This is a genomic window from Pseudoalteromonas sp. PPB1 (assembly GCF_015356275.1).
Lineage (GTDB): Bacteria > Pseudomonadota > Gammaproteobacteria > Enterobacterales > Alteromonadaceae > Pseudoalteromonas > Pseudoalteromonas rubra_D.
In genome coordinates, this window is the sequence record NZ_JACEQV010000016.1 from 1 (window position 1) to 57,671 (window position 57,671).

At 47.4% G+C, this 57,671-nt stretch carries 49 protein-coding genes (1 of these 49 running past the window's edge); 25 read left to right on the plus strand and 24 right to left on the minus strand.

Annotation, left to right across the window (positions count from 1 at the left end):
• A partial coding sequence (locus IY568_RS16140; RefSeq protein ID WP_194868099.1) for an IS3 family transposase occupies nt 1-793 on the plus strand: 793 nt, incomplete at its 5' end.
• Nucleotides 794-937: 144 nt separating this feature from the next.
• Nucleotides 938-1,201, plus strand: a complete 264-nt coding sequence (locus IY568_RS16145) for a hypothetical protein (RefSeq protein ID WP_194868100.1) — start codon at nt 938-940, stop codon at nt 1,199-1,201.
• On the opposite strand, the gene IY568_RS16150 is transcribed toward IY568_RS16145, so the two are convergent.
• Nucleotides 1,172-3,235 carry an alpha/beta hydrolase family protein gene (locus tag IY568_RS16150; protein ID WP_125557403.1) on the minus strand — a complete coding sequence of 688 codons (2,064 nt, stop codon included), beginning with the start codon at nt 3,233-3,235 and terminating at the stop codon, nt 1,172-1,174. The genes IY568_RS16145 and IY568_RS16150 overlap by 30 nt on opposite strands.
• A gap of 184 nt (nt 3,236-3,419) precedes the next feature.
• Here IY568_RS16150 and IY568_RS16155 point away from each other — a divergent pair, with 184 nt between their 5' ends.
• Complete coding sequence (locus IY568_RS16155) at nt 3,420-3,896, plus strand: methyltransferase family protein (protein WP_125557401.1); 477 nt, start codon at nt 3,420-3,422, stop codon at nt 3,894-3,896.
• A 99-nt stretch (nt 3,897-3,995) separates the two neighbouring features.
• Here the strand turns inward: IY568_RS16155 and IY568_RS16160 are convergent, their stop codons facing one another.
• From IY568_RS16160 to IY568_RS16175, 4 genes are all read right to left on the minus strand, one after another.
• Nucleotides 3,996-4,628, minus strand: a complete 633-nt coding sequence (locus tag IY568_RS16160) for a hypothetical protein (RefSeq protein WP_125557399.1) — start codon at nt 4,626-4,628, stop codon at nt 3,996-3,998.
• A gap of 145 nt (nt 4,629-4,773) precedes the next feature.
• Nucleotides 4,774-6,000, minus strand: a complete 1,227-nt coding sequence (locus tag IY568_RS16165) for a threonine/serine ThrE exporter family protein (RefSeq protein WP_125557397.1) — start codon at nt 5,998-6,000, stop codon at nt 4,774-4,776.
• 135 nt (nt 6,001-6,135) lie between these two features.
• Nucleotides 6,136-7,371 carry a glycosyltransferase gene (locus tag IY568_RS16170; protein WP_194868101.1) on the minus strand — a complete coding sequence of 412 codons (1,236 nt, stop codon included), beginning with the start codon at nt 7,369-7,371 and terminating at the stop codon, nt 6,136-6,138.
• Complete coding sequence (locus tag IY568_RS16175) at nt 7,372-8,385, minus strand: LacI family DNA-binding transcriptional regulator (protein WP_125557392.1); 1,014 nt, start codon at nt 8,383-8,385, stop codon at nt 7,372-7,374.
• 303 nt (nt 8,386-8,688) lie between these two features.
• Here IY568_RS16175 and IY568_RS25315 point away from each other — a divergent pair, with 303 nt between their 5' ends.
• Nucleotides 8,689-11,163, plus strand: a complete 2,475-nt coding sequence (locus IY568_RS25315) for an alpha/beta hydrolase family protein (protein ID WP_194868102.1) — start codon at nt 8,689-8,691, stop codon at nt 11,161-11,163.
• Nucleotides 11,164-11,165: 2 nt separating this feature from the next.
• Here the strand turns inward: IY568_RS25315 and IY568_RS16185 are convergent, their stop codons facing one another.
• On the minus strand, nt 11,166-12,014 hold the full coding sequence (locus tag IY568_RS16185; protein WP_194868103.1) for an EamA family transporter: 849 nt from the start codon (nt 12,012-12,014) through the stop codon (nt 11,166-11,168).
• A 260-nt stretch (nt 12,015-12,274) separates the two neighbouring features.
• Here IY568_RS16185 and IY568_RS16190 point away from each other — a divergent pair, with 260 nt between their 5' ends.
• Complete coding sequence (locus tag IY568_RS16190) at nt 12,275-13,015, plus strand: metalloregulator ArsR/SmtB family transcription factor (RefSeq protein ID WP_240654713.1); 741 nt, start codon at nt 12,275-12,277, stop codon at nt 13,013-13,015.
• Here the strand turns inward: IY568_RS16190 and IY568_RS16195 are convergent.
• From IY568_RS16195 to IY568_RS16210, 4 genes are all read right to left on the minus strand, one after another.
• Nucleotides 13,012-13,797 (minus strand): class I SAM-dependent methyltransferase, encoded by a 786-nt coding sequence (locus IY568_RS16195; RefSeq protein ID WP_125557386.1) that lies wholly within the window; start codon nt 13,795-13,797, stop codon nt 13,012-13,014. The two genes, IY568_RS16190 and IY568_RS16195, sit on opposite strands and share 4 nt — an antisense overlap.
• Before the next feature lie 97 nt (nt 13,798-13,894).
• Entirely contained in the window at nt 13,895-14,977 is a 1,083-nt protein-coding gene (locus tag IY568_RS25320; RefSeq protein ID WP_040645652.1) for a methyl-accepting chemotaxis protein, read from the minus strand.
• Nucleotides 14,978-15,147: 170 nt separating this feature from the next.
• Nucleotides 15,148-15,984 carry a GGDEF domain-containing protein gene (locus IY568_RS16205; RefSeq protein WP_125557384.1) on the minus strand — a complete coding sequence of 279 codons (837 nt, stop codon included), beginning with the start codon at nt 15,982-15,984 and terminating at the stop codon, nt 15,148-15,150.
• Nucleotides 15,985-16,046: 62 nt separating this feature from the next.
• Nucleotides 16,047-16,469 carry a DUF3429 family protein gene (locus tag IY568_RS16210; RefSeq protein WP_125557382.1) on the minus strand — a complete coding sequence of 141 codons (423 nt, stop codon included), beginning with the start codon at nt 16,467-16,469 and terminating at the stop codon, nt 16,047-16,049.
• Nucleotides 16,470-16,689: 220 nt separating this feature from the next.
• On the opposite strand from IY568_RS16210, the gene ahpC reads away from it, so the two are divergent.
• The 4 genes from ahpC (at nt 16,690) to IY568_RS16230 (ending at nt 23,116) form a co-directional block, all read left to right on the plus strand.
• Complete coding sequence (gene ahpC, locus IY568_RS16215) at nt 16,690-17,259, plus strand: alkyl hydroperoxide reductase subunit C (RefSeq protein WP_010380696.1); 570 nt, start codon at nt 16,690-16,692, stop codon at nt 17,257-17,259.
• Nucleotides 17,260-17,369: 110 nt separating this feature from the next.
• On the plus strand, nt 17,370-18,941 hold the full coding sequence (gene ahpF / locus IY568_RS16220) for an alkyl hydroperoxide reductase subunit F (RefSeq protein WP_194868104.1): 1,572 nt from the start codon (nt 17,370-17,372) through the stop codon (nt 18,939-18,941).
• A gap of 295 nt (nt 18,942-19,236) precedes the next feature.
• Nucleotides 19,237-19,770, plus strand: coding sequence for a hypothetical protein (locus tag IY568_RS16225; RefSeq protein WP_194868105.1), 534 nt, complete (start codon nt 19,237-19,239; stop codon nt 19,768-19,770).
• A 10-nt stretch (nt 19,771-19,780) separates the two neighbouring features.
• Nucleotides 19,781-23,116, plus strand: a complete 3,336-nt coding sequence (locus IY568_RS16230) for a carboxypeptidase-like regulatory domain-containing protein (protein WP_194868106.1) — start codon at nt 19,781-19,783, stop codon at nt 23,114-23,116.
• A gap of 184 nt (nt 23,117-23,300) precedes the next feature.
• Here IY568_RS16230 and IY568_RS16235 read toward each other — a convergent pair whose 3' ends face one another.
• A complete protein-coding gene (locus IY568_RS16235) occupies nt 23,301-23,492 on the minus strand; it encodes a hypothetical protein (protein ID WP_125557374.1) in 192 nt (63 codons plus the stop codon).
• 146 nt (nt 23,493-23,638) lie between these two features.
• Nucleotides 23,639-24,235, minus strand: a complete 597-nt coding sequence (locus IY568_RS16240; protein ID WP_194868107.1) for a hypothetical protein — start codon at nt 24,233-24,235, stop codon at nt 23,639-23,641.
• A gap of 254 nt (nt 24,236-24,489) precedes the next feature.
• Between IY568_RS16240 and IY568_RS16245 the strand changes: the two genes are divergently transcribed.
• From IY568_RS16245 to IY568_RS16265, 5 genes are all read left to right on the plus strand, one after another.
• A complete protein-coding gene (locus IY568_RS16245; protein WP_125557370.1) occupies nt 24,490-25,563 on the plus strand; it encodes an SGNH/GDSL hydrolase family protein in 1,074 nt (357 codons plus the stop codon).
• Between the two features lie 103 nt (nt 25,564-25,666).
• Nucleotides 25,667-26,107, plus strand: coding sequence for a carboxymuconolactone decarboxylase family protein (locus tag IY568_RS16250; protein WP_125557368.1), 441 nt, complete (start codon nt 25,667-25,669; stop codon nt 26,105-26,107).
• On the plus strand, nt 26,100-26,852 hold the full coding sequence (locus tag IY568_RS16255) for an AraC family transcriptional regulator (RefSeq protein ID WP_194868108.1): 753 nt from the start codon (nt 26,100-26,102) through the stop codon (nt 26,850-26,852). Before IY568_RS16250 ends, IY568_RS16255 begins: the two co-directional genes overlap by 8 nt.
• Before the next feature lie 66 nt (nt 26,853-26,918).
• Complete coding sequence (locus IY568_RS16260; RefSeq protein WP_194868109.1) at nt 26,919-28,214, plus strand: hemolysin family protein; 1,296 nt, start codon at nt 26,919-26,921, stop codon at nt 28,212-28,214.
• A 213-nt stretch (nt 28,215-28,427) separates the two neighbouring features.
• On the plus strand, nt 28,428-30,686 hold the full coding sequence (locus tag IY568_RS16265) for an ATP-binding protein (RefSeq protein ID WP_194868110.1): 2,259 nt from the start codon (nt 28,428-28,430) through the stop codon (nt 30,684-30,686).
• Between the two features lie 37 nt (nt 30,687-30,723).
• On the opposite strand, the gene IY568_RS16270 is transcribed toward IY568_RS16265, so the two are convergent.
• The 7 genes from IY568_RS16270 to IY568_RS16300 all read right to left on the minus strand — a co-directional run bounded on the left by IY568_RS16270 (nt 30,724) and on the right by IY568_RS16300 (nt 38,378).
• Nucleotides 30,724-31,191 carry a helix-turn-helix domain-containing protein gene (locus IY568_RS16270; RefSeq protein WP_194868111.1) on the minus strand — a complete coding sequence of 156 codons (468 nt, stop codon included), beginning with the start codon at nt 31,189-31,191 and terminating at the stop codon, nt 30,724-30,726.
• Nucleotides 31,192-31,455: 264 nt separating this feature from the next.
• Complete coding sequence (locus IY568_RS16275; RefSeq protein ID WP_125557358.1) at nt 31,456-32,688, minus strand: hybrid sensor histidine kinase/response regulator; 1,233 nt, start codon at nt 32,686-32,688, stop codon at nt 31,456-31,458.
• Nucleotides 32,681-35,083, minus strand: a complete 2,403-nt coding sequence (locus IY568_RS16280) for a hybrid sensor histidine kinase/response regulator (protein ID WP_194868112.1) — start codon at nt 35,081-35,083, stop codon at nt 32,681-32,683. The genes IY568_RS16275 and IY568_RS16280 overlap by 8 nt, the downstream gene beginning before the upstream one ends.
• Nucleotides 35,084-35,325: 242 nt before the next feature.
• A complete protein-coding gene (locus tag IY568_RS16285) occupies nt 35,326-35,781 on the minus strand; it encodes a GNAT family N-acetyltransferase (protein ID WP_194868113.1) in 456 nt (151 codons plus the stop codon).
• An 8-nt stretch (nt 35,782-35,789) separates the two neighbouring features.
• On the minus strand, nt 35,790-36,254 hold the full coding sequence (locus IY568_RS16290; RefSeq protein ID WP_125557344.1) for an NfeD family protein: 465 nt from the start codon (nt 36,252-36,254) through the stop codon (nt 35,790-35,792).
• Nucleotides 36,251-37,210, minus strand: a complete 960-nt coding sequence (locus IY568_RS16295) for a slipin family protein (RefSeq protein ID WP_138538003.1) — start codon at nt 37,208-37,210, stop codon at nt 36,251-36,253. The genes IY568_RS16290 and IY568_RS16295 overlap by 4 nt, the downstream gene beginning before the upstream one ends.
• A 58-nt stretch (nt 37,211-37,268) precedes the next feature.
• A complete protein-coding gene (locus IY568_RS16300) occupies nt 37,269-38,378 on the minus strand; it encodes an alanine racemase (RefSeq protein WP_194868114.1) in 1,110 nt (369 codons plus the stop codon).
• Between the two features lie 287 nt (nt 38,379-38,665).
• On the opposite strand from IY568_RS16300, the gene IY568_RS16305 reads away from it, so the two are divergent.
• Nucleotides 38,666-39,286: a class I SAM-dependent methyltransferase gene (locus IY568_RS16305; protein WP_125557338.1), complete on the plus strand. Its 621-nt coding sequence runs from the start codon at nt 38,666-38,668 to the stop codon at nt 39,284-39,286.
• Here IY568_RS16305 and nudB read toward each other — a convergent pair.
• The gene (gene nudB, locus IY568_RS16310) at nt 39,273-39,713 is read right to left on the minus strand and encodes a dihydroneopterin triphosphate diphosphatase (RefSeq protein WP_138538000.1); all 441 of its coding nucleotides are present in this window, start codon (nt 39,711-39,713) and stop codon (nt 39,273-39,275) included. The two genes, IY568_RS16305 and nudB, sit on opposite strands and share 14 nt — an antisense overlap.
• A gap of 541 nt (nt 39,714-40,254) precedes the next feature.
• Between nudB and IY568_RS16315 the strand changes: the two genes are divergently transcribed.
• From IY568_RS16315 to IY568_RS16340, 6 genes are all read left to right on the plus strand, one after another.
• A complete protein-coding gene (locus IY568_RS16315; protein WP_194868115.1) occupies nt 40,255-41,295 on the plus strand; it encodes a tetratricopeptide repeat protein in 1,041 nt (346 codons plus the stop codon).
• Between the two features lie 152 nt (nt 41,296-41,447).
• Nucleotides 41,448-43,316, plus strand: coding sequence for a M6 family metalloprotease domain-containing protein (locus IY568_RS16320; protein WP_194868116.1), 1,869 nt, complete (start codon nt 41,448-41,450; stop codon nt 43,314-43,316).
• A 254-nt stretch (nt 43,317-43,570) separates the two neighbouring features.
• On the plus strand, nt 43,571-46,156 hold the full coding sequence (locus IY568_RS16325) for a TonB-dependent receptor domain-containing protein (protein ID WP_194868117.1): 2,586 nt from the start codon (nt 43,571-43,573) through the stop codon (nt 46,154-46,156).
• 98 nt (nt 46,157-46,254) lie between these two features.
• The gene (locus IY568_RS16330) at nt 46,255-47,076 is read left to right on the plus strand and encodes a substrate-binding periplasmic protein (RefSeq protein WP_194868118.1); all 822 of its coding nucleotides are present in this window, start codon (nt 46,255-46,257) and stop codon (nt 47,074-47,076) included.
• 27 nt (nt 47,077-47,103) lie between these two features.
• Nucleotides 47,104-48,768 carry a methyl-accepting chemotaxis protein gene (locus tag IY568_RS16335; RefSeq protein ID WP_194868119.1) on the plus strand — a complete coding sequence of 555 codons (1,665 nt, stop codon included), beginning with the start codon at nt 47,104-47,106 and terminating at the stop codon, nt 48,766-48,768.
• Between the two features lie 49 nt (nt 48,769-48,817).
• On the plus strand, nt 48,818-50,035 hold the full coding sequence (locus IY568_RS16340) for an Nramp family divalent metal transporter (RefSeq protein ID WP_194868120.1): 1,218 nt from the start codon (nt 48,818-48,820) through the stop codon (nt 50,033-50,035).
• Between the two features lie 78 nt (nt 50,036-50,113).
• Here IY568_RS16340 and IY568_RS16345 read toward each other — a convergent pair whose 3' ends face one another.
• From IY568_RS16345 to IY568_RS16360, 4 genes are all read right to left on the minus strand, one after another.
• A complete protein-coding gene (locus tag IY568_RS16345; RefSeq protein WP_194868121.1) occupies nt 50,114-50,347 on the minus strand; it encodes a hypothetical protein in 234 nt (77 codons plus the stop codon).
• Between the two features lie 134 nt (nt 50,348-50,481).
• Entirely contained in the window at nt 50,482-52,332 is a 1,851-nt protein-coding gene (locus tag IY568_RS16350) for a S41 family peptidase (protein ID WP_194868122.1), read from the minus strand.
• A gap of 224 nt (nt 52,333-52,556) precedes the next feature.
• A complete protein-coding gene (locus IY568_RS16355) occupies nt 52,557-52,781 on the minus strand; it encodes an acyl-CoA thioester hydrolase/BAAT C-terminal domain-containing protein (protein WP_323744752.1) in 225 nt (74 codons plus the stop codon).
• Between the two features lie 31 nt (nt 52,782-52,812).
• Complete coding sequence (locus IY568_RS16360) at nt 52,813-53,067, minus strand: RebB family R body protein (RefSeq protein WP_138537992.1); 255 nt, start codon at nt 53,065-53,067, stop codon at nt 52,813-52,815.
• Between the two features lie 205 nt (nt 53,068-53,272).
• On the opposite strand from IY568_RS16360, the gene IY568_RS16365 reads away from it, so the two are divergent.
• From IY568_RS16365 to IY568_RS16380, 4 genes are all read left to right on the plus strand, one after another.
• Entirely contained in the window at nt 53,273-53,956 is a 684-nt protein-coding gene (locus tag IY568_RS16365) for a response regulator transcription factor (RefSeq protein ID WP_194868123.1), read from the plus strand.
• Nucleotides 53,953-55,296: a sensor histidine kinase gene (locus IY568_RS16370; RefSeq protein WP_194868124.1), complete on the plus strand. Its 1,344-nt coding sequence runs from the start codon at nt 53,953-53,955 to the stop codon at nt 55,294-55,296. The genes IY568_RS16365 and IY568_RS16370 overlap by 4 nt, the downstream gene beginning before the upstream one ends.
• Before the next feature lie 87 nt (nt 55,297-55,383).
• Nucleotides 55,384-57,528, plus strand: coding sequence for a TonB-dependent receptor (locus IY568_RS16375; protein WP_194868125.1), 2,145 nt, complete (start codon nt 55,384-55,386; stop codon nt 57,526-57,528).
• A gap of 81 nt (nt 57,529-57,609) precedes the next feature.
• On the plus strand, nt 57,610-57,671 hold the 5' portion of the coding sequence (locus IY568_RS16380) for a hypothetical protein (RefSeq protein WP_125557310.1). The gene runs 235 nt beyond the window's last position; only the first 62 of its 297 coding nucleotides appear in the window; it begins with the start codon at nt 57,610-57,612; its stop codon lies off the right edge, out of view.

Here is a 57,671-nt window from a genome sequence, read left to right on the forward strand (position 1 = left end):
GTGGGTTGAGCATTTCCTTAAGCAGTTTGGGGTAAGTGTGGCACTTGCTTGTGAGGTTGCAGGACTAAATCGAAGTGTCTATTACTACACGCACAAGCGGCCACCAGATGATGAGGTAATCGATGCGCTGCTATTGCTTGTAGAGCGTCACCCTCGCTGGGGTTTGCCCAAGCTATTTAAACGGCTCAGGCATCAGGGTAAAACATGGAACAAGAAGCGTGTTGAACGAGTTTACAATATGCTAAAGCTCAACTTGAGGCGAAAAGGAAAGCGCCGTGTTCCTACACGTAGCCCAGAGCCGTTGAGTGCGCCGGAAAAGCACAATGATTCTTGGTCTATGGATTTCATGAGCGACGCTTTAAGCTTTGGACATCGCTTCAGAACATTAAATATTATCGATGATTATAATCGACAAGCACTGGCCATCGAAGTAGATACCAGTTTGACCACAGAGCGGGTTATCAGAACGCTTGAACGAGTGATTGCCTGGCGAGGAAAACCGTCGCAAATAAGGGTTGATAATGGACCTGAATTTACATCCAGCTTGTTGGAGAGCTGGCCTCAGAAAAAAAATATAAAGCTAGAGTTTATTCAGCCAGGAAGTCCTTATCAGAATGGATTTGTGGAGCGTTTTAATCGCAGTTATCGAGAAGAAGTATTAGATTTATATCTGTTCGATTCACTACAACAAGTACGCGAAATCACAGATGAATGGTTAGAAATTTACAATTATGAAAGGCCTCACGATGCGCTGGAAGACATGACTCCAGTTGGCTATCTTGAGGCTGCATAATTCTACTAATGAGCTGTACTAGGTTGGGTGGAGTTACAAGAGAAGCTCAGTAAAGATGGGCATTTTGCACTTTGTAAAGGCAAGTGATATTGAATTTGATTATTGCTTTTTAAAAGTATCTCGTCATGAGGAGTCTCCCCTTTTATGGATATTAGAATATCTGATGATAGAGAAATGTCTTTTTTTATATACTCTAATCAAGGAGAAATATTGCTTTCTCCAGAGGAGTGGATTGAGAACAATGAAAAAGGGCAAGCATTCTACAAATCAGAAATAGAAAATGGGGAGTTACACAAGTCCACTTTGAATATCCACCATAAAGAAAAAGGCTTGCCAATCTGGCAAGCCTTTTTCTTTTTAAAGAGCAAAAACAAATGTTTACTTGTTTTGCTCTTTCACCGCTTTTAATTTTGCGGCGTGGTCAATCTCATACGCCGGCATGTCTTTGTTACCGTGGATCAGGTAGTTGTCCATCCAGCGCATTAAGCGCAGGCTGTAGTCGTACTGCGCAGCAACTTTACGGTTACCATGGCCTTCGCCCGGGTAGTAAACCAGGCGTACGTCTTTGTCTTGTACCTTCATGTAGCGGTATAGCTCCATAGACTGAGCCGGGTGAACGCGCGGATCGTCTTTACCATGCATGATCAACAGTGGGGTTTTCGACTGGCCAGCCCAGTAAATCGGGCTGCGTTCAAGGTACCACTGCCATTTCTGCCATGGGTAAGAGCGGGCGTGAACCAGGAACATTTCGTTTGAGATGTCGGTCGTACCAAACTTAGACAGCTGGTTGGTTACACCCACAAACATCACACTGGCTGCAAAGTGCTCGGTGAGTTTAGTTGCGCCCCAGGCAGAAGCATAACCACCGTAAGAACCACCTGTGATACCAACACGTTTGCTGTCGACCAAACCCATTTCAACCAGGTGATCTTTCATGTCGACCAGATCGTCAAACTCTTTACCAGCATAGTCGCCCTGACCCAGTTTAGAGTAGTCAACGCCTTTACCTGTTGAGCCGCGGTAGTTAGGGTAGAAGACCGCGTAGCCGCGTGCTGCACCCATTTGACCCGGATCTGAATAGCTGGTCAGCCAGCCGTTTCTGTCATGGCTTTCCGGACCACCGTGCACCGCCATGATTAGAGGGTAACGTTTGCCTTCCTGGTAATCCAGTGGGTAGATAAGCACACCGCCAATTTCCACACCGTCGCGGGCTTTAAAGTTAATAGCTTCTTGTTTTGCCAGACGCTTGTTGTCTAACCAGGGGTTTGAGTTGGTTAAACGGGTTGGCTTTTTAGAGCGAACCATAAACACTTCACTTGGGTGTTTTGGGCTTTCTGCACGTACGCCGATGGTTTTGTCTGAGTCTGATACTGACAGGCTTTGAGCGATAAACTTGCCTTCTTTAACCAGCTTTTTGTACTTGCTTGATCCAACTTTCACTTGCGCAATGAAGGTTTCTGCGCCGACATCGGCAATAAAGTTCAGAACATTTTTGCGGTTTGACCATTCAAAATCTTTGAAATGGCCCATAAAGTTCGGGATCCATTCTTCTACTTTGCCGGTTTTCGCATTGGCCAGGAACAGGCGGCCTTTGGCTGGATCGTGCTTGTCTTCCGCGCCTAAAATGGCAATGTACTTACCGTCATGTGAGAATTCAGCTTCACCCAGTTTACCTTCGGTTTTGAACGAAGTGGTGATCTTCTGCGTCGCTACGTCCATTACGTGCCACTGAGACTTCATGTATTGGTCGTCGATCAATGCAGTCGGCTGTGTTTTCACCAATAATTTACTGGCATCATCAGACCAGTTGATGTCACTCACGTAACCTTCAACAGGGACCACGGCAGGAGTCAGAGGTTTGTTTGTCTGTGCCAGGTCGACCAAATGTAGCTGCTTGTTTTTCAGGCCAAGCTCATACACTTCAGCCATAAAACCAAGCTTTTTAAGCTCTTTTTCGCTTGCATCTTTGGCAGGCATAGCCAGAATAGCGACCTGCTTACCGTTGGGGCTCAGGCGATACTTGCTGATAGAGGTGCCTTTCAGAGACAGCACTTTTTGTGCTTCACCACCATCTACCGCAATGCGGTACAGAGAGGTAAATTTGTCTGCCTTTTTCTTGGCCGTAAAGTAAATGAATTTGCCATCTGCTGACCATTCAATTTGACCTACGTTGATTTTACCTGTGATGAAAGGTACTTCATTACCTTCGTCATCAACAACATACAGCTCGCTGTAGTTTTTACCGTTGCTGTCTACATACAGTTCACGAGGGACTGAGCGACGAAATGCAACAGACTCTCCATCAGGGCTAACGGCTGTTTGGATAACGCGTTGAATTGTAGGAATATCTTCAACTGTGATTGTGTCATTTGCCGATGAGGCAAAGGTGCTGGCACTGGCAAGACCAATGGCAAGCGCGAGCGAGGTTTTAATTAGTTTCATAAATGTTCTCTGGGATTACGCTTTCTTATAAACTAGACCGCGAAGTGTAGTGCTAGTGAGTAATATTTTACTTTAGCGCCGACTGAAAACCAGTGTTTGCGATTAACTGTCTGCTTTATGGGATAAATAATTGCGGTATATCAATCAAGTGACACATTTTGCTGATAAGGAGTACGAGACCAGTATGTCAGATATCAGGATTCACCCGTTAGATACCCGGATCCCGCCTTTAGTCGTACTCTTGTTGCATTTGATCCTTAGTTGGGGGCTGGTACAGCTATTCGGTGTTGTGGAGTTGAGTGAGACGATAAGGCTGTGTGGTGCTTTTCTACTGAGTTTTGTTGGCGTGGGAGTCGCACTGGCTGGCGTGATTGCATTTCGCCGCCACAAAACCAGCGTTGATCCGGTACATATAAGTAAAGCCTCTACCCTGGTGACCAGCGGCATATATCGCATTACCAGAAACCCCATGTATGTGGGCTTCCTGTGCTTACTATTGGCATTTAACTGGTATCTCGCTGCGCCAGTGGGGACGCTTGCAGCACTGAGTTTCATTGGTTATATAACTCGTTTTCAAATCAAACCAGAAGAGCGCTTCTTACTTAATAGTTATGGACAAGCATACAGAGACTTTCTGGCCACAACCCGGCGCTGGCTCTAGCGTGATACCAACTTCGCTTAATACCTGTTCAATTGGAAGGAGCAAGCATGGCGCTTTCTGGCCTCAAAATAGAGCCCTTAATTAAGCAAGTTGGCATGACTATTTTGTTGCGACTTGCCTGAATTGCGCTCTGATATCATCCGGCATTCCCCAAGAGTACTGCATCAAGATCGTATCAAACACAGCTTGCCAGGCGGTGCTTTGGCTATCATGTAATTGATTTTTCTGTTTGATGAGTAAGCGCTTTATTTCTGACACATTATGATAATCGGGCCAAATGGCCTGCGCTGCGCTAAATTGAGAGAGTGCCTCGGAAATATCTCGTGCCAGGATAGCGTTAAATCCAGCCCGTTCATATTGGTCGACCTGTGCTTTTCTGTTCGGTACAGACTGCGTCTCTGTCAGTAATACGCTCTGTTTTACGTTAGACAGTTGCTTGGCTAGGTTAACCTGAATGCCATCTACTTTTTTGAGTAATGTTGCTGGCTCCTGGCTGGCCTGAATGTCTTTTTTGAGCTGTGCTATCTGTGCCTCGTAGTTGCTGCTGATATCTTCAATTTGTTTACCCAGCTTTAATCCAAACGCATCTATCTCTCGTTGCTCTATTATTTTGAATAACTTATCGCCATAGACAGCAAAGGCGAGGATCAAGATAGCAGGCCACAAAAAGACTTTGATGTAATCGAGCACCAGCCGATAGGCTGCCAGCTTTTGTTCTGTGTTGTCGTTCATGGTGAGCTCCTTTGCACCAGAGTGTGACTTTGATTGTCACCCAAATTGCGTTTGAAGCAAAGGGGAGATTGAGTGGGCGGCCGCATCTACAGGCAAAGAAACCATTTGGCAACACCCCGACTGCTTAGGTGTTGCCAAACACGATTTACAGGCTTTTCTTCGGTGGCAGTGCCACGTTGGCAAAGATAAGGCCGGCAATCAAAGACATGAAGATCAAAAAGGTCTGCTGGCCGATGTGGTCTGCTGCGACAAAGCTCTGTCCTTCAATTAGCGAGTTTAAACCAATATAGGTTTTTGATCCGGGTACCAACACTATCAGTCCCTGCATCGCGACAATCGAGGCGGGCGCGTTGACGGTGCGGTTAAACACATTACTGAACACGCCTACGGCAAATGCGCCGACAAAAGTCCCCAGTGAATAGTCGAGGTAGATGGCGGAGCCTATGCTGGCTGCATAGGCAATAAAACCTGACGCAATTGACCAGCTGGCGTGTTTCAGCTTAGTGCGGAAAATCACAATCAGGCTGCTACACAATAGCAATATTGCCATCCAGGCTGTCCATTTCGGGAGCGGATCGGGCTGCACATAATCGCTTTGTCCAAATAGGAAGAAGCCAATACTGATGCCTAAAAACGCACCAAAGTACAGTTTAAACAGCAACATAATGGCGTCCATGACCCGAGCTGTCCCCGATACTAAGTGGCGTGCGGACAGCTCTGCAAAGCCAAGTGCCAGTGCCAGACCAGGTATAAATACGATTATCGCCGAAAGTACGACCAGTCGGATATTAACCATAGGATCCAGGTACGACGAAATCGCACAGGCAGCCAGCGCAGAAGCGATTGCCACCACAGGCTCCAGCATGTGCGTAACGCGCTTTGAGCGAGTTGACCAGAGGACGAAGATAAAGACCAGAATCGACAACACCGCAGACCAAAGCACATCATTCCAGCTGGTGCCCATTAGCATTGCAAAGGCACCTCCTGACACTGCAAACGCGATACCCGTAAGTAGCCGTCCATAGGGATCTTTTGCCTGAGTTATGGCATCCAGATTCTGATCTGCTTGCTCGACACTGAGTTCGCCTGCCAGCATTCGGTTTACGACATCATCTGTGTCGGCCAGTGAACCAAGGTTGTGGTCACCGGGCTCTACGCGGGCAACATGGGTGTACTCATCCTCGTGTCCTTCAGTCCAGATCACAAAAGTGACGGACGTTGGAGACATAACAAAGGACGACTTAAGCCCCAGGTGGGTGGCAACTTCCATCAGGTGGGCTTCCAGGCGATAAGCCGGGGTTCCGTATTGATGAAGCATTTTGCCTAATTTAACAATAAACTTACGTTTTTGTGTAAAGGTGGCTGAGTTCAACGGCGTGTAACCTAATTATAAGTAAAAATCGACAGCGACTTAGTGAGTAAGGAAGCTAACAGCTTGTTTCGCCTCCCTACCCAGTTTAGGCAATAACCTAAGTTGCCGCGAATTCTAACCACTTCTCACGTAAATTCAACGCATTTTATTTGCATTTTTTGCTTCAATCCATTGGGACATATATTGGGTACTGCGAAGTGTGTGGTGTCGCAGCATACTGCCGGTGAAGTTTGCCCGCCTGTGTGGGCCCAAATTGGTCAGTAGATTGGTAATCTTTTGTTTTAGTTGAGACTCTAAAGGTCGCTTATCATAACGCGCCTGTAGCAGGGCCAGCCCGTTTTGTTGCGCCTGCTGATAGCGTGCTTCACCCTGGTATAAGGCCACCGCCTCGGCAGCAAAGGTTTGTGGGCAGTTGCTTATCGCACCGTGCCAGGGCAGGTCGCCATGCATGCCCTCTGCGCCAATCTCTGTGGTCACGCAAGGTGTTTGTGTGATCATTGCTTCGAGCAATTTACCTTTGATTCCGGCCCCAAAGCGCAGTGGAGCAAGGCATACTTTACTTTGTGCCATTACACTCAGTGCATCTTTTGCCCACCCTTTGATCAAAAAGCCGGTTTTAGGATTGTGTAATGCAGTTGCCTTGGGTGGCGGGTAGGAGCCATAAATGTGTAGCTCTGCATCTGGCAGTTGTTTGCGGATCATCGGCCAAATTTGCTGCAGGTAAAGTACCGCATCCCAGTTTGGGGCGTGGCGAAAATTACCTATGGTCATAAAGTGCTTGCGGGTTTGAAAGTCTGGCACTGTGTTATCAAGTGCACTCAGGTCAACCATAAATGGTAAGTGATGTAATAGGTCGGCGGATACGCCAAACTGAGTAGTGAGCAACTGGTGTTCAAAATCAGAAATGATCAGCGATAAATCGCAACGCAAAATTGCGGCGATCTCCCGTTTAGCCAGCTCGCTGTCGAGCAGGCTATTCAGGGTGAAATCTTGCTGAGTGCGATGTGCTGCATGGCGTGCGTTGCGAAGACATTGCAGGTCCTCGGTGTCGAGGATTTTAAGCGCATCGGGTGCAAATTTATCGACCCGCCAGCCAAACTGTTCTTCCATCATAAAACGGTCAAACATCACGATATCAGGCTTAAGTTGCGCGATATAGTCGTCAAAACTACTGCAATTGAGAGCGATGGGGGTACAGGTGATCTGTTCCTGACTTAAATCCGCCATATGCTCTGTTTGCTGGGCCGGGCTGGCAAATTCAACTTGCCAGTTCTGCGCGCGGAAAAAGCGCAGTAAGGACATCATATGACTGCCGGCGGCCGACGAGTTCGGTTCCGGCCAGACATAACCTATTACTAAAACTTGTGTCATTTAAATGGAAGATTCTCTGAGTTGCAGCGATACATCCACCAGGGTCCGTACCGCAGGTTGCGATTTATTCATAATTTCTGCCAGTGCCTGGCAGGTGCGTTTACCGATGTCATCTGCATCAATTCGCACGGATGACAAAGCGGGTTTCATTAATCTGGAATCGGCCAAATCATCAAAACCAACTACTTTGATATCTTTGCCTGGCGTGAGCCCGTGCTCTCGCATTGCTTCCATTACACCATAAGCAATGACGTCACTAAAACAGACGATGGCCTGAGTATCCGGGGATTGCGAATACAGAGTATTAAACGCTTCGCGACCTCCCTGGCGGTTGGTCTGAGCGGTAATTTCAGGCATGGGTTCGGGGACTTTGCGTAGTGTGAGTGCGCTGCGAAAGCCAGCTAAGCGTTCATGGTAATCCGAAATCTCGGGTGTACCGCCGACAAAGGCCAGGCGCTGAATCCCCTGTTCGAGTAAATGCATGGTAGCCAGGTGTGTGCCTTTTTGATTATCGGGCAGAATACAGGGGGCGTTACTGTAAGGGATCTCCCGCATAATATTGATAACAGGGAAACCAGAATCGACGAGTTTATTGACCCACTCCATAGTTGTGCCCGGTGCCGGCACCATGACAAACGCGCTGACATTGTATTCTTTGAGCGTATTGACGACCTGTTGCTGACGCGTCAAATCTTCACTGGTATTCACCAGCATAGGCACCATACCCAGTGCATAAATGTGCTTTTCAAGACCCACCGCCAGCTGTGCGGAATAAGGGTTAGTCAGGTCGTTGATCACCAATGCGACCAGGTTGGAGCGCTTACTACGCAGTGCTGCGGCATCACGGTTATAGACGTAGCCTAATTTTTCTATGGCAGCGAGTACCTTTTCCCGGCTCTTGTCGCTGACTTTGTCGGAATGGGTAAGGACTAGGGAAACGGTCGATTTAGATACTTGCGCTTCTCTGGCAACATCGAAGATGGTTACTTTGTCTGGCTTTTTATTGTTGTTCATAATGGCCTGAATAGCTGCTCAAACGGTTGACGAACGCTTAGTTTACCGTAACTTCGCGCCTAGATGCACGTTATACCACTAACATTAGTGCATAACCAATCTGAAGGCTTTAATTGGTCGCTAACGGTATTATAAAATTCTCATTCAGAACAACTAAGTATCAGATATTTTGTTGTTTTAGCGACGAAAATTTTTGTGCTCCGGGTTGACCTGTGAATTGCGTGGATTGCTATTAAACTAGTGCACATTTAGGTAATTTCGTTATATCATGAGAGGTTGAGATAAGAATTCAAGGGTAGAAAAGTGGTGAAAAAGAGCCCGGCTTTGCTGTTTTTTTTAGCTTGTTGTTTGTGGGTTAATACTGCGCTGGCAGCATCGGAAGGTTACCAGGTGCCAAGAGAAGAAATTGCGCAACTGGTAGGTGTGCCGCCAATGCCAGAGGTGCTGCTCAATGAACAACATGTCTGGATGGCGCTATTAACCAAGCAAAAAAGCGTGCAACGGCCAGATGAAGCAGGTCTGCGTTACGGCGATTTACACTTTGATCCCACTACCTTTATGCGACTAGGCTTGGTGGCCTATTCAGGCCTGAGTTTTAAACATGTTGCGACGGGCGCCGAGGTCAAAGTTGAAAACTTGCCACCTGGTGAAGTATTTGCTCCACGGTGGAGTGCAGATGGTCGTTATCTGGCCTTTATCTTGCGCACCGAGCAGGATGGCCGTTTATGGGTCTATGACATCAAGCAGCGAGAACTACGCGCTGTGTCTCGTTTTCCACTCAATGGCGTAACCACGGAAGTCCCTTATCATTGGCTGCCTGACAGTTCTGGACTGGTGGTCAATAGTGCCGTTAACCACACCGGAGAGCGGCAACAAGCAGCTCGTCAATCTCGTCTGAGCGGACCGGTTGTTGCGCAATCACATGGTGCACTTAGTGTTGTGACTGACACTACAAAAAGCCTCTCTACAGAAGCTTTTGCGCATTATGCACAGGGACAGCTAATTAAGGTGCCGTTGCAAGGTCGGCCCGTCGCCATTGGCGGCCCGGCTTATTTCCACCATTTTACACCCTCACCTGATGCGACTAATCTGCTGGTGGCCATGTCCTTACTTGAAGCGCCACAGCAATCACAGCCGCTACAGCGCACGCTGGCGAATCACCCGAGTGTTTGGCAGGTTTGGGGGATGACTGGATTCGCGTTATATGAACTGTATCGACCAGTAATGCCACCCGAATCTTTAAGTGAAGAACAAAATGTTCTGGCGGCTATTTCAACACCTCCGGCTGTTCCAATGCGTAGCCATTTTCAGTGGCGTGCGGACAAGGGAGCAACCGTCGTCTGGGCGCAAGAAGGTGATGCTGAGAACGCGTATGGCCTGTACCATATTTCGTCACCATTTAAGCGCGCTCCTCGATTGTTTATGGCGCTTCAGGAGCCTTTAGTGTCTTTGAACTGGGGCGATGCCAATATTGCCTTACTCACTCAGGCAGAAAGCGAGCGTTTCTGGCGGACTTCTGTGATCAATCCATTGGCACCGCAACGCAATCCCCTGGAGGTCGCGAGATATAAAGTCGCTGATGCGCAGTCTGAGCAGTGGCTGATGACTCGCAATGATTTGGGTGCCCGGGTTGTGAAAGTTGTGGGCAGCAGATATTTGTTTATTCAGGGAGCAGAAAGAGTGCAGGGAGAGGATTTACCTTATCTCGATCGGTTTGATGCCAGAGCTAATACGCGTACCCGGATCTGGCAATCTAAGGCGCCTTATTTTGAACAATTTGTTGCGTTGCTGGATGATGAAGGCATGCGCTTCATTACGTTGAGACAGTCTAAGCAAGACCAGCCAAATTACTTTGTGCATGATCGGACATTTAATTCTCAGGAGCAGATCACGCATTTCAGACATCCGTACCCTGCGTTACGCGGTTTGTCCCGTGAGGTGCTGAGCTTTGATCGTGGGGATGGCACACAAATAACAGGTACGCTCTATTTGAGCGCAAACTATGATCCCAGTCTGGGTCGGGTACCTGTCTTGATGTGGGTAAAATCGCCAGAAAAGACACAACCAGCATTTAGCTCCCCTCATTACTTTGTGCCTCTGGATCCTCTTGGCCCTTTGCCCCACCTTTCGCAAGGTTATGCGGTATTTGAAATAGACGGGTTCACTTTACCTGACGAGCAGGGCAATGCGGCTCAGTTACGGAAGCAGTGGCAGTCTACGGCTCAAGCCGCAGTTGCGGTATTAGCACAACAGGGCATTGCAGATGTTAGTAAGGTAGCAATTGGCGGGCAGGGGGCCGGTGCAACTGTGGTCGTTGATTTGCTGGCCCATACAGATTTATTTGTTACCGGTTTAGCGCGCAGTGGTACTTACAACTTTACGCTGGCCCCTTTTGCCTATGAGCAACAAATTGGCACCTTTTGGCGAGATCCTCAAGCTTATCTGACAGCATCACCTATGACATATGCGGACAAAATTAAAGCGTCGTTGCTTTTAGTCCATGGCTACCAGGACCGCCAGCCTGGGCGCTTTGCAGTGCAAAGCGAGCGCTTATTCAGCGCATTGAATGACTTGGGTAAACGCGCGCGCCTGGTGTTGTTGCCAGAGACAGATCATGACTACACAAACCGACAGGATGTGTTACACATGTTGTGGGAGCAGCAAAGTTGGCTGCAACGCCATTTTGATCCATTGCCGTTGATTGAAGAAATCAACCAGGTGCCAGAGGCGTTGCGATTTGAGCTGGCGTCCGAGTCTGTCACGCCCTGGCCGATGTAATTCTATTGTTTGGCGGACAACGAGCTACCTAATGAAGCGGCGATCACCATAAAGATCGCCAGCCACTGCCAGGTACTTAGTAGTTCTCCTAAGATCACTAAGCCAGCCAGCGCTGCGATGGCCGGCTCCATACTCATCATAATACTAAAGCCCTGGGCTGGCATTTTCTTTAACGCAACCATTTCAAGGCTATAGGGCAAGGCACTTGATAATAATCCAATCGCAATACCAAGAGGGATCAAAGACCAATCAAGCAATGCCGTTCCCTGTGATACGACCCCAACGGGTACAACGGCAAATGCCGCAACACTCATACCGATTGCGACTGTCGCACCGCCACTCCCGTGACCACCACTTTTCTTGCCAAACAGAATATAACCTGCCCAACACGCGCCGGCGGTGAGTGCAAGCAATACGCCGATCGGGTCCAGGCCATCTACTTCGCCCATCTGCGGCAGTAACAGCAATATGCCTGCAAGCGCCAGTGCTACCCAGAGGTAATCTCGTTTACGTCGGGATGAGAATAATGCCACCGCAAGTGGTCCGGTAAACTCCAGTGCGACACCAATGCCAAGCGGGATGCGTTCTATCGCATAATAAAATGTCAGATTCATAATACCCAGGCTTAGTCCATATAAAATCACTGGACGCCAGTTTTTGGGCAAATGCCGCCAGGGCCGAAAGACCAAACATAATATCAGTGCCGAAAATCCCAGGCGATAAGCCGTCGTGCCCTCTGGCCCGACATGAGGAAATAGCTGTTTGGCAATTGAAGCACCAGACTGAATGGTAACCATAGCCAGTAACAAGCACGCGATGGCATACAGAAAGCTTTTGTTTAAAAGATGCATCGAGAAATCTCGCTATAAATAAAGGCCGCCAGTCTACTTATCAAAATGGTACTGCTCAATAGTTTTGTATACATTATTCCGTAATTTCCGATTTTGAATAATTCGAGGTGACTTTAATTTAAAAATCATTATCAAATTGTATTTTTTTCTTATAAATGGTGTATTCGTTTTACTTTAAGAGCCTCGTATTTTTGTGTCCGGATATTAACTGTCCCTCAGTTTCATTATATAATCATATTCGTATATAGGAGAGCCGTGCAGTGAAAAGTATCTATTTGAAAGGTGAAAATCCAGACCTGATTTGGTTAGTTGGTGCTTTGTTAAAGCATCATAATCCAGATGTCTTGCTGGGTAATACAATGACCACGCAACAGATCAGTTTTGGGGCAAAACAAGCGCTATCCGAGTTTGGACTGAGCAGAAACCTGAGTTTCGGCCAAAACGACGTTAATGAGGAAGAGTGCGATATTATGCTTCACCTTACTCAGGGGGCATGCTCTGAACAGGAAGGAAAACAAACACCGCAAACACTGTTCTGGCAACTTGCTTTAGAGGACGTTGATGCGTCTTTTAACCCATATCGTAAGGCTTTATATGAGTTAAATTGTAAAGTGCGTAATCTGTTGGCTGAGCCGCAACAAATCGAGCCCATTACCCCAATGGCTTTTTATAAAGCCATGAGTGACGAGTTAAGGCTGAAAACGCTGCTGCTGATTTTGCAGGAGCAGGAGCTGTGTGTCTGTGAGTTGATGGTGGCACTGGATGAGCCCAGTCAGCCTAAGGTGTCCAGGCACCTGGCACAACTCAGAAAAGCGGGTATTCTGACTATACGAAAGCAAAGTCAGTGGGTGTACTATGCATTGAATTCAGAGTTACCAGGCTGGATGCAGCAAGTTTTACAGCGTACTTTGCTTGGAGAACCCGCTAGTATTGAGATGGAGCTGGCCAGGCTAGACTTGATGGGAGACAGGCCTGCGCGCCAACAAAGCTGTTGTGCTTAGCGTGCATTGAGGTAGGTGAGCCAGTCATTCTCATGCCTGAGCATCATTGCATGCTTTTTTGACCCCAAATGCGCGAGTTTATCTTGCTCGCTCAAAAAGGGTCCTGCGCGGCACAGAGCACAATGATTTTGTGTTAGGTAGGGCGGCAGATAAAGCGACTCGCGCAAAACTGCGTGAGATTTTGTCGACCAGTAATAAGTGATGCCGCTGGTATCTTTAACATGTTTATCTCTGTCTACATTTCGGATCCGATAGCCCTCGAATGCATCTATATTGAATTCACTCTGGCCCAGATAATGATAGTCCAGCCCGTTACATAGCGAGTCCTCTAAATTCCATTCGCAGTAAGGTTTGACATCTTTCGAGGTGATCAATGCGAGCATTGGGCCTGCCGGGTCAAGCGCAAAGCGGTGGCTGAAATCGATAAAGTTACGTAACAAACGTCGATTTAGTGTGTTTGTTGACAGTGATTGAGCATCAAATGCCTGTTTGCTAGTAAATGCTGGGATTAAAGGAAACTGGAAAATCACAGCATCAAACAGCTTTCCTTGTAAGGCTTCCCAGCAGCTTGGATTATTGACGTCAAATTCGCTCAGCACAGGCACATTTGAATCGCGTAAATGGTCCAAAGCATGAAGCTGGTATTTGTTTCTTAGGGTGGTTTCATCGTCATAGATACTGGCACATAAATTACCGGGTTTTAACTGCCTGCTCAGTGATAAAGAAAAGCTTAGATCACCATCGCCAACGGTCAAAATGCGCCAATTTGCATCTATTAACATAACATTACTACCCAGGAAAATAACAAAGGCGCGATGATAGCAGATGCAAGGTGGGGGATAAACCTGGCGACTCAGATCTGAGTCGCCAGAGATAAAACTAGTGTGTTACTTCATCTAATAATCTGAGCACGTCACGACTCGCCTGTTCCATGCGATTAAGTTCGCCGATGGCTTTTTGCTTTTCACCGGCAACAAACAGAGTCATTGCTTCGACACCGGCACGATGGACCTCTCTATGTGGGCCGTCAATACGATTGAGTAATCCCGATTTATTCATCACTTTGCCTGCTTCACCACTGAGCCACTTACCCAGACGACAGCTTGTGTGATCGGCAAACTCTGTGATTTGCTTGTTACTATTGCCTGCAATGACGCCGTATACTTCACCTTTCCATACAACATGATCGAGCTTTGCTGTTTGTACAAAAGTTTGCAGCGATGCTGAGACAATGGTTTGCTTCATAGAGCCGCAGCAACTGACAATATTACCGTACTCATCGTTGAGGTGGGCAATACTTGAAGATAAATCGTTGTTGGAGTTTTGGATGACATTCACCCCATCGACAGTAAGCTGAGTTGTATCAATGATTTTCTTTACCAGATCTGATACTTCGTTCGCCGATTCGTTGGTATTGTTTGCCAGCGCCCGAACCTCATCAGCAACCACACTAAAACCTCGGCCAGCTTCACCGGCACGGGCTGCTTCGATAGCGGCATTGAGCGCGAGAAGGTTAGTTTGATCAGAGATTTTTGAAATCGTGGTGACAAAAGTATTAATGTTATCTGCCATATGCGACAGGCCAGAAATATTGTCGGTCATGCTGGCCATGTTGGTCGACAGGCTGGACATGCCCGAGAGGATTTTTTCCAGTGACGACTCAGAGGTTTCAAACGAGGCACTGACCTGAGAAATAGAGCTGCTCTCTTCCTCTATCTGATGCAGGCTGCGTAGCACGGCGTCACGTACTTCGTGGATCTGACCAAGCCCGGAAAGTGCACATTGTAAAAGCTGATTGTCCGTGTTGTCGTTTAATTGCTGTTGTGCTTCAACAAGCTCATTTTGCATCGCTTGTTTTTCTGCCTCCAGTTGCTCATATGCCTGTCGTTGTGCGGCCAATTCTGCTTTCAACTGCTGGATTTCCGATTGTTGACTGGTATTGGCAAAAAGATTCTTTAACACTGAGGTTCCCTCGACTATCAAAACTGCCAGCAGCATAACAGTCAAGCCACTAAAGTGCTAGATTTATGTAAATAAACAATGAGCTACATAAAAAATAAGTAAAAACAGCCGGAGTTGGATATAGTTAGAACACCGAAAACTACATAGTTAATACTAAGTATTTATCTGTGTTATCTGACGGAGGTGCGGATACTTTTATTAGCTTTGTTCTCATACATACCGATATCGGCCTTGTGGAGTAATACATCCGGGTCTTCAGCTGGGTCGGCCGCAGTTCTGCCTATGCTCACCCCAACCCCATATTCAAAGACCTCCTCTACCAACTGCGCCCGCAGGGCATCTTCTTTTAATACTGTCTCACTGGTAAAGGCCACGAACTCATCGCCACCTATCCGAAAGCAGGCATCTGCTGTGAATTCTCGGGTCATCGCTTCAGACACTTTTTTTAGTATTTTATCGCCAATATTGTGACCATATTTATCATTGGCTTGCTTAAAGTTATCCAGATCGAAGTAATACAGGTAAGCACTGGAGCTACACAAACGCTCAAATTGCTCAAAGCAGGCACGTCGATTTCCCAGCCCGGTCAATTCGTCGTGTGTTGCATCAAACTTTAACTTTTGTTCCAGCTTTTGGCGCTCTTCAATTTCGTGGTTGAGTGCACAGATGGTTTCGCGTTTTTGCTTAATAATGGTATGCATGCCGTAGCACACCAGCAGAAAGCCCAGATGCTTTAACGATGTGTCAAAGGTGTTGACGGGGATAAGCTCAATGGTCATCAAATCATCAAGGAGATCCAGTAACAGGCCAATACAGTAGATCCCCCAGGCATATAAAAGCAGCTTATGTTGTAGGTGAGGCAGGCTGAACACCAGCACAGTTAATGAAATGGCAAACCATATCAGCTCTTCTACCGTTGCCCCAAAAGAGGCATGATTGCCGTAGAGTAAAATGATGACACAAGCCGTTGCAAGCCAGATCAGGGCCAGTAGTAATTTTTGACGCATGCGCAACCCTCCGTATCCCCTTTAGTTATAGCAGGTTTTAAACGGGCTGTAGCACTGTGAGTTTACCCGGCAAGTTCAACTGCCTGTGCGACCATGAATAAATGGCTGACAAAGACAACAGAAGTTAGCGTGAAGCGCATTTTTTGATAATCCTGATGTGTCTCCTGCCAGGCCGGAGCGCTGCGTTCGAAAATCAACACCAACCAATAAGCCACTGACAGGTAGCTTAACACCACAACCTGAGACGCGACGGCAAACAATGGGAAAGGGACGATCACGAGTATGGCGACTACGGCACGTTGCTGTGACTGCTTCCCCGGACGCCATAAGCTGCCAGCCAAAAAGGCCAAAACGCCCAGGCTGTAGTAGCTAAACGCGTCGATAACGGCCGTTGAGCTGCCAACCATTAATGTGAGTGCGACACAGAGTAGAAAAGGAATAAAGCCAATGTAGGCTAGCATAATGTGGTTAAAGTATGGGTGCATCCAAGTCTCTTAAAAGTTTGTTCTGACTAATGTTTTAATTATATCTGATATACGCATAAACTTTGCCAAAGTTTCATCAATTTTTTGGATTACAGTAATCCGAACAATCCATTTTAATAATATTTAAATCCCCTCTATCTTAGTAATCACACAGAGACAACATGGCTGATACAGCATCAGACCTGTGACCCTTTAACCTAAAAACTGAGAGAGAAAAAACATGACTACCTCTTTGATTAACACCCAGATCCAACCTTTTAACGCAACCGCTTTTCACCATGGTGAGTTTGTTGATGTGAGTGAAAAAGACCTGCTTGGCAAATGGTCTATTGTCTTTTTCTACCCGGCCGATTTCACCTTTGTATGTCCTACCGAGCTTGGTGACTTGGCGGACCATTATGCACAGTTACAAGAGATGGGCGTTGAGGTTTATTCCGTGTCAACAGATACACACTTTACGCACAAAGCCTGGCATGACGCGTCAGAGACCATCAAGAAAATCCAATTCCCAATGATAGGCGACCCGACAGGCAAAATTACCCGCAACTTCGGTGTGATGATCGAGGAAGAGGGACTGGCGTTACGCGGTACTTTCGTCATTAACCCGGAAGGCGAAATTAAAGTGGTTGAAACCCATGACCTGGGTATTGGCCGCAGTGCCAAAGAGCTGGTTCGTAAAGTTCAGGCGGCTCAGTACATTGCCTCACATGACGGCGAAGTGTGTCCTGCTTCATGGCAGCCAGGAGAAGAGACCCTTGCTCCGTCATTAGACCTGGTTGGCAAATTATAATCAGTCACGGTGTTCGGGCCGAGTTGGCCCGACCCTGTTAACCCGCAGCAAACTCACCCCTGGGGGTCGAAGAAAATGGTCTATTGGCATAAATTTCGAGGATGTACAGAATGTTAGACAAGCAAATTAAAAGTCAGCTGCAAACCCATTTTGCTGCACTGACCGACCCAATTGAGCTGATTTTAGCGCTGGATGACAGTGACAAGTCAGCAGAGGTGGCGTCACTGGCACAGGAGCTAGCTTCGCTTAGTGATCGGATCACACTGGAGCAGGCGCAAAGTAGTGAGCGCACACCCAGCATGACCATTTACTCGCCAAAGCGAGATACTCGGATCGAGTTTGCCGGGGTGCCCATGGGGCACGAGTTTACCAGCCTTGTGTTGGCGCTGTTGCACAGTGGTGGGCATAAGGCAAAAGTGTCTGAGCAGGAACTGGCGGTGATCCAGTCACTGCAAGACGAACTGCATTTTGAAGTTTATATATCTTTGAGTTGCCAGACTTGTCCGCAAGTTGTGCAGGCACTTAATTTAATGGCCGCACACAACCCTAAAATTACAGCGACGATGATTGACGGCGCGCTGTTTCCTGACGAAGTTGCGCAGCGCAACGTGTTGGCGGTACCCAGTGTATTTTTAAATGGTGAGCTGTTTAGTCAGGGCGCAATCACATTGAGTGATGTACTTGCCAAGCTGGATAACACGCTGAGTGAACAACAAGCCCTGGCGCTTGGCCAAAAGTCGGTATTCGACGTATTGGTTGTTGGCGGCGGACCGGCAGGTGCTGCGGCAGCCATTTATTCGGCCCGTAAAGGTCTTAATACAGGTGTTGTGGCAGAGCGTTTTGGCGGTCAGGTCGCAGATACAATGAGTATTGAGAATTTTATTTCTGTGTCAGCCACGGAGGGACCTAAACTGGTTGCTCAGCTTGAAGAGCATGTGAACGATTATCAGGTAGACGTGATGAAAAACCAGCGTGCCAGTGGCTTGTCTGTGGGCAATAATCTTGAGCTGACGCTGGAAAATGGTGCGGCACTAAAGGCCAAATCTCTGGTGATAGCGACCGGTGCACGCTGGCGCACAATGAATGTGCCTGGCGAACAGGAGTATAAAGGGCGTGGTGTTGCATATTGCCCACATTGCGATGGGCCACTGTTCAAAGGTAAATCTGTTGCGGTCATTGGTGGTGGCAACTCCGGTATCGAAGCGGCCATTGACCTGGCAAATCTGGTAGAGCATGTCACTGTGCTGGAGTTTGCTGACACGTTGAAAGCCGATGACGTTTTAATTAAAAAGGCATACAGCCTGAGCAATGTGGCCATTATTACGAATGCACAAACGACCGAAGTGCGAGGGGATGGGCAAAAAGTCACCGGGCTGACCTATATTGACAGACAAAGTGACCAGCAACATCAGCTTGAACTTGCTGGGATATTTGTACAAATAGGTCTGATCCCCAATACTGAATGGCTGGAAGGCAGTGGCATGGCACTGACCCCATTTGGTGAAATTGCCATTGATGCAAAGGGTGCGACTAGTATACCCGGTGTATTTGCCGCAGGTGATGTAACCACTGAGCCCTTTAAGCAAATTATTATTGCGATGGGCGGCGGGGCAACGGCCAGTCTGAGTGCATTTGATTACTTGATCAGACATCAGTCAAATTTGGCTGAAGAGGCGGCCTGAAGAGCGCATAGATAACCCAAATTACACCCAAGTCTGTACTCATCTGAGTACAGTTAAGCCACAACTGGATTTGCACTGGTTGTGGCTTTTTTGTCTGTAAGCTTTACAACCATGAGGTTCGACTATACTTGCGGATGTACTTCTATGTGCTGACGATAGGTCACTTTGATTATTGGGCTTGCGCAGGTCGGACAGTATGCAGTAAAAGTGAGCACAGCACCTGAAGAACATGGTGATATGGCAAGGTATCAGTACAGTGCTATATCAGTCTGCATACGTATACAAGGCTGCAACAATGAAAACCTCAATCGCGTCTGGTGCCCCGCGAAATACCTTAGGTCTGGTTTTTTGCTCGTCACTGTTACTTGCGCTGGCTGGATGTGGGGTTGACTCCCCCAGTGCAAGTACTACTAACACTCCACCGACTCAATCAGATCCGCCACAGTCTGATCCACCTCAATCCGATGCGCCTACAACAAAAGGCTACAAGGTAGAGCTGAGTGCAACTCAGTCAATATCGGCTTATGAATTAAAACTGGACTTTAGCGTTGCGCCCAATGAAGGGTCAATGTCCATGAGTAACAGTTTTATTGTGTCTGACGGCACTCTGGTTGCTTTGGGCCCTGTGTCGGCAGAAGAAGGCAAGTCTTTGCATTTTGGTGCACTTACCTATGGCAATAGTAGTGGTTTTACAGGCTCTGCAGAAGTACTGACATTTGAAGTCAGTGTAGACTCAGGCACGACGCCTGAAGTGTCAAGCAGTAAAACACTTTGCATGAATCGTCTGGCGCAGCAAGTTAATTGCAGCATTTCGGTCAGTGAACAGTGAGGGCGTTACAATGAAATATTTATATATTACAGCGCTACTGAGTTTACTGAGTGCACCTGCTTTGGCCACTGAAGGGTCGACAGCAGGTGAAAACTATGACAAATCACTGGCTCGTTCAGTCCCTGTTGAACAAGCTGCGGCTGTTGGTATGACGCCGATTACTTTCAGTGAATTTCCCAATGGCACAGCGATTACCAACCAGTATGCTGATCGAGGTATTATATTTGGCGGTGATTCACCGTTTATTACATCAGACATTGCTAATCCAACAACCCCAGTGTTAAGTGGGTCCCCGAGGTTCAACGGTGCCATTGAAGGGCGTTTTGTTGATCCGCAAACAGGCGAGCCGACAACCGTAAACAGTTTTTCTTTAGATGCCGGGTACTTTGACAACTTAAGCTCGACCCGGTTGCAGTGGTTTAACCCGGAAGGTCAATTGATCAGAGAAGTGCTGGACTCACAGTTTGGGATTGAGCACTTTTCGATTCGGGACGAAAACATAGCCTCATTTCGGATAGAGATCATTGCTCAGGAAGATGCCGGTTATGCAATTGATAATGTCGCATTTAACCTTATGGATGCCGCGTTTGACCATACCTTTAACCTGGATAAGGTGATTTTGTCACCAGGCTCTCTTAGCGCAAACCAATTCTCTGTGTATTTTAAAAACTTGGAAGCGCTTAACGGTGCTGCGCTTGCGGATGTCTGTAATTATCAGTTCCATGCCGAAGATAGCAGTTTGAAAGTCACGGCTCAGAACTGTGATGTTAGCACGGATAAAAAGACATTCCGCATCGATTTTGCTTTGACTCAGGCGCCTTATAACCTGAGTGGCGCTCAGGTTTCGGTGTGTAAAGAGGAAGAGTGTGAAGTTATTGACGATGTCAACAATTTGAATGTGTATACCACGGCATTTAACGTTTCTACAGATGGCTTTTCTTTTCAAAATGGCGATTGGAACCGCTTTATGATTACCGAAGTAAAAGACGTTTCTTTGTCTTCATTCTTATGCTGGAAATTTGATCGTTGTACACCCGACCAGTTGTCTTACCTGGGCTTCATGCGCAAAGTCGCAAGGTCTTTTGCACAGTTCCTGGCGCCGGCAAATAAACGCAAAGCGTATGATGTGATTGGTTATTACCGGCTGGAAGATTATACCCAGGGTCTGAACAGGCTTGACCGGCGGTTTCTCGGTGTATGCCATGGTATGGCAGCATCGGCAATTGCCAACTACAACAATGCCAGCGAAGGGGTAGCCTGGGGAGCCAATATCGATGCGACATTAACGCGTGCCCAGCTAACATCAACCTTCCAGAGCCACTGGGACAACCGCAATAGTGAGTCGCCCAAGCCCTATGTTAAGGCTGTTGGCAGTTACGATGTGAAATCGGATGCTGCGGATGCTTTTCATGGCTTGTCTAAAATTGGTTATTACTTTTTGTCGCAGTCTGCGTTTAAAGGCAGTGCCTGGATAGGCTCTCACCCGCGTACCATATTCCCGGGGATATCCGCGATGAATGCGTTTTATTCGCCGCACTTTATGGAAAACAAAATTGCCAGTCTGCGCTTTAGCATTAACCGTCCGAAAAGACGGGGCGGACATTCTATTCTGGCTGCTGGCTTGATCCAGTATAACGATGTGTCTTTGTACATTACCCATGACAATAACTTCCCTGGTGAATATACCATGATGGAATTTACCAATGGGCTGACATTGAAGCATTTCATCTTCTTCGGTGCGCCACAAAACGACAGTGAAAAGTATGATCAACATGGTGACTTTAAACTGACAAACTACTATAGCGCGTCGAGCTATGCGCAATTTGGTGCTTATACCGATGTCACAGATCAGCTGCGCATTTATGGCCAACCGGGTGCCAGTGAACGTGCCAATGATGTTCAGAATGCAGAGGATGAGACACCAGTCAGTGTGGTTGAGCTGGAACATCCACAGCATATTACAGTGTTAATCGCAGGGGGACGGCTTGTTGGTGTTAATAAAGTGAGCGACCAAAGTGCTGTCGTATTGCAGCCTATTCTGGACGAGCCTGACACGATGCAAGCCTATCTGAAAAACGCTGAGCTGGTTACCGAGTTTATCTTGCCCTTAACGGATACTTACTCAATTCAGGTGGAGAAATACCCTCAGTATCCCGAAGTTGAAGTGTATGTCACCATTCCACAAACCAATGGCAAGGTACTGGTACTTAACTATGAAGATGTACTGACTCAGAGTGACGAGGACAGTGCCACTGTGCAGCTAACCGTTGGTCAGGAAAATGAGAATGCCAATATCAGTATTAACGGCGTAGCTCAGGCTCCGACGTATGCTGAGGAAAGCAGCTTTGTTGTGGCGCAGGTTTCTGCACTCAAGGCCATAGTGAATGGACCTGTTGTTTCGCTGAGTTGGCAAAACCCGCAAGGTAGTAACCTGAAGGAAGTGGTGGTGACCAGAACGGTGAACAGTTTGCCCACCTCTATAGACGATGGCGCTAGGATCTTTACCGGTTTAGAGTCGGAGTTTGTTGACAGTGCATTTGCCAATACGCGCTATTACTACAATGTCTATTCGGTTGCTGATGATTCAACTTCTGAGCCCAACAGTATCTATGTTGATACGCACCAGGCAACCTTGCACGGTAAGGTTTCAGATGCCAGTGAAATGGGGATCGCCAGTGTCGAAGTGGTGTTGACCAATGGCGTTGGTTTGAGTCAGGTCGAAATTGCGCGTCAGCTAACGGATACCAACGGCATCTTTAGCTTTGCTAATCTGGCTAAAGGCTTGTATAAGCTCAGTTATAGCCACGCTTCTTACCGTTTTGATGTTTCAGACGATGCGGTTAATCTGACTGAGCCCAGCCAACAGGTGAACCAGCTTGGTGTGGCGGTACCGGTTCTGTTAATCAATGTGGAGAATGCCATCGGCTCTGAGCAGCAGGTTAGTATCAATTGGTCGGGATTACATATCGCTGATTCAGACACTGTTGATATTGTTTATCAGGTGGGAGATGAGACGACTGAAATTGCCACTGGTGTTGCATTCTCTCAGGGTCGCTACTTGTGGGATGTATCTGCCCCGGGTGATACATCGATATCAGTGCAAATTATGCTGAGTGATGACAAAACCGTGATCAGTGAACAACAGGTTTTTGTTCTAAAAGAAGTCAGCCCGTTTGACTTTAGCGGCGATAGTGTTTTATCCGCGGATGATGTTACAACGATTGTAACCGGATGGTCGGCTACGACGGGCGATACACAATTTGATCCGCGCTTTGACCTAAACGAAGATGGAGAGATTGATCTCAAAGATATTATGCAGGTAGTCGCTGCGCTTAATCAGGAGTAATCCGTGGAGTAACCCATGGAGTAACCCATGGAGTAACCCATGGAGTAACCAAAGTTTGCTCAGGCCGCGCGTGTTGCCCGGCTTGAGCAAACACCTCGTATGTGTTGTATGTCAGTGTCCTAACCGCATCTAAGTTGAGATTGCAAGGCGGTTCCACAGTTTACAGCACAGCGAGACTCATCAATTAACCCCAGATAATACAATCCGGTCGATTGTCTTTAAATGTCCAGCACGCATTAATTGAATTGCAAAAGTTAGTATTCGGGCAGTTAGGCAAGCCTGTTGCTGCGCCGCCAATCTGAGGGGTTTGCTGAGGTGACAGCTGATTGTTTTGGGATAGCGACTTGATTTTTTTCTTGTTTAAATTGAGTTTCATGCTCATTTCCTTTGTAGTGAGAAAAGCCCAATGCCGGGCTCCGTTATGTTGACCTCCCGCGCACTTCGAAGCGAGCTGGAGGATGTATACCAACCCTGCCGCCAACTTTTGAAGTAAGCCATCAATAGGGTTGGTGTTAATTCCTGTTATTGTGTTGTATTCGTCTCCGCCTCCGGTGCGACTTCATGCCAGGAGAACTCGTCGTAAAAGTTAGTGCAATTTAGGGTGACCTCAGCGGCATTTGCCAGGTAGAGCTGATTAGTATCCGACTGAGGATAAGTAAAGTAGTTGCTACACTGAGCGCTTTGACCTGGGCCGATTACTACCTGAGTGCCTGCTTTTAAAGTGCAACGCACCAGCATATCCAGTGGTGAGTACTTGGGACAAATATTGAATTCGGCCCGGTATTGCGCAACCCCTCCGAGCGGTTTCTCCAGTGACCACCACTTGCCGAATTTAGACCCTTCGTAGGTGCTGTTCCAGGCTCGCCAAATAATGAGATCTTTGCTTACTTCATAGTTGCGTGCGTTACAAAGTCCACCCTGACCGGGCGCGGCAATCACGTTTCCAGGTATGCTCTGTGCTGGTAGTGGGACCAGGTTTGGGTGTTTGAGCTCCGTGAGCGGGCAGCTTGCCTCGACACTGGCATTTGTAGACGGTGTCGGGGCTGGTAGCTGGCTGCAGCCTGTGAGTATCAGCAAGGAAAGAGACGTTGCTACGCCAATCTGAATTTTCCTAATCATTATATTAATTTAAATGCAAACTTTTAATAACTATATGGCGTTTTAAATCAGAATAAAAGAGTGTTGGTAATTTTAGGTTAGTGATTTTGTCTTACTGTTTGTCTCGCAAGAGCGATTTATCGTGTTGAACATGATGAACGGATACGAAAGGCAATCTGCTGCGCCTACCCGATTTAGAAAAATTCAACTTCCCTGGCTTGAGGAGTTGCTGTTTAAACACTAGGTTTACTTTTTTAACAAAAAAGGAACTATCTATGTGTCGCTTAATACTTATCCTGCTCGGACTGAGCATCAGCCTTAGCTGCTTCGCTACCGTTTTGCCTGCTACGCACCATGCGCTTATTTACGAGGGCCGGGTACATAAAAACTATCAGCAAGGGAGTGTGGAATTTAACTGGCCGGGTACGGCCATCCACACTCAGCTGGTGGGTAAGTCCATCGCAGTCAGTTTAGTCGGTAATGGTGACCAGTTTGATGTACTAGTCGATGGTCGGTTGCACCAAAAAATCGTGACGGCATCAACGGGTGAAGCTCAGCGCTTTGTGTTGTTTGAACAGGCAGAGCCAGGTCGGGTGCGCATCGAAGTGGTGAAGCGCTGGGAGCATTATGGTGCACGCACTCAACTGTTGCAATTTGAGGTCGATGGGGCTTTGGAGGGGGTATGGGAAACACAGCCACACATACTGTTTATCGGAGATTCAATTAGTGCGGGATTCGGCAGCGAATCGACTAAGCGACAATGTGACTGGCAGGAGATTGTTAATTCGAGTAATGCGCGGTTGGCCTTTCCTTATGTTGCGGCGCAACAATTAAATAGCACGTTTACTCAGGTGTCGTATTCTGGTCTGGGCTTGATCCGCAACTGGAATGGCAACCAAACACACCACACTCTGGTAGATTATGTTGATCAGATATCCGCAGTATATGAGGATGATTTGTCATATCAGGAGCGCTTTCCTCAGTTAATTGTGTTGGAGTTTGGGACTAATGATTTTAGTACCGACCCTCAGCCACACGAACCCTGGCAAACGATAGAGGAAGTAAAAATGGCCTGGGAAGCAGCCATGGTCGAGTTTGTTCATTCGCTGCGAAGCCGCTATCCGGATGTTGCTATTGTGGTGATGCCTCGTCCTGCATACCCCTATGACTTTATTATTCCAGCAACACATGCAGCGTTGCAACAGCTTGCCAATGAAGGGGTTGAGGATGTGTATGCCAATACTTTTGTATCTCCATTGGAAGGCTGTATCTGGCATCCTACGGCGCAGGAGCATGCGAGTATTGCCGGTGAACTGGTCACATTTATTAAGCAGCACAATTTGCTTTAATTGCATTGCCTGACGTTTTGGGGCGCGAAAGTCGTTTTTCTTCAATCTTGTTGTGGTGTCTCTGGGTAGTCTGTAAGCCATGAATGACACTTAAGGAAAAATGATGAAAAGAGCAAGTTATTTACAATGTGCCCCAAAACTGATGCAACACTTGTTTACTCAGGAGCAATTATTAAATGAAGAAGTCACACGTACACTGGATACGAAACTCTGGGAACTGGTTAAACTCAGAGCGTCTCAGTTAAACCAGTGCGGCTATTGCATTGTTATGCACAGCCGTCAGGCAATGGAGCAGGGCGAAAGCGCCCGGCGCATTATTGCCCTGAATGCCTGGCGAGATATGTCAGGATTTACTGCAAAAGAGCGTCTGGCACTGACTTTGTGTGAACAATTGACAAACGCTCAGCCGATTGATGATACTTTATACTGCGCTTTATCTGAGGAGTTCAGTGACGATGCACTGGTGACCCTGACGGTTGCCATTAATGCCATCAACGCCTGGAATCGAGTTGTCAAAATGTTTAAACCTGAGCCAGATGAATAACCAACTAATGTTGCAACGCCATCAACCGGATGACAGATCCCAACGGTATGTGCAAGCTGTATGGTTTGCACGCAGCCTGCACTCTGGCACTCGCTGGCTACCTTGCGATGGCGCACAAGGGATAGTCTTTGTGCTCAAAGGTGAGGTGTCACTGGATGAGCATAAACTGACAGCACCTTTTCACATTCAGCCACCCTCAAAGCATGCCGTACAACTCTCTTATAGCGCGGACGCTGAGTTTGCCGGGATCCGATTGTATCCAGCCAGATTGAAGGCGCTTCAGCAGGCTGTTTATCCCTTGTTATCTGAACCCGGATTGTGCGCGCTCGCTGAGCAACTTGGCCAAGCACCGACCCTGTGTACGTTAAAGCAATGGTTACAAACTTTGTCGAGCGCAGCACCCGACCCCAGTTATGCCATGCAGCATACCTACCAGCTCATCAGTTCACTGATGCAGTTACGTCCCCTGGAAGACGCTTATCGCGGCGTGCCGCTGGGGATACGTCAGCTAGAGCGGCAAGTCAAAGCGCAATCTGAGTTAACGCCTAAGTATCTGGCACGCATCTACCGGGTTCGGCATGCACAACAACAACTCAGAGATAACCCACTGATAGATTTGGCTCAATTGGCACAGCTAAGCGGCTTTTCTGACCAGGCACACCTGACTCGTGAGTTTAAACACATTCTAAAGATCACGCCGGGCAAATATGCTCGTCAATTATCTGCGTCAGTCACGATTTATTGATTGCCAGCAGCGCAAATTGGGCGTATATATCGCGCTCAAATTTCTAGTTAATCGTCAGGTGAGTGATTGGACCTAGTATGGGTTGTTGTGCTTATTAGTATGAGCGCTGTATTTGCGTTATGCGAGATATCTCTGGCTGCGGCACGTAAAGTGAAATTGCAAAGCAGGCTGGATACGGGTGACCTCCGAGCCAGAAAAGTGATGCATTTGCAGGCAAACGCACATCAGTTTTTTGCTGCTGTTCAGGTGGTATTAAACGCCTTAGCCATTGTGGCAGGCATGATCGGTGAGTCGGTCTTTACGCCATATCTTTATCAGGCATCACAGCTTGTTATGCAGTTGTTTGTCACTGAGGTGGCGCAATATCATACGCTGCTATTGCAAGTTTCCACGGTTCTGTCTTTTTTGTTGATCACGGCGATGTTTGTGTTGTTTGCTGATTTGCTCCCCAAGCGGGTTGCTATGGTGATCCCTGAGTCAATCGCCATGCGCTTTATTGGCCTGATGCTGGCAAGCGTGTGGCTGTTTAAGCCCGTGATTTGGCTATTTAACCTGCTGGCGGATGTCATAATCCGGGCATGTAAGTTACCAACTCAGCGTGATGAGTTGATCACCCGGGATGATCTGTTTGCGGTGGTTGACCAAAGTGCCGAGCAGGGCGAACTTGGGGCACATGAGCACAATATCATTGGCAATGTACTTGACCTGGACCAGACCAGTATCACTCAGGCGATGATTAACCGTGACGCAGTGGAATGGCTGAATATTCATGACGATCAACATGTGCTTGCACAGCAAATTCAAAGCCACAGTTTTCAGCAATATTTGCTGTGTGATGAAAGCCTGGATCAGGTGATCGCCGTGGTAGAGGCTAAGCAATTATTGAGTAATCTGATAGCTGGCCGGCCCTTGCTTGATGCGCAGCATGAGGCTTTTCTACGACCTGTGATTTTGCTCGATACGCTGAGTTTATCCGACGCTTTGAATGCGCTAAAGGCCCATCCTTGCAGTACTGGCGTGGTAATCAATGAGTTTGCAACTGTGGTGGGCATGGTGACATTGTCCAGTATCCTGAATTTTATCGCATTAAAAGACGGTGAAGCGATAGAAGCACAATTTCGCCAAAAAGATGCGTCACGCTGGGTGGTGCAAGGGGATATGTCGATGAAAGACTTCCAGTTGTCCGTTGTAGAGTATGAATTTATGCCCGTTGACTCGATTGAGACACTGGCAGGGTACCTAATTCATCACTGCAAGCGCTTTCCGTATCAAGGGGAGTCCATTGAGATAGAAGGCTTTGTGTTTAAAGTGACTGAAATACAAGGCCTGGCCATCAAACAGATTGAGGTCAGTCGCGGGTAAAGTCCAGGGTATTAGTCGCGATTGGCATCTTGCAAAGCTTGAGCGCGAGATCTGCCCAGGCCACATGACATTGTGATAGATCAAAGCGCCTGACAGTAGTTGCAAAGGGCTTTTTCACTGACTTTACAACCCTGCTTCTGTCTTCTAGAGTTTTGAATATCCGTTAATTTTAGTGGAGCTGCGCAGTAACATCGGCTCCCTGTCGAGCGAGCAGTGCAATTATCTACACCTTCTCTACTGCTGATGGCTGGTGCCGGGGTGGTTGCCTCAGCGCTGGCCTTGGTGTTTATGTGGCTGGCAAACCGAGATGTCAAGGCGACGCTTTACTGGGCGTTGTCTCCCATCTGTCTGGCATTGAGCATGATATTGTTCGGGGTGCAAAATGAGTTGTCATTGAGTGTACGGTTTTTGTTGCCAAACTTATTTGGCCAGGCTGCTTTAGTACTGGTGTTGATTGGCTGCTACCATGCGTGTGAAAAAACGGTGCCGCTACGTCAAATCAGCTGTTATTTTGCGGCGTTTTTGTTCATCCATTGTATCTTTACTTACGTCATATCAAATTACGCGTCACGGCTGATCCTGGGGATGATCACGTTGACCATCACTTCAGGTTGGATCTGGGCGTGTTTGTATCGTTTTGGCCGACCTCGTTATGCAAAGTCTTTTGTCCTGATCAGTCTGAGTCTGGGGTTTGTTACTATTTTTGCGCTCGGAAAAGCGTTTGATGTTTTATCTCACCCCGGCACTACCAGCCTCCAGCAAGATCACACTCTAAAGGCTCAGCTGTTTGTTGTGTCTCTATTTATGAGCCAATTGGTGTTTAATTTCGCATTTGCGATCATGACCGGAGAATATCGAAATGCCAAAAACCGCGAGATTCAGCGCCAGTTACTGGAGTCCAATCAGGCGCTACAGCAGGAAAAGCAACGCGCCGAGCAACACTCGAAGATGAAATCAGAGTTTCTTGCCAATATGAGTCATGAGATCCGCACCCCAATAAACGGCGTGATTGGGTGTCTGAACCTGTTGCTGAGTCACGACCTGGATGCGCAGCAAAAACAATATGCCAAACTGGCAGACGCCAGCGCGCATTCATTGCTGGGAGTGATTAACGATATTCTGGACTTTTCTAAAATCGAATCTGGCAAACTGGAGATTTCCCCGGACTCTGTTGACCTTTATGAGCTGGTTGATTCAGTGGCAAAATCATTTGCCATTCCATTAGACAAAAAACAGCTCACACTTTTGGTGGACTGTCATGGGCTAAAGCACCGGTTTGTGCGTCTTGATCCGATCAGGGCACGCCAGATCCTGACCAACTTATTGAGTAATGCCGTTAAATTTACAGAGTCAGGTACACTCCAGCTTATCGTGAAGTGTGATGAAGTGGATGTCACAGCCGTCAGCCACCCGGTTACAGTGTTACAGTGTGACGTTATTGATTCTGGGATAGGCATAAAACCTGAAGTCAGGCACAAGCTGTTCAGTTCATTCAGTCAATGTGATGCGTCCACAACGCGCAAATATGGGGGGACCGGACTGGGGCTGGCTATCGTCAAACAACTGTGTCAGTTAATGAATGGCGATATTGAACTGGTTGACAGTACGGAGCCAGGTGCACATTTTCGCTTTCATTTTCAGGTTGAGGCGCAAAAGGGCGGCATATGGGGCAGGGGGATCCCCCCTGAGAACGCTCAGGTGGCGGTGTTGTCTATGCAGTCCCGGCTGGCAAACATCCTGTGCAGGCAGCTCGAAGTACTGGGGTGCCAGCCACAAACATTAATGTTACCACTTAAAACAGAGTTGACTCATGACATACTGGTAGCGGATCTGAGCAACTCATCGTATCAACATAAACTGATTGAGGCGCTTAGCCATCTGCCGGGTAAACGGCGGATCCTCGCTCTATGTAATATGCAATGCGAAATCCAACATGACCCTGTTTTTGCTCAGCATCAGATTACAGTGGTTTACCCCCCGGTCACAGCCAAAGATTTGGTACAGATGTTTACAGATGAGCATAAACCTAACTCACCAGAACCTGCTAATGGGGTGTCACCTTTGCGGGGTGTGCGTGTTTTACTCGCCGAGGATAATCCAATAAATCAGGTGGTTGCAAGTAAGATGCTTGCTGCCTGGGAAGTGGAAGTGCAACTGGCTGAGTCGGGTAAGCAAGCCGTGGATATGCTGAGGGAAATGCCAGAACATGGATTACCTGATTTGATTTTGATGGATTGTCAGATGCCAGAGATGGACGGGTATGAAGCAACCCGGCATATTCGTACTCATCCGGAACTGGAAGCTTGTCGGGACTTACCTATCATTGCGCTGACTGCCAATGCGATGCAGGGTGAGCGAAAAACGTGTCTGGCTTGTGGTATGAGTGGTTATGTCAGCAAGCCCATTCAGGCTGACTTATTGCAAGCAGAAATGCTCAAAATGCTGGTGGACAAAGCCGCAGGTCAGGCATAATTGAGACCAGGCGGCGATTGAGTCTGTTTTTCTTTATTCAGAGCTTTCTCCCCAGGCGTTTTTCAATCTGACGCTTCTCCCATTTTGCACCGAACAGATCAAAGACTTCAAACGCGCTTGCCCAGTGACTGAACAGCCCTATACCCCAACCGAGTGCAGGCCACCAGGCCCAGATATAATCAGGACTGGTAAACATATTTATGGCAAAAAGCCCGCTGTTGACTACAACATAGGTAATTAAGTGCGAGTAAAAATCTTTAATTGCGCGTACCTGCTCTATGATACGTTGTTCCTGATGGGTTATCGTTTCATGGCTCATATCATCTGGCTCCTCTTTGAGATCTGCAACAGTAGTTTCAAAAACAGCAGCTAATGACTTTAATGACTCCAGGCTGGGACTCTGACCGCGCTCTATTCGCTGAATGGTACGAACACTCAATCCGCTAAGCGTTGCCAGCTGCTCCTGCGACCAACCGCGTTGTAATCTGAATTTCCTGATAATCATTACTGTTTTCCCATTTGCTGCTCTGCCACTTGTTTTACGCATATTCTCGTCGACAGAGTACGTCAGCGTAACGACATAGCAATGACAAAGTAAATATTTCAATAAGTTAAGTAGAGGGTGATATGTTTGTTCTGTGCCACTAACTAGTGAACATTGTCTTCACAGTATAATATTATTTGCGAATTTAAGTACACCGACCTCATCATGGCTCAGTAGCTGTTACGAGCTTGGTAGCCCATTGGGTAGATTGCAGCCAGACACGGATTAGTTTTCCAACGCTTGCGGGATCACGATACTAAATACCGTGCCTTCTCCGGGTTGGCTGGATAAAGCAATATTGCCTTTCAAACGGGTTTCAACCAGTTTTTTGACTATATATAAACCGAGGCCGCTGCCGCCTGTACCGACGCGTGTTGTATAGTACTTGTCGAAGACTTTACTGGTCCTCTCACATTCAATGCCTTTACCGTTATCTTTTATATACAGGGCTATGTTGCCGTCCTGATGTTCGACGTGGATATCAATTGTACCGGCGACATTGTCTTCAAAAGCATGGATAAGCGCGTTATTGATTAAGTTGATGATGACCTGAGACAGTGCGCCAGTATCAGAAATAAGGTGCAATGTTTGCGGGCAGTTGATCGACACCGTATGCGGTGTGCGCTTTAATTTGGGTGTCAGAACATATTGGATATTGTGCAGGTAATCATGCAAGTTACACTCTGAGACTGTGCCACTGAATTCACCCACAACAATGTGCTTAAAGCTGTCTATGAGGTGCATGACATTGTCCATGCTGGAGAGCACAATTTCACAGCTTTGTGCTGTGTTATCAATAAAGGCGTTTAATTCCTGCTTGGCCAGTGACTGTTTTTGCACTTGCAGCGCAAGCTCCTGCTGTTTTTCATTCAAGTGCGAGATAGCAGTTTTGACAACGCTGAGCGGTGTGCCTAGCTCGTGTGTAAGTTCTCCAACCAGCTCGCCAATATGGCTAAAATGCTGAGAAGTTTCAAGTTGTTGCTCTTTGAGCTTGGAGAGCTTTTCCAGTTCAAGGGTTTTATCTCGGAGTGTTGAAATGAGCTCGTCACGTAAATTGATCAGGGCTTGTAATTGCAGGTGAGTTGTCACGCGTGCCAGCAACTCTTCCTGCCGTATGGGTTTAGTCACATAATCTACGGCGCCCACACTGAATGCTTCGACGATGTCACTGAGCTCACTTTTACCCGTGACAAAGATAACCGGGATCTCTTTAACTTTGCCAAGAGATTTAAGTCGACGGCAGGTTTCAAACCCATCTATGCCAGGCATCATCACATCGAGCAAAATTAAATGAGGGAGGAAAATGGTTGCTATATTGATGGCTTCTTTACCAGAAGTGGCGAATGCGACTTCGTACCCTTCGGGTTCCAGAAAGTCAGTCAGTAACTCAAGGTTTTCAGCCTTGTCATCAACAATTAGAATCTTGCAATTGTTCAGTGAAACCGGATCATCATCCATCTTGCACCTCGTCGAGCGCTGCAATAAAGCCTGTCATATCAAACCTACTTATAAATTTAGCCAAGTATTTCGTAAGCTGCCTGTTATTTGGCTGTTGTGCGTCAATTTCTTTGAGTGTTTGCTTGATCCGAGAGCTGTTATTGACCTGAGCATAACTTATTAACTGGGCCCGTTGTTCAGCGGGCAACGAATAATCGGCAAGTGTAATCTCATCTGATGGCGCGCTATCTGGAGACGAAGAACTTGTTAACTCAGCGCTTTCAAAATGTTCCGGGAAGAAAGATAACAATGAATCGAAAATTTGTTCGATTGTATAGGGTTTACCAATAAACTGGTCAAAACCAATACTGAGATAATGCTGTACTTCATGATGTAAGCTAAAGGCTGAAATGGCCACGCATTTTAGTTCAGACAAACCCAGATCATTACGAATGACGACGACGGCCTCATCACCACGCATGACGGGCATTAACAAATCCAGAAAAACAATGTCAAAGGCGCTTTTTTGAATGAGCTCAATGGCTTGTTTACCATCCTCAGCATAATCGACCTCAATACCGCATGCCGCAAGTGTCTGGCCAAGTATTTCGCGGTTGTAAGCAACATCATCAACACACAAAGCGCGCAGTGTTTTGTCCGCCCGCACACTTATCTGCTGTAATGTCTGTTTTTGAGTGTGGGTAGTGGTTATCTGTGCAGCTTGTAGTGGCAAAGTAAAAGAAAAGCAGCTGCCTTTGCCGGGCTCAGAGCTCACCTCTAGCTTACCTCCCATCATTTCTACTTGTCTGGACGAAATGCACAGACCAAGCCCGGTGCCACCTTTCTCTACACCGGCACTGCCTTGCGTAAAACTATTAAACAGGTTCTCCAGTTCTTCAGGCAAGATACCGGGCCCGGTGTCCAGTACTTCAAAGCGATGTAAACCTGCCTTTGGTTGTGTGTAGCGAAGTTTAATCGTGCCACTGTCCGTAAACTTGACTGCATTACCCAGTAAATTGATAAGTACCTGCCGCAGTTTACCCTGATCTCCATGAACCCCGGTCGGTTCACTCAGTGTGCTGTCTAATTGCCAGGCAAGTTGCTTTTGCTCACACTTGAGTTTGAACATGCTCCCCAAATCTTCCAGCAGCGCATTGAGCTCAAAGTCAACGGGGTTGAGTTTGCTAGAGCCGGCTTCTATCTTTGAGATATCCAGCACGTCATTGATTATGTCCAGCAAATGGTTGCCAGCTCTGATGATTTTGTTCATGGTGTTTTTGTGACTGGCATTGAGATCTTTTGCTCGTTCGAGCAGCTGGGCAAAACCCAGTACCGCATTGAGTGGTGTACGTATCTCATGGCTCATGTTTGATAAAAACATGCTTTTTGCCAGATTGGCTTGTTCTGCGCGTTCCCGTGCCGCTTGTAATTCTGCGGTACGTTCCTCAACTAAGCTCTCTAACTCAATATTATTGTTGCTGAGCCTTTCCTGCAACTGAGTATTGCGCCAGGCAATGCCTAAATTATGGCCCAGGTTCAGTAAAAGTTGCGCCTCCTGCGCCTCGATTGGATTGCTGTAGCAGGCAATGGCAAAAATAGGAGACCCGTCTGCCTTATCTCCCAGAAATAACACGGCATAGTTTTCAAATATCGCACTGCGTTCTGATTGCGCATTATATTGCGCGATGAACTGTGTTTTCACGGATTCCGGTATGGTGAGGGTAACGTCCTCCTGAGGAAAAAGCTGCTCAAAGGCGTCGGTGCTAAGGTCCAGTTTGACAACAAACACACTCATGGGGGCAGGCTCAAATTGCTGGCTTAGCGGCAAGGTTTCAGTCAGGGTCTGAAATACCCGCAGTTCAAATTCAGCCAGTTCGGAGTCGCTAAGCAGCGCATTAGTACAGGTGATGATTTTGTCTAACCCGGATTGTACCTGCTGTGTTTTATCCAGGTGCGAATAGGTTCTCAGAGCAACTAACACGGAGGCTTTGAGCTTGCTGCTGGTCAGTTCTGTTTTGGTTTTGTAGTCGTTAACATCATATTCCCGAGTAATGTCTGATTCCGGCGCCATGCCTGGTTGACCGGTACGCAGAATAATACGCACTTTATGATTCTGCGCCTCCTCACGTACGTATTTGGCAAAATCCAGACCTGCTTCGGCAGTTTCCATCACGACGTCGAGCAAAATCAGGGCTATGTCATCATGTTCTGCCAAAACCTGTTGCGCCTGAGTGCCGCTGTAGGCATTGAGAAAGGTAACACCCCGGCCATCCAGTTCCATTTGTTCCAGCACTAACCTAGAGATCTGATGAATGTCTTCTTCATCATCGACTAACAAGATTTTCCAGGGTGGCAGGCTGGGTGACTCTTCAGGCTCGTCATCTGAGCCAAACAGGAGCGTGTCATCGTCGAACATATTAGATCCCACTTAACGTACTGAACTTAAAGTGTAGTGAATGATCAACAAAAACGACCAGTGATTTGCATGTATTCACTCAGAAGGGGATGAATATTGAGATCAGTGACGCTGTAATTTTTGACGTGAAATCAGCTGGGCAGACTGATCCACTAATAGCAGGTTAGTGGGCATAGGAAGTGATAAAGGCGACTGATTATAACGACTCACAGTGTTCACACTGGCTGAATACCTGAGCGCAATTAATGGGCTTCAGTTAATCTGATTTCCATTGGCTGATAAACAAGGCCGCCAGACTCTGCAATCTCTCCGGCCAGTGTAAAGCCATAGCTGTGATAGGCGGCTACGGATGGCAGTGACGCTGACACGGTAACCTTTGGTTCCTTCGTTAGTTTAAGTGCTGTCGTAACCAGGGCTTTGCCAACGCCCTTGCGCTGTGCTGATGGGGAGATAAACAACATCGCGATATGTCTGCCTGCTTTTAATTCAATCATGCCCACGGTCTGCTCAGCTATTTCGGCAACTAATATCTGGTTGTCTTCCGCCAATCGTGTTGCCAGGGCTACTGGCGCGGCAACAGCCCTGAAGGTGTCACAGCCCTCACTCGACAATGTTGCTGCAAGCGCGGTGTTAAAAGCCTCCATACAAATCTGACTGAGGGTATCTAAATCCCCGAGCTCTGCGGGTCTTATGTGCATTGTATTGTCTAATCCTGGCGCTCTTGCGCTGCCACCCATAACACCCCAACGCTTTTTTTGACTACTTTGACTGTGGTGCCTTTTGCAATAGGCGTTTCGCTTTTTAGCTGCCAGGTGATCCCGGAGTAAGCATGGGTGAGTTGGCTTTGCTCGTTGAGGTCTTCGCTGAGTGTAAAGGTGATATCAGCAAAGTCGCTATTAACTTCTGTGCTCTGGGTTTTGGCCTGCATGCGCTTGAGCGGTTGCCACAGTAAGCCGGCCAGCGCCGCTGTGAGCACAGCATTAACCCACAATGCATTCATGAGTGTTGCGTCCAGCAGGCCCACAGACATCATCAGGCCACTCAGGACCAGTGACAGACCCAGAAAAAACAGCACAAAGGTGGCAAAGCCCAGCACGGCAACTTCAACAATTAAGGCCAGTAATCCGAGTACAATCAGGATCTGACTCAGGTGCTCAACCAAGAGTGTCACAGTTGCTCCTTTTGTTTTTTATTCAAGCTGTTAATGATCGACATGCCCTGTGCGACCAAAGAGCTGGGGTCAGTGCCGCTTTCAGGAAGCAGTACGACTGATGATTCCCGGGCGATGGCTTCTTTGGCAACTATGGCTTTACTGGCCAAATCAAGCTGGATGGCTTTTTGTCCTTCCTCTGTGTTGGCCGCTTCACCGACTTTTCTGAGGGCATCTGCCTGGGCTTCTGCAACGGCAATAATGGCTTTTGCCTCACCTTCGGCTTTTAGGATTTGCTCAGCTTTTTCTGCTTCTGCGGCCAGTACCTGGGCTTGCTTCTTACCCTCGGCGACATTGATGGCTGCCTGTCTGTCACCTTCTGACTCCAGTATCTGTGCGCGTTTAACACGTTCGGCCTTCATCTGTGCTTCCATCGCTTCCATCACTGAGTTGGGGGGCACGATATCTTTGATTTCATATCTAAGTACCTGAATACCCCAGGGATCAGAAGCAGCATTGATGGCAGAGACAATATTGGTATTGAGCATATCCCGCTCTTCAAAGGTTTTATCCAGCTCCATTTTACCCAGCTCACTACGCATCGTTGTCTGGGCCAGCTGAGTAACGGCAAAGATGTAATCGTCGACACCATAAGTGGCTTTGTAGGGGTCCAGCACTCGAAAATACAAAACGCCGTCGACAATTAAAGAGATATTGTCGCGGGTTATGGCTGACTGAGAGGGAACATCAACGGCTTGTTCTTTGAGACTGCGATCGGCAGAGACCTGATCAATAAAAGGCACAATAAAGTTCAGGCCAGCCTCTTTGGTCGACTGGTATTTACCAAATCTTTCTATTATCCAGGCGCGATTCTGCGGGACAAATTTAATGCTCCCTTTGAGTACAAAAATGATAAAAATGAGCAGAAACGCCTCAACCGTTAGCAGGTAATCGAGAATGAGCGTAATTGGGTCCATGTTTATTCCTTATTTATATCCATTTATTTACTATAGCAACAATGCTGAAAGTGGACCATTACCAGCCAGAGAAGCGTGGCCAGTAGTCCACTTCATCATCACAGATGACGTGATAGCCCTGGTGTTGAGCAGCGGTAGCACAGGCATGATTGGGCAAAATACGTAATAAAGTACCGATTGCAAAGTGGCTAGTGTCGAGTGTATCTGGAAGCGCCACAATGCCGTGCTCCTGGTTAACACTAGTGATGCACAGCCCGGGCAAAACGTCGCCCTCACCATTACATACCAGTCCGTAACCGCATGGCTGCGATGCAAGCCCCAAATCGCGCGACAGTGCCATCCATCCAGCGTCGAGGATCAACCAGTTTTTTTCGCGATTGTGGCCTATCACCCGGGTGAGCACACTCAATGCAATGTCTTGCGGTTGACACACGCCTAGTCCTGCCATGACTAGGTCCATACTGGCATATACCCCGGCGCGTACTTCTGTTATGTGCTCAAATCCGTCTCCCAGTAAAGCCGTTGGTGTGGAACCGACGCTGACGACGGAGCAGTCTATTTGTTGCGAGCGTAGCGTGTCGGCCGCAATTTGGACAGCATGTTGCTCCTGTTGCGCCATAGCACGAATTTCATCCAAACTCTGGCATTCATAAGAACCTCCCGCATGAGTCAGAAGGCCTGTAAACAGCCCGGATGAGTCCAGGATTTTGGCAATTGCAATCAGTTGCGGATCCCTGGGTTTGACACCGGCGCGTTTGCCATCGCAATCTACTTCAATAAGGCAACTGAGCTGACAGTCATTTTCGAGGCAAAAGGCATGGATAAATTGTGCCTGCTCAAAACTGTCCAGAAGAATATGTAAAGTGACTCCCTGGTTTTGTATGTCCAGAACTTCCACAAGTTTATGTTCACTGATCCCCACTGCATAGGTAATGTCTTTAAAACCAGCCTGGGCGAATTGCCTCGCTTCTTGGAGAGTCGACACTGTGCAAGGAGCTGATTGATCCGCCAACATATGGCGCGCAACATCTACTGACTTTAGGGTTTTGAGGTGCGGTCGCAATGTAACTTCAAACTGTGACAAATGTTTATTGAGCCGTTCAATGTTGTTTAGCAGCTTCTTTTTTTCCAGTAACAAACAGGGGGTGTGTAAAGCATTGAGTGACATAAAAACTCCTTGTGTAATGGATCACTGACGCAAACTACTTCGGCTTATAAAGGGACTAATCCCTGCATGTTTTCAGATGTTCTGGACCCAGGTTACTTGTATTGGTAAACACTGTGTATTTACACTGAGGTGTGGCAACCAATGTATACGCATTTGTCCCTAAATCAAAGTGTTAATCATCACTGAATCTCAGCTATGTTTAACCAAATTGTCATAATTGTGCCTTGATTATTGTCTATGATGGTTTTGAATCAGGAACAAATGACATTGGTTGGAGCGTAGCAACTATGCCTATGCAATATTATGAAGACAACGCATTACAATTAGCGAAATTGTACCAGTCTTACCGCTTTGAACTGCTGCATGCTTCATGGCTAAAATTTGTTACCCCTTTAATGGAAGAATCGGGTCTAAAGTTTTTGGATATCGGCGCCGGGGCTGGCAGAGACGCAAAGTTTTTTGCTGAACAGGCAGAGCAGGCTGAGGTAGTGGCAGTAGAGCCCGTGTGTTCGTTAAACCGCCTGGGGCAGGCCTACACACGAGATATGCCGATCAGCTGGTACCAGGATGAGCTGCCTTGTTTGTATAAAGTTCGCAAGAACCACCAGAGTTTTGATGTGATTTTGGTGAGCTCGGTATTCAACTATTTGCAGTCCAGTTCAGGTCAGCAAGCGATGCTGACCTTACGCAATTTACTAAGCCCCGAAGGGCTACTGGTGATCAAGCTTCGTCATTGTAGTGATGAAGAAGCACTCAACTTACGTGGAATGCAAAACTGCTCTGTGGATTATTTGTTAGATATTGCACAAAAAGCGGAGTTAGCTTGCCTCGAAGTCACCGAGCCTGAAGAGGATGCACAAGGTCGGGCATCTGTCACCTGGCAAACCCTCCTATTTAAGCCAGTTTAATAGACAAAATTTCCTGGCTGTTGCTGCTTGACCAGGCTTGCTCAGCAGCACGTTGCTGGGTGAGCCAGCGATAAGCCAGGTGTTCCCCTGGTGCGAGCTGCACGTCACAGTTTGCCGGCACGCAGATACTAAATACATACTCAGTGTTAATATTCGCACCCGCTATATACCTATGCCGCCATTGCTCTCTGATGGTGTATTGATTGCATTTTTGATGGTCCTGAATACTCAGCCCAAGTGCTTTGGCGTTAATACCGGTCTCTTCTAGTAGTTCTCTGTATGCGGTTTCAATGGGCGCTTCTCCGGGGTCAATTCCACCCGTAACGGATTGCCAGAAATCAGGGTCATCGGCACGTTGCAACAGTAAGAATTCATTGTGGCTGTTATAAATGATGACGAGTACGGAGTGGGGGTGTCTGAGTGTCATGGTATTAGTCATGCTGTTTTTAGCAAATTTACCCAAATACAAGCCATGTTGGCAAGTAAAATGGGCCGGGAGCAAAGCAAAAAAAAAAGGCAGGAAATGTCCTGCCTAACCTCCAATAGCAACAAAAACTGTGCCAGGAAATACCCAATAAACCAACATCCTTGTTGGTAAGCTCTACTTCTCGGGAGTTCAATTGGAATGACTTGTGTGATGAGTCATGCCCTAAGGAACACCCACATGCTATCGCAGTGTTTTCCAAATGTAAACAAGAAAATGAGAATTCTCATATTAATATTTTTATATTTGTGTTTTATGCCTATTTTTTACCAGTAAAATTAGTTGCTTCTTATCTTGTTTCTCTACTGGGTTCAAATGTAAAGCGCAACCATTGTTAACATATATTGTTTTTTTGTATTGGTTTTTTGTCGCTTATTTGAGCGGATTGCATTAATGCTGACCAATCTGCCTGGAAATTGTTCTCTGGTATATTAATTGTATCTGTACCATGCTTAACCAGAATGTAATTAGGTGTCACTGACTTATGCTCACAAGCTTGTTGTTTTCCGCCGCTGTCGCTTTAAGTCCAGCGGAGCTGTTTAAAACGCTTAACCAGTTGAAAGAGCTGAACGATAAAAACCCGGCTCAGGCGGTTGCACTGTTTCATCAGGCGCAGGATAAATTGCCGACGGAGCCAAGCAAAGGCCTGTTACAGGTTTATCTCGCCGGGCTTGAATCGGGCGTTCGGGCCCACGACTATGATGCGGTGTCTGATATTATCGCGCAGTTGAGCCGGAACTCGTGGCAGGCATACTTACAGGGAGAGCATATTCATGTTATTGGTTCAGTCGCGATTTATCATCGTCGCATGCATGATTACGAGTATGCTGAGCAGTTAAACAAATGCGCGCTGAATTATGTTGCCGACGAGAAACAATATGCACGTATAGCCAATAACCTGGCAGTGGTTTATCGATTTACAGGACAACACAAGAAGGCAACCGGCATACTCAAAGAAGCAATGATGCTCTCGGATGATAGAGAGATAATTGCCAATATTAAAAACAATCTGGGTAATCTTTACTTTGACAGCAGCAGCTATCGAAATGCCCAGCTGATGTATATTCGCGCCTTTTTATTCCACTCCGAGACGGAGCAATTTGGCCATGCGGCCGGTACCGGCCTGAATTTGCTGAATACTCAAATCCATTTACGAGACTGGGGCGGCTTTTTGCGTTTTAAGGCATCGGTTGCTGTTCAGGTAAATGCCAGTGGCCAGACGGTATTCAGTGACTTTTATCAATGGCAATTGGCTGTATTTGATACAGTGGTTGAAAAGCGGCAGTTGCAAGCGACTACGCAAGAAAAGCTGATTGCTTCCATGCCAACCCTGATAGGCTCAGAGTTGACTCCGTCGGTCGATCTATACGTTCAGCTGCTTAACAATATGCCCATTAGTGAAGCCTGGCGAAAGGCAAAAGCAAAGCAACAACCTACGCAGATCAATAAGCCCGATGGCGGACGCATTGTGATAAAGCGGTGGTGTAATCGAGGTGCCAGCTCTACAACTCAGAGCGAGGGTTAGATGGGAGCAGTGTCACTTTGTGTGTCTGTTGATGAGATAGTAACGAAAATTTAAATTTGATCAGTTGTAAATTTGCGGTTAATAATTAAGTTCCTATTTTCATATCTCTGCTGATATGAAAAAGGAATACTCACATGTAAAGGAACTTAATTATGAAAACACTACAATCATTGTTTGCCTTTGGTGCACTGGGCGTTGCTGCACTTGCCCAGGCAGCAATACCCTATAACAATACACCTTACGAATTCACTCAGCCTGACGGTCAGGTGATTAGCTTGTTTCTGCAAGGTAATGATTATTATGCAGAGCAAAGGACCGCAGACGGCCGTTTGGTGGTCTACGATGAAACGTTAAAAGGGATGGCTTATGCAAAGGTCAGTAATGACGGCACTGAGCTGGTATCTACCGGAATACTGGTTGGCAATCAGAGTAACATATCGGCAAAAACAGTCAGTGAGTCTCAGGCTGGACTGACGGATGCCGCCAGAGCAGCGCAGGTTGAGAAAATGCGCGCACGTATGCTCGGAAGCCATGAGGCGTTTCACACTTCGATGCTTGAGACTCAAAGTGTAGAGGAGATCAGTGGCCAGGTAAAAGGGTTGACGATTATCATCGATTTTCCGGATGAGCGGGGAACGATTTCAAAAGCTAAGGTTGAGCGCTTTTTGAATGATCTTAATTATAACGAGTTTGGTAATGCGCAGTCGGTCCGTGGCTACTTTCGCTCAGTATCCGGCAATAAACTGGATTACACGAATACAGTCACTCAGTATTACACGGCAAAAAAGAACAAAGCATATTATGCCGATTCCAGCCTCAGCTCAACGGTGCGTTCTCATGAGCTCATCAATGAGGCATTACAATGGCTGGAGTATCAGCAGGGATTTGATTTCTCTCAGTTAACGACAAACAGTAGTAAACAGATCCGTGGTCTCAATATCTTTTATGCCGGTAACTCAGACAGTGCCTGGTCTAAAGGGTTATGGCCGCATATGGCGAGGCTTAGCCCACGTTTTTGCGCTGATGGGGTATGCTCCGATCGCTATCAAATCACAGATATGCGCGCCAGTCTGGCAATTGGTACGTTTGTCCACGAGTCTGGGCACCTGATCACTAACTGGCCTGATCTTTATGACTACGATGGCAGCTCCGAGGGCTCTGTCGCCAGTTTTGGCGTGATGGGCTACGGCGCGATCGGGACTACGAATCGTTACAAGCCGACGCCACCAGTGGCACATTTCCGGGCCATTGCTGGCTGGGACACAGTCACAGAGCTAAACCCGGCCATTAACTCGAATGCACCATCAGGCCGATTAAGCCATACCTCGCACAGCGGTACTTCATATAAATGGACCAACCCGGCAAACAGCAATGAAGCCTTTTATATCGAAGCCATTCATAAGTCAGGTCAGAATTCTGAGCAACTCGATCAGGGCTTAGCTGTCTGGCACGTCGACAGTCGTGGCAGCAATTCCAATGAGTGGTATCCGTATATTCAGATGGAACATGGCGATGGTAATCGGGACCCGGAATACAAGCGCAATCGCGGTGACGGGAGCGATTTGTTCGATGTGGCCGGAGAGTTTACCCATGCTTTACCTAACTCTCAAACGTCTCGCGGTACGAATGCACTGTGGTGGAATGGCAGCGATTCGGGGCTCAGAATTACCAATATTTCAGATCCGGCACAAACCATCTCTTTTACCATTGAATCTGAGGCTCAGCCAGATCCGGACACCTATACCGGGACTCTGAGCGACAAGCAAAGTGTGATAGAGCCAAATGGCAGCTGGTTTCAGTATGGCGGTGGCACCATTGCGCTGACCCTGAGCGGACCGGCAAGTGCTGACTTCGATTTGAAAATAGAAAAGTGGCTGAGTGGCAGATGGCAACAGGTGGCCATATCCGAGACACCAACGTCTACTGAGTCCATCAACTACACTGCCTCATCGGGTTATTATCGATTTATTGTGTATTCCTACTCTGGCGCTGGCAGTTATACGTTGCGTGTGAGTAAATAAACACAGGTTGTGAGCTTGTCCGCTCTGCTGGTTTGGGCAAGCTGTTAAGCTTTGGCTATAACAGGCAAAAAAAGTCGCCAGTTTTGCCATGGCTTTGAAATCTGCGACTATTATTAAAACAGCAATATTAAATGCTGTTGGAGTTGTACTCCAGGGACACATAGCACTGAGAAGTTTACCGTCAGAGACAATAAGGTGAAATCATGTGCAACTCCTCGCTCAGAGTCCAATCCGTGCTATTGCGGACTCTGCCTATGCTACTCTGTCCAGTGTTGGCTGTCGCTGAAACGCAGACCAACACACCTGTTAAAGATCAAAGTGCCATTGAAACGATTGCAGTAACAGGAACGCGGATCAAGCGCTCTATACAATCTGACAGCGCTTCTCCGATATCGAGCACGGAACTGAGTGACCTGACCGATATCGGCGCGAACAACATCAGAGACCTGATTGAAGTTTTACCCTTTAATGCCGGGTCTCAAAACAATTCAGACAACTTGTCGCAGAACTTCACGGTGGGGACCTCAAACGTCAACCTTCGGGGTTTGGGGGTCTCATCAACTTTGGTACTACTCAATGGGATCCGGCAAGTTACGTCAGCGGTAGTGACCGATCAGGGCGCCAGTTTTGTTGATACCGCCTCCTTGGTCCCGACGCTGGCGATTAAACGGGTCGAAATATTAAAAGATGGGGCTTCTGCCATTTATGGATCGGATGCGGTCGCGGGGGTAGTCAACTTTATTACCCGGGATGACCTGGAAGGCACTGAGCTACAATACGAGTACCGAACCCGCTGGAGCGATGGCGATCAGGATGACACCAAAATTGATTTTGCCCATGGCGGATATGTCGGTGATACCGGGCATATGTTATTTGCGGTCAGTTTTCTGGAGCGCTCAAGCTTGTTGCTTGATGAGGTCGACTGGCTACAGCCGGCAACCAGTAGCTTTGGTAACCCGGGCAGCTTTGTTATTCCGTCGATGGCTGATGAAAATAACCCCAATGGCTTAACGGTTGCGGATCCAAATTGTGTGGCCAATGGGGGAATATTCTCCGAAGGGAGTAATGGCAACTCATTCTGTCTGTTTGATTTCGGCCCGCAAATCACGGCGGTTCCAAATGAAGACCGACTACAGGCTTATGCCCGGGCTACCTGGGACTGGAGCGATACGACACGTTTGTGGGCTGAATTTGGTTATGCCAGAAACAAAATTACCCGCGAGGTTTCACCGAGCTTTCCGGTATTGAATGCGCCTAGTGTGCTTGCCAGTCACCCGGATAACCCCTATGGCGAAGATATCTTTTTTCGCGGCCGCCCCTATGGCGTAGGCAAATCAACCGAAATTAACTACTACGATCACACGACGTCTCGGTTTGCGTTTGGCGGTGATGGCGAGTTAACCGAAGGGATATATTGGCAGTTCTCATTTGTTGCAGCAGCGAATGACGCCATATTGAACCCCAGAGATGTCATTACCGATAATTTTCAAGCTGCTTTGCATGGTTTCGGTGGAATAAAATGCAGTGGCACCACCGCTGCTGAGGCTGGACAAGGGGAGTGTTATTACTTCAACCCCTTTGACCCTCAAGACCCTGATAATGAGCTGCTGAGAGACTTCATCATCGGTGACTACCTGGGCGATGCAGAGTCTGAAATGCGCGTTTACGAAGCCGTGATAACGGGAGAGTCCCTGTTTGAAGTGGGTGGGGGAGATGTTGGCTATGCGCTCGGCCTTCAATACCGGGATGAGTCTATCAATAATGTCTATGATTCCTTTACCCAGCAAGATAGCTTTGCCTTTTTGATTGGTAATCAGAATTTTTACGGTGAGCGTGATGTGAAAGCCTTGTTTGCTGAGGTACTGGTGCCCCTGACCCTGGATTTGGAAATTGGTGCGGCGGTACGGTATGAGGACTATGGTGAGTTTGGCGGCGATACGACCAATCCAAAAGTGTCTTTCCTCTGGCTTGCTAATGACCTGTTTTCGTTCCGTGGTACCTACAGTACATCTTTCAGAGCCCCTTCTGTTCACCAGTTACAAGGGGTACAAACCAACTTTGCCAACATCACAGATCCGGAGGATGGCTCCACAACCTTTGGTGGTAACCGAACTGTGGGTGACCCGGATCTGGTGCCGGAAACCTCACAAGCCGTTAATCTGGGTTTATCTTTCTCTTTGGACGAGCTTTCTGTTGATTTAGATTACTGGGACTTTTCTTTTGAAGATGTGCTTACTCGTGAGAGCCATCAGGCCGTGGTGAATGCGGATCCTAATGATCCGACTCGGGTGATCCGTACGTCAGCGGGCACCATTTCAATTGTGAATACCAAGTTTATTAATGCAGAAGCGATTGATACCTCCGGGCTGGATATCAGCGCAACGACCATTTATCGCACAGATCTGGGTGATTTCAGGCCACAACTGAAGGCCTCTTATCTGCTGAGCTACGATTTAATGGACGCATCCGGCAATACCAGTGATGGACTGGGTAAACTCAACCGTAATACGGTCGGCAATCCGGCGCCGCGGTTACGTGGCAGCATAGGTATGAACTGGTCGGACGGAGAGCACAGTGCAAATATCTATCTTCGTCATGTTGCCAGCTATGAAAATGACGTAAGTGGTGAATCTATCAGCTCTTTCAACACCATTGATCTGCAATATAGTGTGAATCTTGGTGAAGTGGTCAGAGAGGACTCAGAAACTCGGCTCATTGCAGGCATAGTTAATGCAACCGACGAAGATCCGCCTTATGTGGCCATTGCCGGCAGTTATGACCCCAGAACGGGCGATCCACGGGGGCGCCGGGCCTATATAAAAATCCAGCTGAGCTTTTGATCTATGACTAACTGTGTGCGGGTGCTGCAACGCGTACTGAATGTCAGATTTGTTTGCCAGGCTATGTGGCATATAGCCTGGCAAAGAGTCGTGCCTCTATGATTATACGCAGGCTGTTTCATGTTCTGATAATGCTTTGTTTGCTGGGTGCCAGTGTGCCAGAAGAGCGGGTGATCAAGCTGGTCACGCTGGAATATCCACCTTATGAATTCCAGGGAAAAAATGGCCCCAGTGGCATAGCCGTGGAATTAGTGCGCGAGGTTTTCAGGCGCATGGAGCAGCCCTACACAATTGAGATCCTGCCCTGGGGCAGAGCGATTAGAGAAGTCGAGATTGGGCGCTATGATGGCATTTTCACCATTTACAAAACCCCACAGAGACTGACCTTTTTGGATTATGCGGACGAACTCCTGATAGAACAATCAATTGCCTTGTTTACGTTGAGAAAAAACAACATTCACTTCGATGGCCGGCTTAACTCATTGGCACCTTATCGAATAGCGGTGATGCACAAAGTGAGCTACGGCTCCGAAATCGACACTGCGCTAAAAAGGGGGGTGTTTGAGAACGTGGTTACAACGGATACAGGCAAAAAGAGTTTTGAGTTGCTCCTTGCGGACCGCGTTGAAGTGGTCGTGATAAACAGATTGGGGGCGCTCGAAATCATTAAACAGTTGGGGATTGAAGACTTGGTTGCAGAGGTGCCGAGCTACCGATATGAGATACCCAGCTATATTGCGTTTTCTAAAACCCGCACACTGGACAAAACCAGGCTGGAAGTAGAACAGACATTGCGAGAAATAAAAAAGGACGGTACATACGACAAAATATTGCAAGAGTACCTGAAGCACTACAACAAGGAACAGTCCATATACGATACGTCACCACAAACAGGTAAAGCGGTTGAAGAGCGCTCTTAAACCAGCGCAACAAAGAGGCTCAGTCACATGAAACTCAAAATAAAATCCAGATTGATCTTGTTGTCACTGATCCCCGTGATCATCATTTCATCGGTTGTGACCTTAATCACGTATCTGGAAGCCAAAAAGCTCAATGAAGTACAGGTCGACCTGAGCCGAAAAGAGATGATGCGAATGAAACGCGTTGAGCTAAAAGCCTATCTGGAAATTGCAAAAACAGTCCTGACGCCACTCATGCAGGGAGATCACGCTGAGTCAGAAGCCATTGCACTGCTTAAGAATATTAAGTTCAGCGGGACCGGTTATCTATTTGGCTTTAAGCCCGACGGGACGCGTGTAATGCAGGGCGATAGCGATCAGGGTATTGGTAAAAACTTCATTGACTTGCAGGATAAACGAGGTAATTACCTGGTACGGGATATCATTACATCGGCGCAAACGGGAGATGGTTATTCGGTTTACTATTTTCCAAAGCTGGGTCAGACCGAGCCACTACCTAAGCTGGCCTACAGCATTTATATCGCTAAATGGGACCTGATTGTGGGCACCGGCTTTTACACGGACGATGTAGATGCGCTGGTTAAGTCAATGCGAGACGAAAACGAAGTACGGCTCTATGAGAGCATCGCGAATATACTGGTGTTTACTTTAGTGGTGTCTGTCGGGGTTGCCGGATTAGGGTTGATGATCAGTAAAAGCATCACTGTACCTTTGTCTAAATTTGAAGACACCATTCACATTTATGCCGCCAGAGATGCCGATTTAACCGTGCGGATCCCGGATTTTACCGTGCCTGAATTTGATAGTCTGAGTCGGGATTTTAATATCTTTCTGGGGCAGCTCCATGAACTCATCAAGAAGGTGGCTAAGCTTACCAATGAAGTAGTGGATGAAACCCGTCAAATCTCCACAGCGTCGGGCAACATCAACTCAATATTACTGCGCCAGCAAACGGAAACCGAGCTGATAGCCACGGCAATGACTCAGTTGACGGCGTCTGCGGAGGAAATCTCCCGCAATGCCAATGAGGCCGCGAACTCGGCTAAAAATGCCGACAGCAGCGCCAATGATACCCGGCATTCTGTCGATGAAGCCATGAACTCGGTGAATACACTGGCCGAAAAACTGGATGAGGCCAGTAGCGTGATCTCAAAGTTGGAAGGGGATGTCCAGGGGATCTCCGGGTCATTATCCATCATCCAGGAAATAGCTGAACAAACCAACCTGTTAGCGCTGAATGCAGCCATAGAGGCAGCACGCGCAGGGGAACAGGGTCGAGGGTTTGCTGTGGTGGCCGACGAAGTCAGAGAGCTGGCTACCCGGACGCAAAAAAGCGCATCTCAGATCCTGGGTGTGATCAACACACTCACTGACGGCTCAAAAGACGCGGTACGCGCAATGGAGTCGAGTAAAAGTTACAGTGCGACCACCGTTGATAAAGCAGCTTCAGCATCTGAGTCGCTCAAACAGATAGTGCAATTTATCAATGAAATCCTCAGTGTCAATGAGCATATCGCTGATGCAACCAAGGAGCAAAACATCGTTGACAAGGAAGTATCAGAGCGCACTGACTCTATTTCACAGCACAGTAAAGAGTCGGTGTCGATTGGTACTGAGAATTTAGCTGTCAGTACTAACCTGAGTGAAAAGGCAGGCGAGCTGGCTGCTATCGTTAATCGCTTTAAGATCTGAAATGAGGGAGCTCAGCGGATGTCAATGTACCTGTTAGGAAAGTGAAATCATGCTAAAGAAACTTAAAAACCTGGGGCCTGGCGTGATTGTGACCGCCGCCTTTATAGGTCCTGGCACTATTACCGCGTGTACGTTAGCCGGTGCTCAGTTTGGTTATGCTTTGTTATGGGCGTTGGTTTTTGCAACTCTGGCAACCATCATTTTGCAGGAGATGTCAGCCCGCGCCGGGATAGTAACACAGCAGGGGCTGGGGGCCGTGATCCATCAATCGCTGGCCGACTCGATTTGGAAGTGGCCATTGTTTATCTTAATCATTGTGGCCATTTGTGTCGGAAATGCTGCGTATGAGGCGGGCAATTTAGTGGGTGCTGCGCTGGGTATTGAGGCAATCACGACGCCGGGCAAGTGGGTCTTTCGTGGCTCTATTATTGCATTGACGGCGGTTGGTGCCGTGATTTTAATTCTCGGTACTTACAAACAAATAGAGCGTATCTTGATCACGCTGGTGGCAATTATGGCACTGGCTTTTGTGGTCACTTTTTTCCTGGTTGACCCAGATTTAACGGCGCTGCTAAAGGGCATGGCAACCCCTCAATTACCGGAGGGGTCTTTGCTGACAGTGATAGCGCTGATAGGCACAACTGTGGTGCCTTACAACCTGTTTTTACATGCGTCGGCAGCTAAGGCGCATTGGACAAATCCCGAGAATATCCCACAAGCGCGTGCAGATACTGCCATTTCCATTGGTCTGGGTGGGCTTATCGCCATTCTGGTGACTTCTACGGCAGCAGCGAGTATCTTTACCCTCGGGTTGAGTGTTAATAATGCCGTTGATATGGCCAAAGTATTTGAGCCCTTGTTTGGCAGTTTGTCTAAATACCTGTTGGGCATTGGCTTGTTTGCTGCGGGATTGAGCAGTGTTATCACGGCACCACTGGCAACCAGTTACGTGGTCACCGAGTTGCTGCAATTGAACACCGAAGTAGACACGCGGGCCTTTCGCTTGATCAGCGTTACTGTGATAGTGATTGGTGCCGTTTTATCTATGGCCAATATTAAACCCATAGAGATCATTCTGTTGGCTCAGTTTGCCAACGGCCTGTTATTGCCAATTATCGCCGGTTTTTTGCTGTATGTTATGAACAACAAACGAATGCTAGGGAAATACGCAAATACTACGGTTTCGAATATTCTGGGCTTTTCTGTGCTGCTCTTTACCGCCATGCTGGGTATTCGTTTGATAGCAAAATCTCTGGGGTGGATTTGACATGGCAAAAGCAGCAGGCGGGGAAATAAAAAGCTGAAGCGTTTTAGTCGCTTCAGCTTACTTAATATGGTGATGGTATTAACCCGGGTTACCCGTGCCTTTGACTTTTCTTGAATGAAATATCGCCAGACCAATATACACGCAGGTTGCATAGATATTGATAAAAGGGATCAAAGCAACGAGCATTGCAACGGCTTTGCTGTATTGATATTTATTAGCAATCAGTAAGTTTACTCCCAGACACAGGATAAACTGTAGCGCGAGCACTGTGGGGGCCAACGGAAGATCTCCATTTCTCAGCATGTCTAACATAATGTAAGTCCTTTTATTTTCTGCTTTTCCAGCTCAGGTTAGTACACATTTTTTTGTAGATAAAGTGTAACCCTTGACTTTTTGGGTCAGGCCCAGTCAAAGTGCTTAGCGTACAGACTATTGCGGTCGCAGCTTTATTCAAGCTGCGTTTTTAAGTACTCCACAGCAGCGTCCAGTTGGTTATCTTGATGTGTTATGACACTTTCTATCGTCCGGGGCACCCATATATCAATTTCGACGCCTGCGTTGATCAAGGGGTCACCATTGAGTCGGTTTGCAAGCATATTGGTGAAGACAAAAATATTATCCCGAGACAAGTCACTTGAGAAGTTAAAGAAATCCGCTTTAAAGATTTCTCCGTTGATCCCTGATGTGGCTTCACCCAGGACTTTTATTCCGCCAGCGCGGGCAAACACAAGTGCATGTTCATTCTGGCTTTGGCTTTCCCTTGAGGCCAGCGCAATTGCCGGAATATTCAGTGCGTCCTGTGCTACGCGGATCGTCTGTGGCAGAGTTTGTATCTGCACGTCAGTTTGATTGGGGGCGCCTTGCCAGTAGTGGGCAAGCGTGTTGTTAACGGCATCCCTTTCAATAAACCAGCTGAGTACACCCTGCCAGCCTTGCCAACTGGTTGGGTAGTAGCGCATATCCAGTACAACGGCTTTGGCATCTGCCAACTGCGACTTGAGTGAGTTAAGCGCTTGTTGCTCAACATTATATACGTTAATACGATAAATGTTGTCGCCTAAAGGTTCCAGCACGTCTGGGCTGTGGGGCACATATCTGAGGCCGCTAAATTTGAGAGCGCTCTCTCTCTTTAGCGGGGTAACCGTTTGTCGGATCACGCGCTCGTCTGACTTTTTAATCTCGTAGCGAACGGGTGTCGCTGAGATTTTGTAAAAGTGCATGCGTGCAACCCGGTTAACCCCTTGTAGCTGGTTGGAAAATGATTGAGCTGCGCGGTTTTGCAGATAAGTCAGCACGGGTTCACCGTCAATGGAGGTTATCTCATCGCCTATCTCGATATCCGACGGATTGTTTTGCTCCGTGCGCGTGACAATGGCTTTCCCTTCAACCATTGCGATGAAAAAGGGCATGTAATAGCCAAACGGGGACAACTCGGGGTTTGGTAAGGCAATATTGAGGTGGTTGTCATTGAGCTTGGTAAATTCGGTATAAATGCGGGTGTTTCGTTGCGTAAGGTCCGATTCAGTACAGGCATTCAAGAGCGGCTTAAGGCTTTGCGCCCAGTTGAGCTCAATCTGGTGAAAATAAGGCCAAAAGTGCTGGATCATGGCCCACATGCCAGAGACGGTCGCCATGCATATTTCCGGCTGTTCAAAGTTTTCTGTTAGTTGCCAGCGGCCGACCTGAGAAAACGTATCGCCCGTTAACTGAGTTTGTGTAGGCAGGTACAAAGGGACATGAACTCTTTGCTGGCCATAATCCAATGTCGCATATCTGTTGCTGGGTAAGTACGACTCATTACTGAGGGAACCGTAGTTACCTGAGCGCAGATCTCTTTCATATAAACGCTGAGAAAAAGGCGCATTTTGTTGCCAGGCCATGACTTGGGTTTGTTGCTCTAGTGTGGGCAAGTGGTCTTGTTGTGTTGTGACATAGGGCGCGATTTGTCTTAGTAACTCTATGCCCTTGTCTGAGCGCGCCGCTTCTTCTGTCTGGCTTAACTCGACAATACTTTCGGCAATAAAGAGTGGCCAGTCTGATGCGCTTACTTCTTCAGAGGGATAAAAGTACTGTACTGAATGGACCAGCGTGACAAAGTGTTCTACGTCATCAATCAGTGCTTCATTAAATGTGACATCGGGACGCGCCTGGGGAGAGTCTGGCAAGCGGTTATTATCCGGCGGAGACACTGGGCTTGAACCCGGAGATTGGGTGTTCTCATTACCTTTGTTACCCCCACTGCCGCCACAGGCCGTCAAACACAAACTTATGCATATAAAAAGCAACTGATTTCGCATCACACATTTCCCTTTTTTATCATTATTAGGTACGAAACTAGCGTTAATTTGTTCAGCTGTAAACCCCACAGGCAGGGGGGAATCTATGTGCTTGTTTAAATGGCAAGGGAGTTTTGGACAGGAAAGGTTGCGCTAATGACTGACAACCTCCTTCAGCGGACTGGCCTGAAAAGCCAATTAGTTATGATATATGGACCTGTGCGAAGGCCAATTGTAAAGCCCGGCTACTGACACTGGTTAACCAGCGTTTTGGTTAGAAACTGATTGACCTGGATTTTGGTCTCACGGTTAAAACTGTAGTGGCCACCGGGTAGTACTATGTGTTGATATGGATGAGAGAATTGAGCCTGTTCGAGCGACTCGGTGATTTTGTTTGCCATCGCGTGAGACGGCCAAATCTCATCTTGTTCAGCTGAGACCAGGAGGATTGGCCCGTTGGTTGTTTCCACCGGGATCCTGATGCTGAACCACACAGTTATATTATCTGAATATCCTGCTAGTGCCTACTGCTGTCGTAGCTGTATCTATGCCATACAACATGTCCACCCCCCGTGCAACAGGCGTTTTGGAGAATCTTTGTGAAAGCGTAGCCTGATGTGCAGCATTGGCTAATGCCTGGCTTGTCGCTAGCATAAAGTTGCCGGTCGCGACGGCCGGACTATCTCCTAGTACATTGGTATTAACCTGAGAGACGGAATCTGTGATCTGACTGTTTACTGCGGTAGGAAATGCCATGAGCTTACTCCTTGTCGGGGTTATAAGTGCTTCATTATTATGGTTCAGTCTGAACTTCTGTACGATTACACCCTATTACAGCTATGTTTATCAGCTAGTTGCGCAAACATCACTATTCCTCATGTGTGTACAATTTACATTTACAGTGTCAGTCCTTATTATGCCTATCTGCAACTGATTATCATTTTTATTATCGGGGCCGTGTGTGGTACAAAAAATACTCTTAATCGAAGACGACAATACGTTAAGCGTTTATCTGGCTGATTTATTGCGTAAAGCGGGCTATCACATAGATCAATGCTTTGACGGGGAGCGGGGACTTGAAGTGGCAAGGACTCAGCAGCACCATTTGATCTTGTTGGATAAAATGTTACCTAAACTTGATGGGGTTACTTTGCTGCAAAAACTACGCGAATCGAGCCAGCAGCCAGTGATCATGGTCTCCGCCAAAGGCGCAGAAGAAGAAAGGATTGTGGGCCTCAGTCATGGTGCGGATGACTACGTAGCAAAGCCGTTTAACGCGACAGAGTTATTACTGAGAATTGAGCGCCTGTTGAAGCGTAGTCATGGTAATACTGCACCCATCACTCAATCTGAAATTACTGTGGATGGTCTCAGGCTCGCACTGCAAACGCAGTCTATAACACTGCATGGTGAACCGCTGGATTTTACGCCGATCCAGTTCAAACTGCTGTGGGTACTCATGTCACAGCAAAATACTATAGTCCCTAAGGCTGACCTTTATTTGTCGGTATTGAACAAAAAGCTTGGCGCATATGATCGCAGCCTAGATATGCATTTAAGCCGGGTACGCAGAAAGCTCAATGATGCCAACTGGTATGGTGAGCGGCTGCAAACGGTGCATGGTCAAGGGTACTGTTTTAAATGAAGCGCACATTTCTCTGGAAGTTGTGCATAATTGTGGCAACGGGCCTAGTGGCATTTTTCTACCTGTTACATGCACTGACATTAAAAACAGAAGAAAGCATGAGCATGATTGCAAAAGCGGATCGTGCAGAGCTGACGCAGTGGCGCACCAAGTCTGAACAACTCTATATGGCTAATAATATCCAGGCACTGAATGCCTGGTTAGCGCAACTGATGACGGAAGAATCGACCTGGGCATCGGTCGCCAGTTTCAGGGCGATCCATCTTGCCGGCGAACCGATAGATAAAGACATTGTCGGCACTTATCATTTTGGGCGCAGTATAGAGTGGAAGATTCATCTCTATTTTTCCGCAAATCCGGTGATGGAATTACCCTTTGAGCACAGCAATGCCAGCTTGCTGATAAAACTACCCAGCAGGATGCGCCCTGGTACTTACTGGGCAACCACCAAGTTTTTGCTTCAGGTCCTGATCCCGATGGGGGTGTTAGCTGTGCTGTCGGTATTACTTTATCAGCACATTATTACTCCGCTGCGCAAGCTGGACAGTGCCACATCGGCGTTTAGCCGGGGTAACTTTAAGGTCAGGCTGGGCAGATATTTAGGAAAACGTAACGATGAGTTTGCTCATCTGGCTGCCACCTTTGACCAGATGGCGGCCAAAATTGGCGAGTTGATCGCCAGCCAGCGTCAGCTCATTGCCGATCTGTCTCATGAGTTACGCACCCCGCTCACGCGTCTCGACATTGCGGTCGAGAGCTTTGATGTGGATGATGCTCAGATACATCTTGCACGGATCGCGCGCGAGTCTGCTCAGATCAGAAAGCTCGTTGAAGATTCATTGACACTGGCCTGGTTGGAAAATGAAAAACCAGTGCTAAAAAGAGAAAATGTCGACTTAGTGGACTTGCTCGATGTGCTGGTGGAGGATGCCAGGTTCGAGTTTCCCGACAGGCGTATTATTTTCGACCCTCCCGCTAACGCTATTGTTCAAAACAGCTGCCACCGTGCTTTGTGTCCTGCCGTAGAAAACGTTATTCGCAATGCGCTGCGTTACACGCCGGTGGGCAAGCATGTGCAGATCACACTGACACAGCAATCTGAGCTGTATTGCATTCAAATTCAGGATCAGGGGCCAGGGATCCCGGAGGTGTTTCTTGAGAAAGTGTTTGAACCATTTTTTCGTGTTGATAATGCCCGTCTTGCAGAAAATGACAGTTTTGGTCTGGGTCTGGCGCTGGCAAAGCGCCATCTGGCGAGTGTGGGGGCCAGTATCTCGGCACATAACCCCAGCACCGGTGGTCTTTTGGTTACGATAATGATTCCTATTTGCCAAATGTAACAGTTGTAAAAGTGATTGCCTGAAAAGTCTAAATGACAATAATTCCGATTTAGACTTTTAACTTGTTGTTTGACTGAGATGTAAATCATGCCACTTGCCCCACATAAAAATCATTTGTTTAAAAAAAGTTTGTTAGCCTGCTCGATTGCTCTGAGCTGTTTTGGAACAAGCGCTTATGCTGCCCTGACAAGCGATGACACTGACGAGCAGAAAATAGAGCGGATCGCTGTCGTTGGTGCCACGACCAATTCAGAAATCACGCCAGAGGTGTTAGAAAATTATCAGGCGAACGATCTGGAAGATGTTTTTCGCCATACTCCATCGGTTACAGTCGGCGGATCCTTGGGGATTGCACAAAAGATTTTTGTCCGTGGCCTGGAAGATTCCATGGTGAATGTCACAGTGGATGGTGCGCCGCAAACCAGTACCTTGTTCCACCATATTGGTCGTGTTGCAATAGAGCCTGAGTTGTTGCGTAGCGTTGAAGTGCAAGCGGGTGCTGGTGAGGCAACGGCAGGTTCAGGCGCCGTAGGCGGTGCGATTCGTTTTAAAACCAAAAGTGCGGATGATTTGCTCAAAGCCAGCGAACGATTTGGCGGTACAGTTAAAGCGAGTTATTTCACCAATGATGGTCACAAAGAAAGCGTATCTTTATACGGTAAAGTCACCGATTCGATAGGTGTGCTGGCCTCGTATGTCACTGTTAGCCGGGAGAACATGGAAGATGGTGATGGCCAGGAAATTCCGGGAACTGCCGCTGATCAGACCCTGGGGTTTGTGAAAGTTAATACGCAACTGACTGACAATCAGGAGTTGGTTGTTAGTTTTGAGCGCCGCAAAGAAGAAGGTAAATTTGGTAAGCAAACTAACTGGGCACCGCTACAAACCGATCCACTGTTCTCATCCTGGGGGGAGCGCGAAACTTTGGTTCTCAACCATACCTGGTATCACAGCGCTTTGGTTAATTTAGAAACCACGGTTTATCAGACCGAGTCATCATTTAAACGTGAGTTATATACCTGGGATGCGTCGATTGAAACGACCGGCTTTGATATTCGCAATACCAGTGATATTGGTACGCACACCGTGACATATGGTATCGAGCGCAAAAATGACAAAGTAGACTCTGAGTCTTATGGCGATTTTGGCGGCATTTATGATGAAGATGGCACAGTGACTGGGCTCTATGTGCAGGATCACTGGCAAATGCGCGACGATTTACTGCTGAGTTTTGGCTTGCGTCATGACAGTTATGAACTCGATCACAGCGGTATTGATGCAAACTGGGTGAAAGTGGATGGTGTCTGGGTTATCGAAAAAGATGCCAATGGCAATCCAGTGACAACCAGCAACGCATTTTCAACGGAAAAACAGGATGGGATCAGTAAAAACGTCGGCCTTGTGTACGAGCTTGCTGACAATCTCAAGCTGTCGTTGGGCTACGCCGAAGCGCTGCGTGGCAGGCAGGTGGCTGATGCCTTCACTGTCGGTGAGTTAACACCCAATGAAAACCTGAACCCTGAAGAGGTTGAAAATACTGAACTGGGTCTGCAATACAACAATGGCACCTGGATGCTGGAAGCGTCACTGTATGTCAGTACCATAGATGATGTGGTATTTGACAAGTTTAAAGGCAGAGAAGGCGTTTTCTATGAAAACATCGGTGAGTTAGAAAGCAAAGGATTTGAGCTGGTTGCAGGATATCAGGCGGATAATTTTGATGTGATTATCAGTTACAACAACAATGATGTTGAACTGAATAATGCCGTATTTAACTTGCCAGATCCGGCAGCCCCGGATTCGACTAAACCCGTTACAATCAATGGTATCGATATGGCCGCCTATGAATATGGCGGGCTGGGGAATGCGGTTGGCGACTCGGTCAATGTTAATTTTAACTACCACCTGAATGAACAGATCAAACTGGGCTGGAATTATAACTATGTCGCAAGCCTCAATGATATCGAGGTTTTCCATCGCTCTATGGAGCTGGGCTGGGTCACTGAACTGGAAACCATCAGCAAGCCAAGCTATCAACTGGTTGATGCTTACATCAGCTATGCGCCGTTTGAGGCATTAAAAGTGGACTTATCTGTTCAGAACCTGCTCGATGAATCATATCGTAGTCATGGCAGTGTCGCCGACTATGGTCATATCCCTGGCTATGAAAATGTGGTTGGTATCAAAGAAGCCGGTCGTGACATTCGTTTAACGCTGACCTATCAGTTCTAACCTCTAATCATCTCAGCCATAGTGCTCGTTTAGACTGTGGCTGATATGGCGTCTGTTTCTTCATATTATGGTTTTAATATCATGAGCTTATCAGCAAAGCCTGGTCAAGCCTTTGCGCTTGGCTGGCGGCTATTACTTGCCCT

Excerpts from the sequence above, each read along its gene's own strand:
- IY568_RS16145 (WP_194868100.1), top strand. The coding sequence starts at position 938 with ATGGATATTAGAATATCTGATGATAGAGAAATGTCTTTTTTTATATAC.
- IY568_RS16150 (WP_125557403.1), bottom strand. The coding sequence starts at position 3,235 with ATGAAACTAATTAAAACCTCGCTCGCGCTTGCCATTGGTCTTGCCAGT.
- IY568_RS16155 (WP_125557401.1), top strand. The coding sequence starts at position 3,420 with ATGTCAGATATCAGGATTCACCCGTTAGATACCCGGATCCCGCCTTTA.
- IY568_RS16160 (WP_125557399.1), bottom strand. The coding sequence starts at position 4,628 with ATGAACGACAACACAGAACAAAAGCTGGCAGCCTATCGGCTGGTGCTC.
- IY568_RS16170 (WP_194868101.1), bottom strand. The coding sequence starts at position 7,371 with ATGACACAAGTTTTAGTAATAGGTTATGTCTGGCCGGAACCGAACTCG.
- IY568_RS16175 (WP_125557392.1), bottom strand. The coding sequence starts at position 8,385 with ATGAACAACAATAAAAAGCCAGACAAAGTAACCATCTTCGATGTTGCC.
- IY568_RS16185 (WP_194868103.1), bottom strand. The coding sequence starts at position 12,014 with ATGCATCTTTTAAACAAAAGCTTTCTGTATGCCATCGCGTGCTTGTTA.
- IY568_RS16195 (WP_125557386.1), bottom strand. The coding sequence starts at position 13,797 with ATGTTAATAGATGCAAATTGGCGCATTTTGACCGTTGGCGATGGTGAT.
- IY568_RS16205 (WP_125557384.1), bottom strand. The coding sequence starts at position 15,984 with ATGCGTCAAAAATTACTACTGGCCCTGATCTGGCTTGCAACGGCTTGT.
- IY568_RS16210 (WP_125557382.1), bottom strand. The coding sequence starts at position 16,469 with ATGCACCCATACTTTAACCACATTATGCTAGCCTACATTGGCTTTATT.
- ahpC (WP_010380696.1), top strand. The coding sequence starts at position 16,690 with ATGACTACCTCTTTGATTAACACCCAGATCCAACCTTTTAACGCAACC.
- ahpF (WP_194868104.1), top strand. The coding sequence starts at position 17,370 with ATGTTAGACAAGCAAATTAAAAGTCAGCTGCAAACCCATTTTGCTGCA.
- IY568_RS16225 (WP_194868105.1), top strand. The coding sequence starts at position 19,237 with ATGAAAACCTCAATCGCGTCTGGTGCCCCGCGAAATACCTTAGGTCTG.
- IY568_RS16230 (WP_194868106.1), top strand. The coding sequence starts at position 19,781 with ATGAAATATTTATATATTACAGCGCTACTGAGTTTACTGAGTGCACCT.
- IY568_RS16235 (WP_125557374.1), bottom strand. The coding sequence starts at position 23,492 with ATGAAACTCAATTTAAACAAGAAAAAAATCAAGTCGCTATCCCAAAAC.
- IY568_RS16240 (WP_194868107.1), bottom strand. The coding sequence starts at position 24,235 with ATGATTAGGAAAATTCAGATTGGCGTAGCAACGTCTCTTTCCTTGCTG.
- IY568_RS16245 (WP_125557370.1), top strand. The coding sequence starts at position 24,490 with ATGTGTCGCTTAATACTTATCCTGCTCGGACTGAGCATCAGCCTTAGC.
- IY568_RS16250 (WP_125557368.1), top strand. The coding sequence starts at position 25,667 with ATGAAAAGAGCAAGTTATTTACAATGTGCCCCAAAACTGATGCAACAC.
- IY568_RS16255 (WP_194868108.1), top strand. The coding sequence starts at position 26,100 with ATGAATAACCAACTAATGTTGCAACGCCATCAACCGGATGACAGATCC.
- IY568_RS16270 (WP_194868111.1), bottom strand. The coding sequence starts at position 31,191 with ATGATTATCAGGAAATTCAGATTACAACGCGGTTGGTCGCAGGAGCAG.
- IY568_RS16275 (WP_125557358.1), bottom strand. The coding sequence starts at position 32,688 with ATGGATGATGATCCGGTTTCACTGAACAATTGCAAGATTCTAATTGTT.
- IY568_RS16280 (WP_194868112.1), bottom strand. The coding sequence starts at position 35,083 with ATGTTCGACGATGACACGCTCCTGTTTGGCTCAGATGACGAGCCTGAA.
- IY568_RS16285 (WP_194868113.1), bottom strand. The coding sequence starts at position 35,781 with ATGCACATAAGACCCGCAGAGCTCGGGGATTTAGATACCCTCAGTCAG.
- IY568_RS16295 (WP_138538003.1), bottom strand. The coding sequence starts at position 37,210 with ATGGACCCAATTACGCTCATTCTCGATTACCTGCTAACGGTTGAGGCG.
- IY568_RS16300 (WP_194868114.1), bottom strand. The coding sequence starts at position 38,378 with ATGTCACTCAATGCTTTACACACCCCCTGTTTGTTACTGGAAAAAAAG.
- IY568_RS16305 (WP_125557338.1), top strand. The coding sequence starts at position 38,666 with ATGCCTATGCAATATTATGAAGACAACGCATTACAATTAGCGAAATTG.
- nudB (WP_138538000.1), bottom strand. The coding sequence starts at position 39,713 with ATGACACTCAGACACCCCCACTCCGTACTCGTCATCATTTATAACAGC.
- IY568_RS16315 (WP_194868115.1), top strand. The coding sequence starts at position 40,255 with ATGCTCACAAGCTTGTTGTTTTCCGCCGCTGTCGCTTTAAGTCCAGCG.
- IY568_RS16320 (WP_194868116.1), top strand. The coding sequence starts at position 41,448 with ATGAAAACACTACAATCATTGTTTGCCTTTGGTGCACTGGGCGTTGCT.
- IY568_RS16325 (WP_194868117.1), top strand. The coding sequence starts at position 43,571 with ATGCTACTCTGTCCAGTGTTGGCTGTCGCTGAAACGCAGACCAACACA.
- IY568_RS16330 (WP_194868118.1), top strand. The coding sequence starts at position 46,255 with ATGATTATACGCAGGCTGTTTCATGTTCTGATAATGCTTTGTTTGCTG.
- IY568_RS16335 (WP_194868119.1), top strand. The coding sequence starts at position 47,104 with ATGAAACTCAAAATAAAATCCAGATTGATCTTGTTGTCACTGATCCCC.
- IY568_RS16340 (WP_194868120.1), top strand. The coding sequence starts at position 48,818 with ATGCTAAAGAAACTTAAAAACCTGGGGCCTGGCGTGATTGTGACCGCC.
- IY568_RS16345 (WP_194868121.1), bottom strand. The coding sequence starts at position 50,347 with ATGTTAGACATGCTGAGAAATGGAGATCTTCCGTTGGCCCCCACAGTG.
- IY568_RS16350 (WP_194868122.1), bottom strand. The coding sequence starts at position 52,332 with ATGCGAAATCAGTTGCTTTTTATATGCATAAGTTTGTGTTTGACGGCC.
- IY568_RS16360 (WP_138537992.1), bottom strand. The coding sequence starts at position 53,067 with ATGGCATTTCCTACCGCAGTAAACAGTCAGATCACAGATTCCGTCTCT.
- IY568_RS16370 (WP_194868124.1), top strand. The coding sequence starts at position 53,953 with ATGAAGCGCACATTTCTCTGGAAGTTGTGCATAATTGTGGCAACGGGC.
- IY568_RS16375 (WP_194868125.1), top strand. The coding sequence starts at position 55,384 with ATGCCACTTGCCCCACATAAAAATCATTTGTTTAAAAAAAGTTTGTTA.